General features: G+C 61.5%; 51 protein-coding genes (2 of these 51 cut by a window edge). 24 read left to right on the top strand and 27 right to left on the bottom strand.

Translation table 11 applies throughout. The features are described from left to right. On the bottom strand, nucleotides 1-411 hold the 5' portion of the coding sequence (locus tag C0V73_RS20540) for a LysR substrate-binding domain-containing protein (RefSeq protein WP_102021882.1). 450 nt of this gene lie to the left of the window's left edge; 411 of the gene's 861 nt are visible here — the first part of the coding sequence; its start codon is at nucleotides 409-411; its stop codon lies off the left edge, out of view. Nucleotides 412-498: 87 nt separating this feature from the next. Here C0V73_RS20540 and C0V73_RS20535 point away from each other — a divergent pair, with 87 nt between their 5' ends. Next, nucleotides 499-1,491 (top strand): bile acid:sodium symporter family protein, encoded by a 993-nt coding sequence (locus C0V73_RS20535; RefSeq protein ID WP_102021881.1) that lies wholly within the window; start codon nucleotides 499-501, stop codon nucleotides 1,489-1,491. A gap of 94 nt (nucleotides 1,492-1,585) precedes the next feature. Here C0V73_RS20535 and C0V73_RS20530 read toward each other — a convergent pair whose 3' ends face one another. From C0V73_RS20530 to C0V73_RS20515, 4 genes are read right to left on the bottom strand one after another with little or no spacing between them, the layout of a single operon-like run. Continuing rightward, on the bottom strand, nucleotides 1,586-2,851 hold the full coding sequence (locus tag C0V73_RS20530) for an ABC transporter substrate-binding protein (RefSeq protein WP_102021993.1): 1,266 nt from the start codon (nucleotides 2,849-2,851) through the stop codon (nucleotides 1,586-1,588). Nucleotides 2,852-2,870: 19 nt separating this feature from the next. Then, nucleotides 2,871-3,917 (bottom strand): aldo/keto reductase, encoded by a 1,047-nt coding sequence (locus tag C0V73_RS20525; RefSeq protein WP_102021880.1) that lies wholly within the window; start codon nucleotides 3,915-3,917, stop codon nucleotides 2,871-2,873. 1 nt (nucleotide 3,918) lies between these two features. Further along, nucleotides 3,919-4,266: a TIGR04076 family protein gene (locus tag C0V73_RS20520; protein ID WP_102021879.1), complete on the bottom strand. Its 348-nt coding sequence runs from the start codon at nucleotides 4,264-4,266 to the stop codon at nucleotides 3,919-3,921. A gap of 12 nt (nucleotides 4,267-4,278) precedes the next feature. Then, nucleotides 4,279-4,992, bottom strand: a complete 714-nt coding sequence (locus C0V73_RS20515) for a GntR family transcriptional regulator (RefSeq protein WP_102021878.1) — start codon at nucleotides 4,990-4,992, stop codon at nucleotides 4,279-4,281. A gap of 95 nt (nucleotides 4,993-5,087) precedes the next feature. On the opposite strand from C0V73_RS20515, the gene C0V73_RS20510 reads away from it, so the two are divergent. The 5 genes from C0V73_RS20510 to C0V73_RS20490 are packed head-to-tail and all read left to right on the top strand — an operon-like array spanning nucleotide 5,088 to nucleotide 9,987. Beyond that, nucleotides 5,088-5,900: an ABC transporter ATP-binding protein gene (locus C0V73_RS20510; RefSeq protein ID WP_102021877.1), complete on the top strand. Its 813-nt coding sequence runs from the start codon at nucleotides 5,088-5,090 to the stop codon at nucleotides 5,898-5,900. Further along, nucleotides 5,897-6,643 (top strand): ABC transporter ATP-binding protein, encoded by a 747-nt coding sequence (locus tag C0V73_RS20505; RefSeq protein WP_102021876.1) that lies wholly within the window; start codon nucleotides 5,897-5,899, stop codon nucleotides 6,641-6,643. The genes C0V73_RS20510 and C0V73_RS20505 overlap by 4 nt, the downstream gene beginning before the upstream one ends. Continuing rightward, complete coding sequence (locus C0V73_RS20500) at nucleotides 6,640-7,551, top strand: branched-chain amino acid ABC transporter permease (protein ID WP_102021875.1); 912 nt, start codon at nucleotides 6,640-6,642, stop codon at nucleotides 7,549-7,551. The genes C0V73_RS20505 and C0V73_RS20500 overlap by 4 nt, the downstream gene beginning before the upstream one ends. Next, complete coding sequence (locus C0V73_RS20495) at nucleotides 7,548-8,507, top strand: branched-chain amino acid ABC transporter permease (RefSeq protein WP_102021874.1); 960 nt, start codon at nucleotides 7,548-7,550, stop codon at nucleotides 8,505-8,507. The genes C0V73_RS20500 and C0V73_RS20495 overlap by 4 nt, the downstream gene beginning before the upstream one ends. A 10-nt stretch (nucleotides 8,508-8,517) precedes the next feature. Further along, nucleotides 8,518-9,987 (top strand): aldo/keto reductase, encoded by a 1,470-nt coding sequence (locus C0V73_RS20490; protein WP_102021873.1) that lies wholly within the window; start codon nucleotides 8,518-8,520, stop codon nucleotides 9,985-9,987. 42 nt (nucleotides 9,988-10,029) lie between these two features. Here C0V73_RS20490 and hydA read toward each other — a convergent pair whose 3' ends face one another. The 5 genes from hydA to C0V73_RS20465 all read right to left on the bottom strand — a co-directional run bounded on the left by hydA (nucleotide 10,030) and on the right by C0V73_RS20465 (nucleotide 15,066). Beyond that, on the bottom strand, nucleotides 10,030-11,460 hold the full coding sequence (hydA, locus tag C0V73_RS20485) for a dihydropyrimidinase (RefSeq protein ID WP_102021872.1): 1,431 nt from the start codon (nucleotides 11,458-11,460) through the stop codon (nucleotides 10,030-10,032). 24 nt (nucleotides 11,461-11,484) lie between these two features. Continuing rightward, the gene (locus tag C0V73_RS20480) at nucleotides 11,485-12,756 is read right to left on the bottom strand and encodes a cysteine desulfurase-like protein (RefSeq protein WP_102021871.1); all 1,272 of its coding nucleotides are present in this window, start codon (nucleotides 12,754-12,756) and stop codon (nucleotides 11,485-11,487) included. 31 nt (nucleotides 12,757-12,787) lie between these two features. Then, the gene (locus tag C0V73_RS20475) at nucleotides 12,788-13,537 is read right to left on the bottom strand and encodes an amino acid ABC transporter ATP-binding protein (RefSeq protein WP_102021870.1); all 750 of its coding nucleotides are present in this window, start codon (nucleotides 13,535-13,537) and stop codon (nucleotides 12,788-12,790) included. Further along, on the bottom strand, nucleotides 13,537-14,208 hold the full coding sequence (locus tag C0V73_RS20470) for an amino acid ABC transporter permease (protein ID WP_102021869.1): 672 nt from the start codon (nucleotides 14,206-14,208) through the stop codon (nucleotides 13,537-13,539). Before C0V73_RS20470 ends, C0V73_RS20475 begins: the two co-directional genes overlap by 1 nt. A 63-nt stretch (nucleotides 14,209-14,271) precedes the next feature. Further along, complete coding sequence (locus tag C0V73_RS20465; RefSeq protein ID WP_102021868.1) at nucleotides 14,272-15,066, bottom strand: ABC transporter substrate-binding protein; 795 nt, start codon at nucleotides 15,064-15,066, stop codon at nucleotides 14,272-14,274. A 154-nt stretch (nucleotides 15,067-15,220) separates the two neighbouring features. Here C0V73_RS20465 and C0V73_RS20460 point away from each other — a divergent pair, with 154 nt between their 5' ends. Next, entirely contained in the window at nucleotides 15,221-15,919 is a 699-nt protein-coding gene (locus C0V73_RS20460) for an FCD domain-containing protein (RefSeq protein ID WP_102021867.1), read from the top strand. Nucleotides 15,920-16,009: 90 nt separating this feature from the next. Here the strand turns inward: C0V73_RS20460 and C0V73_RS20455 are convergent, their stop codons facing one another. From C0V73_RS20455 to C0V73_RS20420, 8 genes are all read right to left on the bottom strand, one after another. Next, entirely contained in the window at nucleotides 16,010-17,713 is a 1,704-nt protein-coding gene (locus tag C0V73_RS20455) for an ABC transporter ATP-binding protein (protein ID WP_102021866.1), read from the bottom strand. Further along, nucleotides 17,710-18,654, bottom strand: a complete 945-nt coding sequence (locus C0V73_RS20450; RefSeq protein WP_102021865.1) for an acetamidase/formamidase family protein — start codon at nucleotides 18,652-18,654, stop codon at nucleotides 17,710-17,712. Before C0V73_RS20450 ends, C0V73_RS20455 begins: the two co-directional genes overlap by 4 nt. 80 nt (nucleotides 18,655-18,734) lie before the next feature. Continuing rightward, on the bottom strand, nucleotides 18,735-20,354 hold the full coding sequence (locus C0V73_RS20445) for an ABC transporter substrate-binding protein (protein WP_102021864.1): 1,620 nt from the start codon (nucleotides 20,352-20,354) through the stop codon (nucleotides 18,735-18,737). 27 nt (nucleotides 20,355-20,381) lie between these two features. Continuing rightward, nucleotides 20,382-21,302: an ABC transporter permease gene (locus C0V73_RS20440; RefSeq protein WP_102021863.1), complete on the bottom strand. Its 921-nt coding sequence runs from the start codon at nucleotides 21,300-21,302 to the stop codon at nucleotides 20,382-20,384. After that, on the bottom strand, nucleotides 21,302-22,150 hold the full coding sequence (locus tag C0V73_RS20435) for an ABC transporter permease (protein WP_102021862.1): 849 nt from the start codon (nucleotides 22,148-22,150) through the stop codon (nucleotides 21,302-21,304). The genes C0V73_RS20440 and C0V73_RS20435 overlap by 1 nt, the downstream gene beginning before the upstream one ends. Beyond that, nucleotides 22,150-22,731, bottom strand: a complete 582-nt coding sequence (locus tag C0V73_RS20430; RefSeq protein WP_102021992.1) for an ANTAR domain-containing protein — start codon at nucleotides 22,729-22,731, stop codon at nucleotides 22,150-22,152. Before C0V73_RS20430 ends, C0V73_RS20435 begins: the two co-directional genes overlap by 1 nt. Then, a complete protein-coding gene (locus tag C0V73_RS20425; protein ID WP_102021861.1) occupies nucleotides 22,731-23,867 on the bottom strand; it encodes a transporter substrate-binding protein in 1,137 nt (378 codons plus the stop codon). The genes C0V73_RS20430 and C0V73_RS20425 overlap by 1 nt, the downstream gene beginning before the upstream one ends. A gap of 286 nt (nucleotides 23,868-24,153) precedes the next feature. Then, nucleotides 24,154-24,795, bottom strand: coding sequence for a TetR family transcriptional regulator (locus C0V73_RS20420; protein ID WP_102021860.1), 642 nt, complete (start codon nucleotides 24,793-24,795; stop codon nucleotides 24,154-24,156). Between the two features lie 188 nt (nucleotides 24,796-24,983). On the opposite strand from C0V73_RS20420, the gene C0V73_RS20415 reads away from it, so the two are divergent. From C0V73_RS20415 to C0V73_RS20380, 8 genes are all read left to right on the top strand, one after another. Further along, nucleotides 24,984-25,871 (top strand): shikimate dehydrogenase, encoded by an 888-nt coding sequence (locus C0V73_RS20415; RefSeq protein ID WP_102021859.1) that lies wholly within the window; start codon nucleotides 24,984-24,986, stop codon nucleotides 25,869-25,871. Between the two features lie 123 nt (nucleotides 25,872-25,994). Further along, complete coding sequence (gene dctP / locus C0V73_RS20410) at nucleotides 25,995-26,987, top strand: TRAP transporter substrate-binding protein DctP (RefSeq protein ID WP_102021858.1); 993 nt, start codon at nucleotides 25,995-25,997, stop codon at nucleotides 26,985-26,987. Nucleotides 26,988-27,055: 68 nt separating this feature from the next. Further along, nucleotides 27,056-27,574, top strand: coding sequence for a TRAP transporter small permease subunit (locus C0V73_RS20405; protein WP_102021857.1), 519 nt, complete (start codon nucleotides 27,056-27,058; stop codon nucleotides 27,572-27,574). Next, a complete protein-coding gene (locus tag C0V73_RS20400; protein WP_102021856.1) occupies nucleotides 27,571-28,872 on the top strand; it encodes a TRAP transporter large permease in 1,302 nt (433 codons plus the stop codon). Before C0V73_RS20405 ends, C0V73_RS20400 begins: the two co-directional genes overlap by 4 nt. 10 nt (nucleotides 28,873-28,882) lie before the next feature. Then, nucleotides 28,883-29,332: a type II 3-dehydroquinate dehydratase gene (locus C0V73_RS20395; protein WP_102021855.1), complete on the top strand. Its 450-nt coding sequence runs from the start codon at nucleotides 28,883-28,885 to the stop codon at nucleotides 29,330-29,332. Nucleotides 29,333-29,363: 31 nt separating this feature from the next. Beyond that, nucleotides 29,364-31,253 (top strand): sugar phosphate isomerase/epimerase and 4-hydroxyphenylpyruvate domain-containing protein, encoded by a 1,890-nt coding sequence (locus C0V73_RS20390; RefSeq protein WP_102021991.1) that lies wholly within the window; start codon nucleotides 29,364-29,366, stop codon nucleotides 31,251-31,253. Between the two features lie 142 nt (nucleotides 31,254-31,395). Next, entirely contained in the window at nucleotides 31,396-32,367 is a 972-nt protein-coding gene (locus C0V73_RS20385) for an NAD(P)H-binding protein (RefSeq protein ID WP_280951019.1), read from the top strand. Between the two features lie 101 nt (nucleotides 32,368-32,468). Beyond that, nucleotides 32,469-33,395, top strand: coding sequence for an alpha/beta fold hydrolase (locus C0V73_RS20380; protein WP_102021853.1), 927 nt, complete (start codon nucleotides 32,469-32,471; stop codon nucleotides 33,393-33,395). A 64-nt stretch (nucleotides 33,396-33,459) separates the two neighbouring features. Here the strand turns inward: C0V73_RS20380 and C0V73_RS20375 are convergent, their stop codons facing one another. Next, on the bottom strand, nucleotides 33,460-34,017 hold the full coding sequence (locus tag C0V73_RS20375; RefSeq protein ID WP_102021852.1) for a CIA30 family protein: 558 nt from the start codon (nucleotides 34,015-34,017) through the stop codon (nucleotides 33,460-33,462). A gap of 191 nt (nucleotides 34,018-34,208) precedes the next feature. Then, nucleotides 34,209-35,117, bottom strand: a complete 909-nt coding sequence (locus tag C0V73_RS20370; RefSeq protein ID WP_102021851.1) for a LysR substrate-binding domain-containing protein — start codon at nucleotides 35,115-35,117, stop codon at nucleotides 34,209-34,211. Nucleotides 35,118-35,235: 118 nt separating this feature from the next. Between C0V73_RS20370 and C0V73_RS20365 the strand changes: the two genes are divergently transcribed. Both C0V73_RS20365 and C0V73_RS20360 read left to right on the top strand, forming a co-directional pair. Then, a complete protein-coding gene (locus C0V73_RS20365) occupies nucleotides 35,236-36,486 on the top strand; it encodes an aromatic ring-hydroxylating dioxygenase subunit alpha (RefSeq protein WP_102021850.1) in 1,251 nt (416 codons plus the stop codon). After that, nucleotides 36,476-37,555 (top strand): hybrid-cluster NAD(P)-dependent oxidoreductase, encoded by a 1,080-nt coding sequence (locus C0V73_RS20360; RefSeq protein ID WP_245408048.1) that lies wholly within the window; start codon nucleotides 36,476-36,478, stop codon nucleotides 37,553-37,555. The genes C0V73_RS20365 and C0V73_RS20360 overlap by 11 nt, the downstream gene beginning before the upstream one ends. A 99-nt stretch (nucleotides 37,556-37,654) precedes the next feature. On the opposite strand, the gene C0V73_RS20355 is transcribed toward C0V73_RS20360, so the two are convergent. Continuing rightward, on the bottom strand, nucleotides 37,655-39,691 hold the full coding sequence (locus tag C0V73_RS20355) for an NADH:flavin oxidoreductase (RefSeq protein WP_102021990.1): 2,037 nt from the start codon (nucleotides 39,689-39,691) through the stop codon (nucleotides 37,655-37,657). A gap of 130 nt (nucleotides 39,692-39,821) precedes the next feature. Here C0V73_RS20355 and C0V73_RS20350 point away from each other — a divergent pair, with 130 nt between their 5' ends. Continuing rightward, nucleotides 39,822-40,445: a TetR/AcrR family transcriptional regulator gene (locus tag C0V73_RS20350; protein WP_102021848.1), complete on the top strand. Its 624-nt coding sequence runs from the start codon at nucleotides 39,822-39,824 to the stop codon at nucleotides 40,443-40,445. Between the two features lie 35 nt (nucleotides 40,446-40,480). On the opposite strand, the gene C0V73_RS20345 is transcribed toward C0V73_RS20350, so the two are convergent. The 5 genes from C0V73_RS20345 to C0V73_RS20325 all read right to left on the bottom strand — a co-directional run bounded on the left by C0V73_RS20345 (nucleotide 40,481) and on the right by C0V73_RS20325 (nucleotide 45,415). Next, entirely contained in the window at nucleotides 40,481-41,554 is a 1,074-nt protein-coding gene (locus tag C0V73_RS20345) for a siderophore-interacting protein (protein ID WP_102021847.1), read from the bottom strand. A 3-nt stretch (nucleotides 41,555-41,557) separates the two neighbouring features. Continuing rightward, on the bottom strand, nucleotides 41,558-42,379 hold the full coding sequence (locus C0V73_RS20340; RefSeq protein WP_102021846.1) for an ABC transporter ATP-binding protein: 822 nt from the start codon (nucleotides 42,377-42,379) through the stop codon (nucleotides 41,558-41,560). Further along, complete coding sequence (locus C0V73_RS20335; RefSeq protein ID WP_102021845.1) at nucleotides 42,376-43,344, bottom strand: iron ABC transporter permease; 969 nt, start codon at nucleotides 43,342-43,344, stop codon at nucleotides 42,376-42,378. The genes C0V73_RS20340 and C0V73_RS20335 overlap by 4 nt, the downstream gene beginning before the upstream one ends. A gap of 89 nt (nucleotides 43,345-43,433) precedes the next feature. Beyond that, complete coding sequence (locus C0V73_RS20330) at nucleotides 43,434-44,477, bottom strand: iron ABC transporter permease (protein WP_102021844.1); 1,044 nt, start codon at nucleotides 44,475-44,477, stop codon at nucleotides 43,434-43,436. Continuing rightward, nucleotides 44,474-45,415 carry an iron-siderophore ABC transporter substrate-binding protein gene (locus C0V73_RS20325; protein ID WP_245408055.1) on the bottom strand — a complete coding sequence of 314 codons (942 nt, stop codon included), beginning with the start codon at nucleotides 45,413-45,415 and terminating at the stop codon, nucleotides 44,474-44,476. The genes C0V73_RS20330 and C0V73_RS20325 overlap by 4 nt, the downstream gene beginning before the upstream one ends. A gap of 327 nt (nucleotides 45,416-45,742) precedes the next feature. Between C0V73_RS20325 and C0V73_RS20320 the strand changes: the two genes are divergently transcribed. After that, a complete protein-coding gene (locus C0V73_RS20320) occupies nucleotides 45,743-47,902 on the top strand; it encodes a TonB-dependent siderophore receptor (RefSeq protein WP_102021842.1) in 2,160 nt (719 codons plus the stop codon). A 42-nt stretch (nucleotides 47,903-47,944) separates the two neighbouring features. Here the strand turns inward: C0V73_RS20320 and C0V73_RS20315 are convergent, their stop codons facing one another. Continuing rightward, nucleotides 47,945-48,826, bottom strand: coding sequence for an AraC family transcriptional regulator (locus tag C0V73_RS20315; protein WP_102021841.1), 882 nt, complete (start codon nucleotides 48,824-48,826; stop codon nucleotides 47,945-47,947). Nucleotides 48,827-49,094: 268 nt separating this feature from the next. On the opposite strand from C0V73_RS20315, the gene C0V73_RS20310 reads away from it, so the two are divergent. From C0V73_RS20310 to C0V73_RS20290, 5 genes are all read left to right on the top strand, one after another. Beyond that, a complete protein-coding gene (locus C0V73_RS20310; RefSeq protein ID WP_102021840.1) occupies nucleotides 49,095-51,848 on the top strand; it encodes an insulinase family protein in 2,754 nt (917 codons plus the stop codon). A gap of 26 nt (nucleotides 51,849-51,874) precedes the next feature. Next, nucleotides 51,875-52,396, top strand: a complete 522-nt coding sequence (locus C0V73_RS20305) for an RNA polymerase sigma factor (RefSeq protein ID WP_102021839.1) — start codon at nucleotides 51,875-51,877, stop codon at nucleotides 52,394-52,396. Between the two features lie 124 nt (nucleotides 52,397-52,520). Continuing rightward, on the top strand, nucleotides 52,521-53,495 hold the full coding sequence (locus C0V73_RS20300; protein WP_172450248.1) for a FecR domain-containing protein: 975 nt from the start codon (nucleotides 52,521-52,523) through the stop codon (nucleotides 53,493-53,495). 122 nt (nucleotides 53,496-53,617) lie between these two features. Further along, nucleotides 53,618-56,533: a hypothetical protein gene (locus C0V73_RS20295; protein ID WP_143708357.1), complete on the top strand. Its 2,916-nt coding sequence runs from the start codon at nucleotides 53,618-53,620 to the stop codon at nucleotides 56,531-56,533. A gap of 171 nt (nucleotides 56,534-56,704) precedes the next feature. Beyond that, nucleotides 56,705-56,780, top strand: partial view of a LacI family DNA-binding transcriptional regulator gene (locus tag C0V73_RS20290; protein WP_102021836.1) — the 5' portion only. Its footprint extends 995 nt past the window's final position; only the first 76 of its 1,071 coding nucleotides appear in the window; the start codon lies at nucleotides 56,705-56,707; its stop codon lies beyond the right edge, outside the window.

The raw sequence follows: 56,780 nt of genomic DNA, 5'->3' as shown, positions 1-56,780 counted from the left end.
CTTGTCCTGCATGTCGGCGAGATCCTTGGACAGCGCCACTGTCAGATGGAGTTCAACGGCAGGATAATCGGCGATGAAGTCCTGCAGGAGAAGCGGAAGTTGACCGGAGACCAGATCTTCGGAAATCCCGAGCCGCAATCGACCGCGTGGCTGGGCCGCCTCAAAGAGGGACGCCGTCTGCCGTTCGAGCGATAGAAGTTGCCGCGCATGCGGAAGAAGGGCTTCTCCGTCAGCCGTCAAACGGACGCCGTGGGTGTCGCGGTCCAGCAGTCGACGGCCGAGCGCCTCTTCGAGCCGCTGCAGATGCTGGCTGACGGTCGATTGTCGCAGGCCTAGTTTCTGGCTGGCATGGGTGAAGCTGGCGAGCTGGGCAATGGATACGAAACTGCGCAAGTGAACGAGGTCGAGCATATCACGTTTTCCGATGACTGTTATTTCTTGCATCGGGTTTGACGATAACTAGTCTCGGCCGTCTGTCCAGATCGACCGGAGCCTCAGATGAAACGCTTCCTCCCAGATACTTTCACGCTGCTGCTCGTCGCCATGGTCGTGCTGGCAAGCCTTCTGCCGATTTCGGGAGAGCCTGCGGAATGGTTCGGCCTTGCGACCAATCTGGCGGTTGCGCTCTTGTTTTTCCTGCATGGCGCTCGCCTTTCGACTGACGTGGTTATCGCGGGTTTCCTGCACTGGCGCCTCCAGAGCTTCATTCTCGCGGTGACCTTCGTGGTGTTTCCGCTGCTCGGTCTGCTGCTGGGCTTTCTGTCCCCTTGGTTGATCCCGCCGGCGCTCTATCTCGGCCTGCTTTATGTCTGCGTCTTGCCGTCAACGGTGCAGTCGTCGATCGCGTTTACCTCGATTGCCGGCGGCAATGTGCCAGCGGCCATCTGCGCTGCGTCCGCGTCGAACATTCTCGGCATGTTCCTGACGCCGGCGCTTGTTGCGGTCCTCTTCTCGGCGGGCGGTCATGTCGGGGTGTCGCTGGACATGATCTGGAAGATCCTGCTTCAGCTTTTCTTGCCCTTCGTGCTTGGCCAGGTGTTGCAGCCTTTCATCGGCAACTGGATTCGGGCCCGCAAGTCGCTGCTTGCGCCCGTCGATCGCGGTTCGATCCTGATGGTCGTCTACCTCGCCTTCTCCAACGCCGTGATCGAGGGCATTTGGTCCAAGTTTTCGACTGCCGACCTTGCTCTGGTGATCGGCCTCGATATCGTCCTGCTTCTCGTCGTCCTGGGCATTACGGCCTTCGGCTCCAAACTTTTCGGCTTCAGCCGGGAAGACCGAATTGCCGCGATCTTCTGCGGCTCGAAGAGAAGCCTGGCGAGCGGCGTGCCGATGGCCGGAGTCATCTTCGCCGGCCAGTCTGTCGGCGCGATCGTTCTACCGCTGATGCTCTTCCACCAGATCCAGCTGATGGTCTGCGCGTGGCTGGCACGGTGGATTGTCGCTCGACAAGGTGACACGGGGCAGGAGAGGGTGGCTGCCGTGAATTGATAGAGCGAACTGATCTCGCTGATGTCCGGTTTGGATAGCCATGCGGGACCGGGCGGCCCTTGCGAGCCGCCCGGTCTAGTCTTTCAGGCGACCACTATTTCGAAAGCGTGGCCTTGATTTCAGACACTGCTTCGGCCTCCATCTGGCCTACGGTCGTAACCTCTCCGTCGGTGATCTTCCAGAGGCGGAAGGGGCCGGTGATGTCGCCGTACTGGTCAAAGCTCACAGGGCCGATGACGCCTTCGTATTTGATCGGCTTGCCGTCCTTGAGCAGGCCGAGCGCCTTCTCGAATTCGGCCTTGCCGGCGTAGATCGGCGTGCCGCCGGGTGCTGTGACGTCCGAAATCGCCGTCTTGATCGCGTCCTTGTCGGCCTTGCCAGCCTTGGCGATGGCGAGGGCGACTATAGCGCCTGCATCGTAGGATCGATCGGCTGCCGGGGCCGACGGTTCAATGCCACCGGAGAATTCGGCGTAGTTGGCGTTGAAGTATTCGGTCGAGGCCGTCGGCGTGGTTCCCGACGAAGTGCCGTAGGCCTCGTTCAGATATTGCGGGCCGACGCTTGCGATGAAGTCCTTGGAATTCATGCCGTCATTGAACAAGAATTTCTGCACGCCGCCGCCGGAAATCCAGGCGCGGGCGATCGTTGCACCGTCGACCGGTGTCGAGACGAGGTAAAGCGCATCCGGTTCGCCTTCCATGGCGACCGAGGCTTCGGAGGAGTAGCTCGCCTGCTTCTCGTTGTAGGGGGTCGTGGAGGTGATCGTTCCGCCGAGCTTGGTGTAGGCGGCCGTGAACTCCTGCATCAGATTGTTGCCGAAGTCGTTGTTGACGTGAATGATGGCGATCTTCTTCATGCCCTGGTCGAGCGCGTATTTGGCTGCCGCCGTGCCCTGCAGCGCGTCCGAGGTGATGGTGCGGAAGAACACACCGTTGGTCTTGCCGTCGCGGCCGAGTGCGGTCAGCGTCGGGGACGACGATGCCGGAGACACCTGAACGACGCCTGCCGGTGCCGTGACGGAGGTCAGGATCGGGATCGAGACCGAAGAAATGATCCCGCCGATGATGACCGGCACCTTCTTGATGTTGACGAGCTGTGTGGCCTGGTCGACGGCCACATTGCCCTGGCTCTGGCTGTCACGGGTATCCATGACCAGCTTGCAGCCGCCGACGCCACCTGCGTCGTTGAAGTCGCGGAAGGCCATTTCGACGGATTTCGCGCCGGCCTTGCCATATTCGCCGGCAGGGCCGGTCAGTTCCATGACCACGCCGACGGTGATGTCGCACTCTTGTGCCGCGGCAGGTGCTGCACCGACCGCAATGCCCGCAAGCATGGTTGAAGCCAGGACGAGGCGTTTCATCTGATTTCCCTTGTTCATGTCATTCCCCTTTGTTGAGATTATATTTCATGATGCTGCCGTGACGCCCGGTGCGGTCGCGTTCGAGCGTATAGACGTCGCCTTCCAGTTCGCGTGCACCAGCGAGGGCGGCCTCGATCTCCGACAGGTCGGCGTCTGACAGGACGACATTGGAGATGGCGAGGTTGGAGGCGAGGTGATCGCGATTGCGCGCGCCGACGATAACTGCCGTCACGCCTGGCCGGCGGAGCATGGCGGCGCTCGCGATCGTTGCGATGTCGGTTGCATGGCGGTCCGCGATCTTGCGAAGCGTCGACAGCAATGCCTGGAACAGATCCCAGCCACCGAGATCATCGATGATCAGCTTGTACTTTGTCAGCGATCTGTTCTCGAGCGGATGCTCAGGCTCCGTCCTGCCGAGCCAGCGGTCGGATAGGAAACCGCCCGCGACCGTGCCGTAGCAGAACAGCGCGAAGTCGTGGCGGGCTGCGAGTTCCACCATGCGCTTTTCCGGGCGCCGGTCGAGCAGCGAATATTGCAGTTGCAGCGAGGTCAGCGGGATCCCGCCATCGAGGATCGCCGTGACATGCTTGCTGTCGAAATTCGTGGCGCTGATCTTGTCGATCCGCCCATCTTGCTGGAGTTCCTTCAGCCAGCCGAGCGTCTCCAGCCAGGCAGGCATCTCGTAATCCCACCAGTGAAACTGAACGAGATCCAGACGCTCCATGGCGAGGCGCTTGCGCGACGTGTCGATCACGCCTTCCACATAGGCCTTGGTGATCGTCGGGAGCACGCCGAGATCGGGCACGAACTTCGTATGGACGCGAATGCGATCGAGTGCCGCCTGGCCCTGCAGGTCGCGGTAGCGCAGCCGGAAGCGCCCAATCAGGTCTTCCACGCCGGTGTAAATGTCTGCGCAGTCGAAGGTGGTGATGCCGGCATCGGCGAAGGCCACCATGTCTTCGATGGCCATCTCTTCATCGATGGCGCCATGGCCACCGGCAAGCTGCCATCCGCCGCGGATGACGCGGGAGATTTCGTAACCGGGGGCTATGGAGATGCGCTGCATGTTACTCTTTTCCTTCGAGGGGCACGGCTGTCGTGGCGGCATGGCTGAAACGGCGAAGGCCTGTGCGCCGGATCCGCAATCGGGTTGAGCAGTTGGGATCCGGACAGGCGATATCTGCGTCTGTCGTCATCCAGTCATGCGCATGGGTCGGGCGCTGCTTGGCGGCAAGCAGGGGCAGGACGGAGGCGAGGGAGTAAATCGACAGTCCCTGTCCGGGCGGAAGATAGAGCATCTCGCCCTGAAGCTCGAAATAGTCGCCGGGCTTGGCGCCGCAATAGACGGCCCCACCCTCAGGGATCACCACCTCGACACGCAGGTCAAAAAGCTCGAATGTGTCGGTGCCGCTCATCGATGCTCTCCCTCACGCCGCTTCTTCGCCGGTGTCGAGACGCCCGCGCACGAGATCGAACGAGCGCCCGATGTCATTGGAAAGCGCGTTGATCGCAGCGTCCTCATCGCGCGCTTCGAGGGCTTCGATCAGCGTCCAGTGGTGGTTTGTTGCGGCAAGGCCGCCTTGTTCGTCGTGGATATGGGCGGCGGCTCGAACTACGGGGCCGGACTGTAGCCAGAGGCTTTCAACCATCGGGATCAGCACACGCGAGGAGGCAGCACGATAGATCTGGAAATGGAAGCGATGGTTGATTTCGGAGGTGACGGGGCCGACGTCCTGGCCATGCCGCTCAAAAGCCGCCTCGCAATCCCGGTTGATCTGTTTCAGGCTTTCGATGTCTTCCGCCGTCAGCCTGTCACAGGCGAGCGCCACCAGACGCCCCTCGATCAGGATGCGGGCACGCTCCAGATCATCGAGCCGGTCGCGCGTTATCAGCGGCACGCGGACGGAGCGATTGGGCAGGGCTTCCAGTGCCTGTTCGGAGACAAGCCGGCCAAGCGCTTCCCGCACCGGCATGGTGCTCGTCTTCAGCCGATCTGCCATGTCGACGATCCGTAGCATGTCGCCTGCGGCAAAGCCGCCATTGATCAATGTGCGGCGCAACTGGTCATAGACCCGATCCTGCAAGGTCTCTCTGCCGACAGGCGTGAGGAAGTCGTCCGATTGGCCAATCGTGTCCGTCATCCCGCCTCCAAGCCTCCCAGAAATATCGGTTGATTTTCGCGTCCACGTAAAGTTTGATCAAACATCACGGATCAAATCAAGGCTCATTTTTGCAGATGGCTGCCGCCCATTCCCCACCATCACGATCGTTTCAGAGTGCCGCAGCACCGCCTGCCATCGAAGCACGGCATCTGACGAAGCATTTCGATGGGCTGACGGTGGTCTCCGACATGTCGCTCCAGCTCGGCCGCGGCGAGATCCTGGGCCTGATCGGTCCGAATGGAGCTGGCAAGACCACCATGTTCAATCTGCTGGCAGGCAGCCTCAAGCCCAGTTCCGGTGAGATCTGGGTCGAGGGGCGTGAAGTCTCCAGCCAAGCGCCGGAAAAGCGGATCGCCCATGGAGTCGCTCGGACCTTCCAGATTCCCCGCCCCTTTCTGGAAATGAGCGTGCTTGAGAACCTGCTTGTCGGCGCTCAGAAGCAGACGGGCGAAGGCCTGTTTGCCAATTTTCTCAAAGCTCGCCTTGTGCGCCGCGAAGAAAAGGCAGCACTTGAGAAAGCGCATGCGATCCTGGACTTCGTCACGCTGTCGCGGCTGGCCCATGAACCTGCACGCGTGCTGTCCGGCGGCCAGCGCAAGCTTTTGGAACTCGCGCGCGTCCTGATGGCCGATCCGCAGGTGATCCTGCTCGATGAACCGGCTGCGGGGGTGAACCCGGCACTGCTCGAAGTGATCATGGAGCGGGTGGTGGCGCTCAACGCGGAGGGCAAGTCTATCCTCCTTATCGAACACAACATGGACATGGTATCGAGGCTCTGCTCGCGGGTGGTGGCCATGGCCCTCGGCAAGCTGCTTGCCGAGGGGGCGCCAGCAGATGTGGCGTCCAATCCTGCTGTCATCGAAGCCTATCTTGGTGGTGGTGCATGATCGACCCGGTTCTCACAACCTCGGCGCTGGTCGCTGGCTATGAGCCGGACCTTCCCATTGTTCGCGGCGTGGATTTTTCAGTCGCACAGGGCGAACTCGTCATACTCTTGGGGCCGAACGGCGCTGGCAAATCTACCTTCGTCAAGGCGATTGCCGGCATGGTGCCTGTGCATTCGGGTCGGATTCATCTGGCGGGGAGGGACATCACGGATGTCGCTCCGCATCGCAAGCTGGCTGAAGGTCTGGCTTTCGTGCCGCAGACGGAGAATGTGTTTGCCAGCATGAGCATTCTGGAAAACCTTCAGATCGCCGTGGCGCTCTTGCCGAAACCAGAGCGTAACCAAGCCATCGAAACGATGCTGACCCGTTTTCCGGATCTTGCCGTGAAACCGAAGCGTCTGGCGGGTGCGCTCTCCGGCGGGCAGCGGCAGATGTTGGCCGTGGCGCGCGCGCTGGCGCTCAATCCACCGGTGCTCATCCTTGACGAACCATCCGCCGGCCTGTCGCCAAAGATCGTTGGCGAGGTTTTTTCCATGCTTAAGCGCATCAATGGCGAGGGCGTGACGATCGTGCTGGTCGAGCAGAACGTCAAGGCGGCCATGGCGATTGCCGATCGCGCCATCATCTTGGCCGAAGGGCAGATCCGCCACGAGGGGACGCCTGCCGATCTCGCCGATGATCCACTCATCGGAAAGATCTATCTCGGCACGACCGGGCGTGCAGCCAATGAGGTCGCGCCATGAACCCGCAATTCCTGATGGACGGCCTGATTGCAGGCGCGATTATCGGACTGGGTGCGGTCGGTGTCACGCTCACCTATTCGATCCTGCGCTTTTCCAATTTTGCGCATGGTGAGCTTCTGTCCTGGGGTGCCTATCTTGCACTCGGTATCAGCAGCGCGCTGGGCGTCCTGGCAGCAGGGCTCACCACGCCGATTGGGCCATTCTCCTTTGGTTGGTCGCTGCCGATCGCGGCCGTGCTTGCCGTCGCTTTGACGGGGCTTCTGGCGCTTGCCGTGGATGCCGCGCTGTTTTCGAGCTTTCGGCGACGCGGCAGCGCCATCATCATCATGGTCATGGCAAGCTTTGGCGCGTCGCTTGCACTGCGCAGCCTGCTCGAATTCCTGTTCACCTCGAAGCCCGCCTATTTCAGTCAGGCGCTGCAGATTGCGATGAAGCTGGGTCTTGGTCTCAGAGCAACGCCGGACCAGCTGGCCATGCTGGCCGTGGCGCTGGTCTCTGTCATCACCGTTCATCTCGTGATGACGCGGACCGATATCGGCCGGGCCATGCGCGCCGTCAGCGAAAATCCAGGCCTTGCCGGTATCGCCGGGATCGATGTGCGCCGCGTCATACGAACGGCCTGGTTCTTAGGTGCGGCACTCGCCTGCATCGCCGGCATCATGAGCGGCCTGATCATCCAGATCCGCCCCTATCTCGGCCACGACCTCCTGCTGCCCCTGTTTGCGGCCGCCATTCTCGGCGGTATCGGTTCGGTTCCAGGCGCCATGATCGCCGGCCTGTTCATCGGTCTTTCCGAAGCCTTTACGGTTCAGCTTATCGGGGCCGAATGGCGGGCGGCGGTGTCCTTTGCCATCCTGATTGCGGTTCTTCTCGTCCGCCCCCGCGGCCTGTTCGGAAAAGCGACATGAGCATCGATCTTATCGCCTATGGCGCCTTCTTCCTCACCATGGCTTTCACCTATGCGATCATCTGCCTAGGGCTGAATGTTCAGTGGGGCATGACGGGGTTGTTCAATGTCGGGATCGCGGCATTTGTCGCGGTCGGTGCCTATACCTCGGCGATCCTCACGACGCCAGACACGGCAGAGCGGTTTGGCGGCTTCGGTTTGCCGATTGCCGTTGGGTGGTTGGGAGCTGCCATCGTCTCGGGCGCGCTTTCCTGGGCCGTCGGCGCGCTGACGATCCGGCTCAGATCCGACTACCTTGCCATCGCAACCTTCGGCGTCGCCGTTACCGTCCAGCTCTGCATGCTCAACCTGCAGAGCGTCACTGGCGGGGCCTTCGGGATCGGCTTCATTCCGCGCCCCTTCGCCGATCTGCAGGGCAATGCGCTGCTTTTCAGTCTTGCCAATTGCGGCCTCATGGCTCTTGTCGTGCTGGTCCTCTATCTCGGGCTTCAGCATTTGTCGCGCAGCCCATGGGGACGCGTCTTGCGGGCGATCCGTGAAGACGAGGTGGCCGCGCAGGCGCTCGGGAAGCGGCCTGTCCGCTTTCGCTTGCAGGCGTTTACCGTCGGCGGCGCCATCATGGGCCTTGCAGGGGCCGCCCAGGCACATTTCATCGGCTTCATCGCGCCCGACAACTATATGCCGGTTCTAACCTTCCAGGTCTGGGCCATGTTGATCGTGGGCGGCTCCGGCAACAACCGCGGCGCGATTGCCGGCGCCATTCTCGTCTGGGGGCTGTGGGCGCTGACGGCCGCTGCCGTCTCCGCCTTCGTTCCGCCTGAGGAACAGGCGCGGGCCGCCGCCTTGCAGATCGTCGCGATCGGCGTCGGGCTCTGCCTCATGCTTTTGCTGCGTCCGCGCGGCCTGTTCGGCGAGGTGAGCCCGCTCGCGCGCCTCAGCCGCAACAAACAATCCTGACCATCGAGGAATGATCTCCGTGTCCCAGCATCCCGAACGCATCAATCTCACCCCGGACCTGTCGATCAGCCGCCTCGTCTGCGGCCTCTGGCAGGTTGCCGATATCGAAAAGAATGGTGCCATGGTCGATCCGGAGCAGGGGGCTGATGCACTCCAGGCCTATGCGGAGGCCGGGTTCGACAGCTTCGACATGGCCGATCATTATGGATCGGCAGAGATCATCACCGGCCATCTCCTGAAGCGCTATCCCGCTGGCGAAAAGCGACCGGTGGCCTTCACGAAATGGTGCCCTGAGCCTGGCCCGATGACGCGCGATGTGGTGCGCCGGGGTGTGGAGGACAGACTTGCCCGCCTTGGTGTCGACAAGGTCGACCTTCTGCAATTCCATTGGTGGACATTTGAACACCCGGCCTGGCTCGATGCCCTGCATGAAATGCAGGCGATGAAGGAGGAGGGGCTGATCGGTGCCCTCGGCCTCACCAATTTCGATGCCGCGCATCTCAATCTCGCGCTGTCAGACGGGATCGAGATCGCCAGCAACCAGGTCTCCTTCTCCCTGATCGACAGACGCGCTGCTGGCGATTTGTCGTCCCTTTGTCTCAAGCGCGGGGTGAAGCTTCTGGCCTATGGCACGCTCTGCGGCGGGTTTCTGTCGGAGAAGTGGCTCGGTCAGCCGGAGCCCGCGTCGATCCCCGACTGGAGCCGCTCGAAATACAAGCGGTTTATCGATACCGCTGGGGGATGGGCCATCTACCAGGGTATTCTGCGGGCGGCATCCACGATCGCCCGCAAGCACGGGGTCTCGATCTCCAACGTTGCCAGCCGCTGGGTTCTCGAGCATCCGGCCGTTGCCGCGACGATCATCGGGGCCCGGCTCGGCGAAAACGAGCACCGCAACGACAACCTGAAGGTCTTCAGCTTCGAATTGGATGCGGATGACCGGGCTCTGCTCGACAACGCCTTTGCCGAGGCCACACCCATTCCCGGCGATTGCGGCGATGAGTATCGCAAGCCGCCCTTCCTGACCGCATCCGGCGATCTCAGTCATCACCTCGATGCAATCCCGTCCGTCTACACGGCAGTTCCCGTACCAGGGCGTGAGGATCGGATGCGTGTTTCCTCCGGCAGTATCTGGGAGCCGCTGGCCGGTTACAGCCGGGCCGTGCGGGTCGGCGACCGCATCCTGGTATCGGGCACGACGGCGACCCACGGCAGTAACCGTTGTGTGGCGCCTGGCGATCCTGGCGCGCAGGCGACCTATATTCTCGACAAGATCGCAGCTTCCATCTCGGCTCTCGGAGGAAAGATGGAAGATGTCGTCCGCACCCGCATCTATCTCAAGGATGCCTCACAGTGGGAGCCTGTCTCTCGTGCGCATGGCCGGTTCTTCTCCGAGGTGTTGCCAGCGAATACCTTGATCGAAGCCGGTGGCCTTGTCGGCGAGTACGAAGTCGAGATTGAAGCGGAAGCCGTGGTTTAGGTTTTCCTGGCGGGCTGCAGCGGAGCAGCGCCGCCTGTCTGTCTACGGCCTCACTGAGGCGCCCGAATTGGTGTCCGCAATCAGGTTCGAGCGCTTGCGGCTCTGATACTGTCCTTGCCCGGCCTCGACGACAGAGCCGCGTTCCATGATCGTCTGGCCGCGAATGAGCAGACGTACCGGCCAGCCCCTCACTTCCAGGCCTTCATAGGGCGTGTAGTCGGCACCGTGCTGGAGGATGTCGTTGGTCAGCGTCACGCGCTCGTGCGGATCCCAGAGTGCGATGTCGGCATCCGAACCGATCGCGATCGTGCCCTTTTGCGGGTACATGCCGTAGAGCTTTGCGTGGTTGGTCGATGTGACCGCGACAAAGCGGTTGATGTCGATCCGGCCCTTCATCACGCCTTCTGAAAACAGGATCGGCAGGCGGGTCGCGACGCCTGGAATGCCGTTCGGGATCCAGCGGAAATGCCGTTTGCCCTTCTCGTTCAGCTTGCCTTCCGGATCATCGAAGCGGAAGGGGCAGTGGTCGGAGGAGAAAAGGTCGAAGACACCCTGCTCGATGCCCTCCCAGCAGGCGTCCTGGCTCGCTTTGTCGCGCGGCGGCGGGGAGCAGACGAATTTCGCGCCATCCAACCCTTCGAGGTCGAGGTCGTCGGCGGTCAGCATCATATATTGCGGGCAGGTCTCGCCAGCGATCTTCTGGCCACGCTGGCGGGCGCGGCGGATTTCCTCCATCGCCTCGCGGTTGGAGACATGGACGATGACGATTGGCACATCGACGATTTCGGCGAGCGAGAGGGCGCGATGCGTTGCTTCGCGTTCAGCAGCCACGGGTCGGGTGGTGGCATGGTATTTCGGCGCGAACTTGCCCTCTTCCTCGTGACGCCCGATCAGGTAGCGGATGGCGTCTTCGTTTTCGCAATGGACCATGACCAGTGCGCCGGTGCGACGTGCGGTGTCGAGGGTCGCCAGGATCTCGTCGTCCCGCAGGCGCAGGCCCTCATAGGTCATGAAGACCTTGAGCGAGGTATAGCCGTCCTCCACGAGGGCCGGCAGTTCCTGGCCGAGCACTTCCGCTGTCGGATCCGTGATCACCAGGTGGAAGGAAACGTCGACATGGCACTTCCCGTCGGCCTTGGCGTGGTAGATCTTCAGTGCTTCACGCAGGGACTGACCCTTTTCCTGCATGCAGAAAGCCAAGACCGTGCTATTGCCGCCGATCGCGGCTGACCGCGTGCCGCTGTCGAAATCATCCGCCATGACGATGCCATCGCCCGAGGGCTGATCGAGATGCACATGGCTGTCGATGCCGCCGGGAAGCACGAAAAGGCCGGTCGCGTCGATAACCTCATCGGCTTCCGTCAAGTTTGCTGCCAGCGCCACGATCCGGCCTTCCCTGATGCCGACGTCGCTGACGAATGTGTCGCTTGCCGTCACCACCGTTCCGTTGCGGATCACCGTATCGAAGCGCATCGCTCAGTCCTTCTTAGTTTGTTTTCAACTCGCCTTGGCGAGGCCCGCCTCACCGGCGAGGATGGTGTCGAGGGCGGTGGTGAAGCGGTCGACTTCCTCGATCGTGTTGTAATGCACCATCGAGACGCGCAGCATGCCGCCATGGTCGGTCAGTCCGAGATATTCAGCAAGCCGGCGCGAATGGAAGTCTCCGAAGCGCATGGCGATCTTCTCGGCGTCCATGGCCTTGCAGAGGTCGGTCGCCTCGCGTCCATCGAAGCGGAAGGCGATGGTGGGGACGCGTTTGCTGTCGCGGTTCACGGACTGGCCGACGATCATGCAGTCATTGCGCGACCGCAGATAGGTGAGCAGGCGTTCGGTGAGCGCATCTTCCTGCGCGGTGATCGCGCCATAGGCCGCTTCGATCTTCTGCCGGATCGTTCCAGTTTCGCCGGCCTGTTCGCCGAGTGAGACGAGATAGTCGACGATGCCGCATGTGGAATAGGCGAGCTCATAGTTCGGATTGCCCGGCTCCAGTTTGCCCGGCACTTTGTCGCGGCCGTAGAAGTAGTGGTACAGCGTGTCGAGCTCGAGCAGCAGGTCGTATTTGCCATACATCAGCGCGTAATGCGGACCATAGGTCTTGTAGAGACTGAAGACATAGTAGTCGACGTCGAAGGCCTGAACGTCGACGGCCCGATGGGGGGCGTAGGCGACGGCATCGACGCAGATCTTGGCGCCGCGGGCATGAACAAAATCGGCGATCTCGCGGATCGGGTTGATGGAGCCGAGGATGTTCGAGCAATGGGTGACGCAGACGAGCTTCGTGCGCTCGCTCATCAGGGACGCGAGATCGGTGAGGTCGAGTGCCAGCGTTTCCTTGTTCAGCGGCCAGATCTTCAAGATCACGCCGCGTTCCTGCAGACGGTCCCAAGGGCCGATATTGGACTCGTGATCCGAGATGGTGATGATGATCTCGTCGCCGGCTGTCAGCTGGCTGTGCATGGCGCGTGCGAGGTTCTGCAGAAGGGCTGTCGTCGAATTGCCGAACACGATCTCTTCCGGGCGGTTCGCATTGACGAGATGCATGGCGGCGGTTCGCGACTCCAAGAGGGCGGCCGCGGCAGATTGGGAGACCTTGTAGGAGCCGCCAATCTGGACATTCTTGTCGAAGAGGAAGGTGTTGATCCGCTCGACGGCACTTTTGAGGATCTGGGAGCCTCCCGCATTGTCGAAGAAGGTCCAGCCGCGGGCGAGGCCCGGGAACTGGCTGCGCACATAGTCGAGATCGAGCGGCTTTGTGGAAGGGGCTGGCATTGCGGGGGTGTCCTCCAGTGTTTTTTCTTGTTCAGTGATTGAGGACTGCGCGGAGGAAGCCGCGCGTCCGTTCATGCTGTGGGGCGTCGAAGATCTCGGTCGGTGCTCCGCTTTCGACCAGCCTTCCGCCATCCATGAAGATCACACGGTCGGCGACCTGGCGGGCAAAGCCCATTTCATGCGTGACAACCACCATGGTGACGCCGGAGCCTGCCAGCTTGCGCATGACGTCCAGCACCTCGCCCACCATTTCCGGGTCGAGTGCCGAGGTGGGCTCGTCGAAGAGCAGGACGCGCGGCTCCATCGCAAGCGCCCTGGCGATCGCTACGCGCTGTTGCTGGCCGCCCGAGAGCTGGCCTGGAAACTTCTCGGCTTGCTCAGAGATGCCGACGCGGGCCAGCAGTTCGCGGGCCTTGCGCTCCGCTTCCGCCACCGATGTGCCGCGCACCCGCATCGGGGCGAGCATGACGTTCTTCAAGACGGTCATGTGCGGGAAGAGGTTGAAGGATTGGAAGACCATGCCGACTTCCGCGCGCACCTTGGCTAGCGCCGGGCCGGGCTCGACGCGAATGCCATCGACCGTGATCCGGCTTTCTGGCGCAAAGGCCTCGAGATGATTGATGCAGCGGATCAGCGTGGACTTGCCCGAGCCAGAGGGGCCGATGACGCAGACCACTTCACCTTCTGATATGTCGAGGTCGATGTCGTGCAGAACGGTGAAGGTGCCATAGGCCTTGGTCAGCCCACGGATCGAGATGAGGGGCGCAGTGGTTCCGGTCATCAGCGTTTCCCCCGGCTGAAATGTTTCTCGAGGCGCGAGACGATCGCGACCATAGGCCAAAGGAGCGCGATGTAGATCAGCGCTGCGCCGATGAGGGGTGTGGGATTGGCAGCGAGTGCCTGGGCCTGGGTCGCCTGCTTCAAGAGGTCGGGCATGGCGACAACGGAAGCGAGCGCCGTATCCTTCATCACATTGATGCAGTTGTTGGTGAGCGGCGGAATGACGATGCGGATCGCCTGGGGCAGGATCACGTCGACCATGGTGTGACGGTTGGAGAGACCGAGGGCTGCGGAGGCCTCGAACTGGCCATGCGGGATGGCCTCGATGCCGGCGCGGAAGATCTCGGCGGTGTAGGCAGCAGACACCAGAGACAGGGCAGTCACCGCCGACAGGAAGGGCGAGAGGCGAATGCCGACGAAGGGCAAGGCGTAGTAGACGACGATCAGCAGCACCAGAAGCGGGATCGAGCGGAAGATGTCGATGTAGATCCGGATCAGAACCTTGAAGAAGGCCGGTGCGTAGAGGCGTGCGACTGCGAGGAAAAGGCCGCCGGCAAGGCCGACGAGAATGCTCGTCACGCCGATCTGGAGCGTGACCAGCAGCCCCCAGAGCAGCGCAGGAAGACTGTCGGCCAAGACGTCGAGGTTGAAGAAGGTATTGATGAGTGTCATGCCGCATCGGCTCCCATGGCAGGCCGGCGGAACGAGAGTGTCCCGCCGGTTGCGTTTCGAGCGTTACTTGCCCTTGGGCATGTCGAGCACGGTGACGGTCGAGGTGGTGTCCTCGGCCTTCGCGCCGAACCAGGTCTCGTGCAGCTTGGCGATGAAGCCTTCCTGCTTGAGCGTGGTGATGACGGTGTTGACCTCGGTTGCGAGCGGATCGTTCTTGTTGAACATGATCGAGTATTTCTCGCCTGTCGGGATGCGCTCCACCACTTTCAGTTCCGGCTTGTCCTTCACGTAGTAGAGGAGGGCAGGGATATCGGAGATATAGCCGTCGACGCGACCGGCGACGAGGTCGAGCATGGCCGGCTGGAGGCCTTCGAAGCGGCGGATCTCGCCGAGCTTGTATTCGGCCTTGTTGGCGTCCGCCCACATGTCGCCGGTCGAGCCGGTGTCGACGCCCACGACCTTCTCGCCCATGTCCTTGAGGCCCGTGATGCCGGAGGCGGCGGTTACGGTCAGCGACTGGTCGCTGTCATAATAGGGCTGCGCGAAGGAGACGGATTCGAGGCGCTTCTCGGTGATGGTGATCGACGAAATCGCCATGTTGATGCGGCCCGACTGGACCGCCGGGAAGAGGCCGTTGAACGGCGTGTTGACGAATTCAACAGTCTTGCCGAGGCGCTTGGCGATCTCGTTGACGAGATCGACCTCGAAGCCCGTGACCTTGCCGCTGGCGTCTTCGAATTCCCAGGGCACGTTGCCGATATTGGCGCCGACGGTCAGATCTGCGGCCTGTGCGCCGGTTGAAAATGCGGCCAACAGGCCCGCGAAGATGGATGCTCTAAATGTGGTTGAACGTGTCATGAGAGTTCCCCTTGTTTTTTGAACATGACTCAATCTACATTGGTCTAACTGGTCAGACCAGTCAGGCCAAACAAGCATGCTGCTTTGTGCTTGGCAAGAGGATGGCGAAAAAAATAGATTGCGCGTTGAAGCACGCCGCCAGGGAAGGGACTGCATGTTCAACAAGACGCTCGTTCCGCAGTCTGTGGCACGCGAAATTCAGGGTATGATCCAGTCCGGACAGCTGAAGCCGGGCGAGAAGATCCCTTCCCAGCGCGAGTTCTCCCAGAAGTTCGGCATCAGCCGAGCCTCTCTGCGGGAAGCGCTGCTGACGCTGGAAACACTGGGGCTGTTGAAGACCGAGGCAGGGCGGGGCACCTTCGTTGCAAGTCCTTCTGCGCCTAGTTCGGGTGCCGCCGGTCACATGGCGCCCTGGCGGTATTCCGACAGCTATTCCGTCTTCGACGTCTTCCAGACACGCATCCTGCTGGAGGGCGAGATCGCCCGGCTGGCGGCAGGCCGTCTGACCCAGTTGCAGCTCGACAAGATGGAGCAGGCGACACGGACGATGGAAGAGTGCTGGGCGAACCAGGACCTTCTCGCAAATGTCGAGGCGGACCTCGAGTTTCACGGCACCATCGTTTCCGCCTGCTCGAATGCTATGCTCAAGGCACTCTATCAAACAGTGCGGGATCAGGTGACGGAGACCCAACGCCAGCCGATCCCGATCACCGACCCGGAGCGTATGCGGGACTCGATCGGCGAGCACCGCAAGATCATTGCGGCGCTCAGGGCCAATGACGGGCTACGGGCGAAGCTCGAGATGGAAACGCATATCCGCAATACCGCGCGCTGCGCGGGTCTGGAGCCGTAAGGCGCGGCTGCAAGGCAGCACTCCGACAGATCTTATGGCGCCGTCATCCATCCGGATCTTGCTTCGTGTCAGTCGTTTTAACCCCTCGGCTCAGGACGCTCCGGCAACGAGCCGCGCTTGATCGCGATATTGTCTTGGATCGGGAACAGGGACTGCTGCCATCAGCGCCCGGGTATAGTCATCGCTCGGATTTTCGAAGACCGCGCGGCGGGTGCCGATCTCGACGATTTCGCCGCCTCGCATGACGGCGACGTGGTGTGACATCTTCTCGATGACGGCCATGTCGTGGGAGATGAACAGATAGGCGAGCCCCATCTGTTCCTGCAATTCGAGCATCAGGTCGAGAACATTGGCGCGCACCGAGACATCGAGGGCCGCGACGCTTTCATCCGCCACGATCAGCTTCGGCTCGAGGGCAAGCGCCCGGGCGATGCAGATGCGTTGACGCTGGCCCCCTGAGAATTCGTGGGGATAGCGCTCGGCGGCATCCGGCGTGAGGCCGACGCGTTTGAGCAAGTCCGCAACACGATCTCGGTGTTCGGTGCTGTCGCCGATACCGTGGATGACCAGGGGTTCGGCGATTGCGGCGCCAATGCTCATGCGTGGATCGAGCGACGCATAGGGGTCCTGGAAGATCATCTGGGCGGTGCGACGGATCGGGCGCATGATGGCGCTCGATGCGGGCATGACCTCCTGGCCTGCGATCCGGACGCTCCCCTCGAAGGGGATGAGCCCGAGCACGGCCTTGCCGGTGGTGGACTTGCCGGAACCGCTTTCCCCGACGAGCCCCAGCGTTTCCCCGGCCTTGAGCTTGAAGCTTACGTTCTTGACCGTCGGTTCGGGTTGCGGCCCGCGCCGAAGCCAACCGGTTTTCCGGCCATAGGTCACGCTGAGGTCGGCAACGTCCAGAATGGGGCTTGGTACCGCAGGGGCCACCGTGGGGACCGCTGTCACCCGCGGTGGTATGTCCGTGCCGGCATGGGCGCCTAGGCGGGGGACGGCCGCCAGCAATTGTTGGGTATAGGGATCGGAAGGACGTTCGAAGATGTCGATCGATGTCCCTTGCTCCACAATCCTGCCTGACTTCATGATCGCCACGCGGTCGGCCATTTCGGCGACCACGCCCATGTCATGGGTGATCATCAGGATCGAGGTCTGAAACTCGTGCCGCAGTTCGCGCATCAGTTTGAGGATCTGCGCCTGGACGGTCACATCGAGCGCGGTGGTGGGTTCGTCGGCGATCAGCACTTTCGGGCGGCATGAGAGTGCCATGGCGATCATCACGCGCTGGCGCATGCCGCCGGAAAGTTCATGCGGATACTGGGCCAACCGGCGGGGCGGATCGCTCATCTGCACGGCATCGAGCATCTGGCGGGCGATGGTCTCGGGACTTTCGGTCAGATTTTTCCGGTGTTCCCGGATCGCTTCCGTCAGTTGGGCGCCGACGGTCATCACCGGATTGAGTGATGTCATCGGCTCCTGGAAGATCATCGCAATATCGCCGCCGCGGATGCTGCGCATCATCCTCTCTGACTTGCGGGTCAACTCCGACCGGCCAAGGAGGATTTCGCCCGAGGTGACGCGCAGCGACGCCTTGGGCAAGAGCCCCATGATGGCGAGCGAGGTCACCGACTTGCCAGAGCCGGACTCTCCCGCCAGGCACAGCGTCTCGCCGGCCGCCAGATCGAAGGACACCCGGTCGAGGATGCGCTTCAGGCCGGTTGGGGTCCGGGCGTCGACCGAGAGTTCCTTGACGGAGATGACCGGACCCTGGTCCTGACTTTGCTCGGTCACGAAAGAACGATCCTCGGGAAATAGAAGGACACGACCCAGTTGGGCATGTCGACGATTTCGCTGATCCTGAGGTCTCCGCAGACCGAGCACAGCATGTAGGCGTCGACCGGGTTCATGCCGTGTTCGGCCGTGAGCAGATCGATCATCCGCATGACCGCTTCCTGCGCACCGGTCATCAGGTCGGGGCCGATGCCGGTGGTGACTTCGTAGCCGGCGCCATCGAGATGACGGGTCACGGGTTCGGTCGTCGTGAAGCGCGGCGACTTCAGATTGGCGCCCTTGACGAGATCGAGGGTCAGCTCGACGTTCATCTGGCTTTCGATTGCGGTTCCGCAGACTTCACCGTCGCCCTGGGCGGCATGCGTGTCGCCGACCGAGAACAGCGCGCCTTGCACTTCGATCGGAAGATAGAGCGTGACGCCCGAGGTCAGGTCGCGGATGTCCATGTTGCCGCCAACGCGACGGGGCGGGACGACCGAGTGAAGCCCTGCCTCTGCCGGTGCGACGCCGATCGTGCCGGTGAAGGGCTTCAGAGGCACCTTGCCGCCAGGGCCATAGGCGGCCGGGGCCATCGATGCGGTGTCGTAGGACCAGACATGCAGCGCCGGATCCTTGAACTGGTCTGCAAGAAGACCGAAGCCCGGGATATTCGCGGTCCAGCCATGGCCGGACGGATGGAATTTGCGGATCGTCACCTTCAAGGCGTCGCCCGGCTCTGCGCCTTCGACATAGACGGGGCCCGAAACCGGATTGATCTTGCCGAAATCCAGGTTGGCGAGCGTGTCGAGTGTCGCGTCGGCTCCGAGCTGTCCGCCGGAGGAATCCAGGCATTCGAACAGGATCGTTTCGCCCGGCTTGGCGACGAGGGCAGGGGAGAAGTCCTTGTTCCAGCCAAAGTTATGCTGGGCCCGGTGAATGGTGTGGTTGCAGGCGACGCACATGATGATGCCTCAAGTGTTTTTTCGTGTGTTTCCTCAGGCGCTGCCCCCTCGGTCAGGAGGGGGCAGCAAGGGCAGTTGCGTTACTGCTTCACGAAGATCGCGTCGTAATTGATGACGCGGGTCGGATCGATGTAGATGTTGTCAGGACCGCCCATGCGTGCCGACTTGGCAACGACACGACGTTCGTTGATGACCGGCACCCAGGGCGCATCCGCCATGATGTCGGTGAAGATCTTGCCCCAGGCCGCCTGACGTTCGGCAACCTTGGCCGGATCGGACATCGAGTCGGCTTCGATCGCCCGCTTGTCGAGCGCCTCGTTGCAATACCAGGACCAGTTCCAGCCGCCCTGGACCGCGCCGCCGCAGCCGAGGATCGGGCCGTAGAAGTTGGACGGATCCGGGAAGTCAGCGATCCAGGCCATGCCGCCGGACCAGATCATCGGGGCTTCGCCTTCGGTGCCACCGGCCGCGATCACGTTGCCCTGCGCCAGTGCACGGACTTCGGCCTTGACGCCGATGGCCGCCAGATCCTGCTGGATCGCCTGGGCGATACGGGGCTGCGGATCGGTGTTGGTAGAGTAGAGCACCGTTTCGAAGCCGTCGGGGAAGCCGGCTTCGGCAAGCAGGGCCTTGGCCTTTTCAACGTCGAAGGCATAGCCGGTGAAGGCCTTGTCGTAACCCGGCATCAGCGGCGGCAAGGGCTGGTTTGCAGGCGTTGCGCGACCGTTCAGGATGCGGGTGATGCGCTCCTTGTTGACGGCCATGTTGATCGCCTGGCGGACCTTGACGTCGTCGAGTGGCTTGATCTTGGTGTTGAGCGTCAGATAGCCGGTATGCAGCTGTTCGCCGTCGACGATCATCTGCGCGCCTTCAGGCGAGTTCTTGATCTCGAGGAACTTGGCTGGCGGAATTCCGTCGCCGGCAATGTCGATCTCGCCCTGCTGCAGACGCAGGAGAGCGACGAGCGGCTCCTGGCCGACTTCGACGGTTACCTTGTCGATGTAGGGCAGATCCTTGTTGAAGTAGTCAGGATTGCGGTCGAAGACGAGCCTCTGGCCGATCGTCCAGTCCTTCAGGATGAAGGTGCCGGATCCGACCGGCTTCTTGCCGAAGTCGCCGGCTGCCGCTTCCACGGCTTCCTTCGGCACGACCGAGGCGAAGTTGATCGCGAGCACGTGCAGGAAGGTGGCATCCGGGCGGGACAGTTTGAAGACGACAGTCATGTCATCAGGCGTTTCGATGCCCGACAGGGTTTCGGACGTACCGCCGGATACGGCATCGAAGCCGTTGATGGCGCCGAAGAAGCCGGCACCCGGACCTTGCGTCTTCGGATTGACGGCGCGTTCGATCGAATACTTGACGTCGGAGGCGACGACTGCGCGGCCGTTGGAGAACTTGACGCCCGGACGGAGCTTGAAAGTGTAGGTCAGGCCATCGGCAGAGACGTCGAAGCTTTCGGCGAGCGACGGCACGAGATTGGCGGTGCCAGGCTCATAATCCATGAGGCGGGAATAGAGGCTCTTGATCATCGACCAGTTGACCCAGTCATAGCCGATGGCCGGGTCGAGCGTCGTGATGTCGTCCTTGTAGGTGACGACGATGTCACCACCCTTGGCCGGCGTATCCTGGGCGCTGGCCGCAAACGGCATCAGCGCCATAAGGGCGGCGGCGGTTGAGTTGAGAAGCATACTTCTGAACATTGAACGTTCCCCTTTTGTCGTTAGGCTTCAGTGTGAGCGGATACGCGGGTCGATGACCGGCGCAATCAGGTCGGCAATCAGATTGCCGGTGATGATAGCGAGAGCGGAGGTGAGCGTGACACCCATGATGATCGGGATGTCCACCTGCTGGATGGCCTGCCAGGCAAGCTGGCCGATGCCGGGCCAGCCATAGACGGCCTCGACCACGACCACGCCGCCCATGAACTGGCCGATATCGATGCCGATCATGGCGATGATCGGCAGGATGGCATTGGGCAGGACATGGCGCAGGATCACACGGGCTCCGGATAGTCCCTTAGCGCGTGCGGTGCGGATATAGTCCTGGTTCAGCACGTCGATCATCGCCGAGCGCACCATGCGGGCATACCAGCCGGCTCCGAGCATGCCGAGTGTGACGGCTGGCAGGACCACATGGGCGGCCGTGCCATAGCCGGACATCGGAAACCAGCCGAGCGTGGCGGCAAAGACATAGAGTAGCAGCAGGGCGACGACGAATTGCGGGGCCGACACCCCGACAAAGGCGGACATCATGACCGTGCGGTCGAGAAGGCCGCCGCGATTGAGGGCTGCGATCGAACCGAGGATGACGCCGAGAAGTACCTCAAGGAATATGCCGGCGGCCATCAGTGTGAGCGTTGCCGGCAACCGGGCTGCAATGAGTGTCACCACCTCGGTCTTCTGGGCATAGGAACGGCCCAGATCTCCCTGGACCAAGCCGCCGACATATTGGGCAAACTGGACGGGCAGAGGCTGGTCGAGGCCGAGTTCGCGCCGGATGTTTTCGACCGTCTGGGCCGTGGCGCTCCGCCCGGCGAGCATGCGTGCGGGGTCGGCGGGCAGGGCGTAAAGCAACACGAAGGTGATCGCTGCCACGCCGAACAGGATCAGTACGGATTGGACCAGGCGTTGTCCCAAGACAGCCAACATCAGCCTCTTCCTCTCTGCGTCGGATCAAGGATGTCGCGCAGGGCGTCACCCACTAGGTTGAAGGCGAGGGCGGTCAGCAGGATCACAGCGCCTGGGAAGAAGACCAGCCAGGGGGCTGCCTGGAAGTAGCTCTGGCTCTCGAAGATGATGTTGCCCCAGGACGGATCAGGCGGTTGGACGCCGATGCCGAGGAAGGAGAGCGTTGCTTCCAAAAGCACTGTGGTCGCGATCCCGAGCGTGCCCCAGACGATGGCCGTCGGCACCAGATGCGGCAGGATGTGCAGGAAGAGAATGCGGGCGTGACCGGCGCCCAGCGACCGTTCGGCCAGAATGAAGTCACGCTCCACCAGTCCGCGGGTCTCGGTATAGACGATGCGCGCAACCTGAACCCAATTGACGAGCGCAATCACGAGCGCGACGATCCAGAGGCTGGGTTTCAGAAGGGCGGCGAGCACAATGGCAAGCAGCAGCGCCGGGAAGGCCATCATCAGATCCGTGAAGCGCATGATGAGATTGCCGGCCCAGCCGCGGAGATAGCCGGCCATAATGCCCACGAGAAGTCCGATCGAGACTGCGACGCCATTGGCAACGAGGCCGATGATCAGCGATGTCCGGGCGCCGAAAAGCATGCGGGAGAGGAGGTCGCGACCGAGCGTATCGGTCCCGAGCACGAACGGACCGCCGGGCGGCATCGGTGCGCCCTCGAGGGTCAGTCCATCGAACATCTGCTCATTGGGGTCGAATGGGGCAAAGAGCGGAGCGCCGAGCGCCGCCAGGATGACCAAGGCGATGACGATCAGGCCGAACAGGGCCGCAGGCTGGCGGCCGATTTCCTTTAAGATCCGCATCAGCCTGCCTCGCACAGTGTTTCGAGCCCGCCGACGAGGAGCGCTGCCAGTTGTTCAAGGGGAATACGGCGTCGCATGGCGCAGGTTCTGAGCAAGACGTAGGCCTGTTCGTCGTCAATCTGCCGTTCGGTCTTCAGGCGATTGACTGCGGCAAAGACGATCGGGCGCAGTTTCAGCCGCTCTTCAAGCCGGGCGATCCGTGCCTCATCCTCAAGTCGCTGCTCGTAAGCGCTGACGGCTAGCACGAGAGCCGGGTAAATCGTCGAGGCCGAAACGGGCTTCGGAATGAAGGATGTCGCTCCGCAGTCGATTGCCCAGGCGATCCGTCCTGGTGCTTCCGAGCCCAGGAGGGCCGCAACCGGACGCGCGGGTTTGCGCCGTGCCCAAGGCAGGAGCTCGTCCCAACCGCGATCGGCGTCGACGATCACCAGATCGGGCAAATGCTCCTCCGCCAGAGGCAGCCACTGGAGAGACGAGGAAATCCCGAGCAGAGCGAGCTGGCGGCGCAGCTTTTCGGTATTCGTGTCGTCCTCTGCGAGGATCACGACGCGCCAGCCTGTGAAGTTCGGCGTCTTGGCGATCATGACACCACCCTCAACAGAGGTTCACGACGCGTGCTGCCGCCGGTGAGGTAGGGATCTGCGGCCAAGGGTGGTCGCGAGGCAATCACGTCAAATCCGCGCTCGGCATTGATGCGGCCGAGCAGGAAGGGGAGGGCTGCGTGATTGGTTGCCGGATCGACGGTCATTGCGCCGAAGAGGCCCGGCCAGGTTCGGCCGTGGACCTGTCGACGCACGGTCGCGGGGTCGCTGGCGGCCGATGCCTCGATGGCGGCGATGCACATGGTGACCGCCGTATAGGCGCTGGCGAAGATGCTGGAGACGCGTCGCGTCTCGGGTTTGAAGGCGCGAAGGCGTGCTTTGAAGTCGCGGTTTTCGGCGCTGTCGAGCGTATCGAAATAGGAGGCGGCGCAAAGCTGGCCGGTCGCAGCACCAGCCGCGACTTCATCCAGTTCGCTTTCCTGCAGGTCACAGCTCGCCACGGGGCAATTCTCCGGCAGAAAGGCCGGGTCGCGTTTGCCGAGTTCGTGCATTGCCTCCAGGAAGGCATAGCTCGATGGGCCGATGAGATTGTTGAGGATGAAGCTCGGGCGCTTTTCCGCGATGTCGGCAATGATGCGCTCGACGGCCGTTTCCTCGAGCGGCAGGTAGCGTTCGCCGAGCACGGTGCCGCCTGCATTGGCGACAAGTTCGCGCGCCAGCCGGTTCATCTCCCAGCCCCAGACATAGTTTGCCCCAACGAGGTAGGGGCGGGTGCCGTAGCGGGGGACAAGATGTTCGAAGAGCGGGATCAGGTGCTGGTTCGGACAGCCGCCGATATAGATGACATTCTCATTGGCCTCGAAGCCTTCATAAGGGCACATGTACCACAAGAGCCCGTCGTGTTTTTCGACCAGCGGCAGCACTTCCTTGCGTGCGGCGGAGGTAATGGTGCCGATGATGTGTCGGCAGCCGCTGTCGCGGATCAGGCTGCGGGCGCCTTCCAGATAGGCGGCGAGATCGGCATGGGGATCGAAGAAAACCGGCTGGACGCGGGTGCCGCCGGCGTTTCTGTATTCGTGGAATGCGAATTCCACGCCGTCGAAAGCATCGCGGCCCATGGCCCCATAAGGCCCGGTCGTCGAATAGAGAATGCCGATCTTCACTGGGTCCAGCATGTGCTTTCCAAACGCAAAAAAACCCACAACGCGGGTCCCGGCGATCGGGGCGTTGTGGGGCGATATTGCCCGTTGACGGATGTCGTCGATTTGAGAATTCTTGGGCTCAGTGCCCATATGGTGTGCATGATTAAAATATGCCCACCCGATCTTTGTCAAGCAGAGACAGGGGGGTGCAAACTCGAAAATGCAGAGAGGCTCTGATTTCTCTCGGATCATTCCGCGTTTGATGCTCTGGTGTCCCGCGATCCAAGCGCGGGATCCGCTAGATCGCAGTACGGAGGAGCTATTCTGAGCGCAGGTAGCTCAGGACCGCGTCGGCGATCATCTGTTGGTGGCGGGCGTAGAGTGCTGGTTCGGACAGGTCGCGCTCGAAGATGGTCCCGAAGGTATAGCGGTTGGAAACGCGGAAGAAGCAGAAGGCGCTGATCAGCATGTGCAGGTCAATCGCATCGACCCGGCGCTTGAAATGGTTGCCTTGCAGGCCGCGATCAATGATGTCCTGAAGCGTCCGGATGACTGATATGTTGAGATCGGCGATCTCGCTCGAGCGTTTCATGTGCATGGCGTGATGAATATTCTCGATGCTGACCAGACGGACGAAGTCCGGGTTCTGCTCGTCGTGATCGAAGGTCGTATTGATCAGGCGCCGCAGGGCCTCGTCGGGCGGTAGTTCGGCGAGCTGAAGGTCTGCCTCCAACGACCGGATCTTGCGATAGGCGCGCTCGAGCACTGCAAGGTAAAGCCCTTCCTTGCTGCCATAGTAGTAGTAGATCATCCGCTTGGATGTGCGTGTCTTTTCCGCGATCGAATCGACCCTTGCCCCGGACAGGCCGAATTCGGAAAATTCCTGGGTCGCCACCTCGAGAATATTCTCCTTGGTGCCCTCAGGATCATTCCTGCGCGTGTCCCCGGCCGTCTTTGCCATGCTCCTCCCCCGTCTCGGCGCCTGTGAGTCCATTCCCTCGCCCCCCGAGCCCTCTGTTCATAGTGCCGTCGAAAGGGCGCATCAACCTGTTTGACGTTGACACTAACTAGTTAGTACATTATTGATCATTGCCAGGTTGGGAGGCCTGCAGCGCAAGTGGATCTTACGCTCGGGAAATGGGAGTGGTCATGCCCACGAAGCGGGACATCAAGCGAGCCGGATTGATTGGATTTGGGATCCAGCGATCGCTGACGCCTGCCATGCACATGCGTGAAGGGTCGGCTCTTGGGCTTGATTACCGGTACGAGCTGATCGATCTCAACGAGAGAAAGCTCACGCCCGATGCTCTGGAGAGCCTTGTCGTCGAGGCGGAAGAGCAGGGCCTTTGCGGCCTCAACATCACCTATCCCTGCAAGCAGAAGATCATCCCCCTGTTGTCCGACCTGTCGGACGATGCGCGCAAGCTCGGCGCTGTGAACACCGTGGTTCTTCGGGATGGCAAGCGGATCGGGCACAATACCGACTGGTGGGGTTTTGCCGAGGGATTGCAGCGCCAGCTCCCGAATGCCGACTTGACGGATGTCGTCCAGATCGGTGCGGGTGGGGCCGGTGCCGCCACAGCCTTTGCCGTTTTGCAGCTCGGGGCAAAGGCGCTGACGGTCTTCGATATTGATGAGGCTCGCTCGGCAGAGCTCGCCGCGCTGATGGGCGAACTTTTTCCGCAGGCAGTTGTCCGTGCCGGACAGGACCTCGGGGGTGCCATGGCGAAGGCGACCGGTCTCGTGCATGCCACGCCCATGGGAATGGACAAGCATCCGGGCATGCCTTTGTCGGCAGATCTGTTGCATCCCTCTCTCTGGGTGGCCGAGATCGTGTATTTCCCGCTGGAGACCGCACTCGTGCAGGCGGCGCAGCAGCGTGGTTGCCAGGTTGCGAATGGCGGAGGCATGGCTGTCTTTCAGGCTGTTGGTGCGTTTTCGCTGTTCACCGGACTTCCGCCGGATGCAAGGCGCATGCTTGCGCATTTTAAGGAGCTTACGGGCTCGACGGTGAATGATCTGGCCCGACGGGCCTGAGAAGAAAAATGCAGGCCGGCACGGTGGGCCGGCAGCACAGGGTTTTTGGTCGATCGGCTCTCGCCGGTCAGGGAGAAGAAAGTCCCCAAGCCCGAGGAGGGGCAGGGACAAGAGGAGGAAGACATGATGATGGAATTCACACGCCGTATGTTTCTCGCAGGATCCGTCGCACTCGGAGCGATGACAGCCGTTTCGCTTCCGGCCTATGCCCAGGAACCCGTCACGCTCAAGCTGTCGGCCGTGTTCTCCGAGCAGGACATTCGTGCCGGCATGGTCAAGATGTTTGCCGATGAGCTGAAGGACGGCTTCACGGTCGAGCCCTTCTTCGGCGGCACGCTGTTCAAGCAGGGCACCGAGCTCGTGGCGCTCCAGCGCGGCAATCTGCAGATGGGCAACATCGCGCCGCAGGATATCGCCAAGCAGGTGCCTGAATGGTCGGTCCTGACCTCGGCCTATCTGTTCCGGGATGCCGCCCATGTGCGTGCCTTCTTTGCAAGCGACGTCGGCGCCGAGTTCAAGAAGATGGCTGAAGAAAAAGCCGGTGTTTACATCCTCGGACCGACCTATTTCGGCGCCCGCCAGGTGGGCCTGAAGAGTGACAAGAAGATTGCGACGCCGGCCGATCTCTCGGGCGTGAAGCTGCGCATGCCGGGTGGCGATGCCTGGCAGTTCCTCGGCGAGGCGCTCGGTGCCAACCCGGTGCCGATGGCCTATGCCGAAGTCTATACCGGCCTGCAGACCGGTGCGATCGATGGCCAGGACAATCCGCTGCCGAACGTCAAGAACATGAAGTTCTACGAAGTCATGTCGCAGATCGTCATGACCTCGCATCTGATCGGCTACGACCTGCTGACCATCTCTGCCGAAACCTGGAAGGCGCTCTCGCCGGAGCAGCAGGCCAAGGTGCAGGCAGCCGCCGACAAGGCAATGCAGTGGAGCGAAGAACAGCATCTCGCCCAGGAGAAGACGCTGGTCGAGGAATTCAAGGCTGCCGGCCTTGAGATCTACGAACCGGATGTTGCAGCCTTCCGCAAGTTCGCCCAGGAAAAGTATCTGGCCTCCGATCTGGCGAAGTCCTGGCCCGAGGGTATCCTCGAAAAGGTCGGCGCACTCTGAGCCCATCCCCATGAGACCCGGGAGCCGGATATCCTCCGGCTCCCGGCCCATCAGAAAAGGCTCGGCCTATGGACAATCGATTTGCCACGATCGGAAGCTGGCTCAGGTATCGGGCAGAAAATCTGCTCGCCATGATGCTGCTGGCGATGTTCGTCATCTTCCTGCTGCAGATCTTCTCCCGCTATCTCCTCAATCTCTCGATTGGCTGGACACACGAAGCGAGCGTCGCTTTGTGGATCTGGATGGTGCTGTTCGGGTCTGCCTTCGTTGTGCGGGAGGTCGATGAGATCCGCTTCGATCTGTTCTGGGGAGCGGCAACCGCCCGCGGGCTGCGCGTGATGCAGGTCATCGGTTCCGCCAGCCTCGTCGTGCTGTTCACGTGGTCGCTTCCGGCCGTCATCGATTATGTGACCTTCATGCGCGTCGAGAGCACCGCCTATCTGAAGATCCGTTTCGACGTTCTCTATTCCATCTATGTCGTCTTCGCGATTGCCATGATCGTGCGCCACCTCTGGCTCTGCACGCTGGCGATCCGCGGCAAGGCGCCCGAGGGCTTCGACCCGACCAAAGCGAGTTCCGGCGTATGAACCTGGCCAGCCCCTTTTCCCTGTCGCTCGTGGTGATCACGGCGCTCGCTTTCCTCGGCCTGCCCATCGGCTTGTCGATGATCTGTGGGTCGATCCTCTACCTACTGCTGTCCGGTGCCGACATGGGCATCGTCGCCGAGCAGTTCTTGAACGGCATGTATTCCAACTACGTGATCCTGGCCGTGCCGTTATTCATCCTGGCGGCCGAGCTGATGAATATCGGCTCGATGACCGAACGGCTCTTGTCGTTCTGCAACGTGCTGGTCGGACGCTTTCGCGGTGGCCTGGCCCAGGTCAATGTCGTGCAAAGCATCATCTTTGCCGGCATGTCGGGTTCGGCGATTGCCGATGCCGCCGGGACCGGCAGCATGATGCAGAAGCTGATGACGGATGGCGGTCGCTATACGCCGAGCTTTGCGGCGGCCCTGACGGCTGTCACCTCGGTGATCGGCCCGATCATTCCGCCTTCCATTCCGATGATCATCTATGCGCTCGTTTCGGATGCCTCGATCGGCTATCTCTTCCTCGCTGGCATGGTTCCGGGGCTCTTGATGGCCGTCCTGCAGATGGTGCAGGTCGCGATCACGGCGCGTCGGCAGAATTTCCCGGTCGAGGCGCCGGTGCCGTTGCGCGAGATCCCCGGCGTCACCTGGCGCGCGCTCCCCGCTTTGTTCATGCCGGTGCTGCTACTCGGCTGCATCTATTCGGGGGTGACGACGCCCACGGAGGCTGCAGCGCTGGCGGCGGCTTATGCCCTGCTGGTTTCGGCCGTGCTCTATCGCAGCATCCGCTGGAACGCTCTTTACAGCGCGCTTCTGACCAGCGGGAAGACCACCGCCTCGATCGGCATGCTGATCGCCGGTGCGCTCGTCTTCAACTATGTCATCACCATCGAGAACATTCCGGAAAGCATAAAGGGCATCCTGACCAGTTGGGACATGTCCCCGGTCGTCTTCCTGATCTTCGTCAACATCCTGCTGCTCCTGCTCGGCTGCTTCCTCGAAGGCACGACAATCCTTTTGATCGTCGTCCCCGTGCTCATCCCGACAGCTCAGGCGCTGGGTATCGATCTCGTCCATTTCGGCGTTGTCGTGGTGGTCAACATCATGCTGGGGCTGGTCACGCCGCCGTATGGCCTGTTGCTGTTCATCGTCGCGAAGATTTCGGGCGCACCGCTCAGAGATATCGTCCGCGATGCCTGGCCTTTCATTCTGTGGATGGTGCTGTGCCTTGTCGTGATCACCTTCGTCCCCGAGACAGTGCTCTGGCTGCCGCGCCTGCTCGGCTATCAGGGATGAGGAGAGGACCATGACGCAGCACAAGCCGCTCTTCATCCTCAACGGACCAAACCTGAACCGCCTTGGTCGGCGCGAACCTGAGATCTACGGCCATCACACGCTATCCGACGTGGAGTTCTGGTGCCGGGAGGCGGCCGGGGAATGGTCGGTCGTCTTCCGGCAGACCAACAGCGAGGAGATGCTGATCGAGTCGGTGCACGAGGCGATCGACGAAGGATCCGGCATCCTGATCAATCCGGCAGCTTTCACCTTCACGTCGCTGGCGCTCCTCGACGCGCTCAAGATGTTCAAGGGGCCGATCATCGAGTTCCACATCAGTAATGTGCATCGGCGCGAGCAGATCTATCACAAATCCCTCGTCTCGATGACGGCTACGGCCGTCATGGCGGGCCTCGGGGCGACGGGATACCCCCATGCTGTGCGAGCCCTGAAGCTGCTCGTTGCAGAAGGAAAACGGTGAAAAGCCATCGGGCGAAACAGAGGATGCGGCGATGAAAACCTCGATTGCGACGGTGTCGATCAGCGGCGAATTCGAAGAGAAGCTCTCGGCGATCGCCCGTGCCGGTTTCGACGGGATCGAGATCTTCGAAAACGACTTCCTGGCGTTCGACCGATCACCCGCCGAAGTGGGACAGATGGTTCGCGATCACGGACTGACCGTCTCGCTTTTCCAGCCTTTCCGCGACTTCGAAGGCATGCCGGAGCCCTTCCGCAGCCGTAACTTCGACCGTGCCGAACGCAAGTTCGATCTGATGGCGGAGCTTGGCACTGATCTGATGCTGATCTGCTCAAACGCCTCGCCCGTGTCACTTGGCGGGATCGACCGCGCGGCAGCCGATTTTCACGAACTCGGCGAGCGGGCGGCAAAACGGGGCCTTCGGGTCGGCTATGAGGCTCTCGCCTGGGGTCGTCACATCAACGACCACCGGGATGCGTGGGAAATCGTCCGCCGGGTCGATCACCCGAGTATCGGGCTGATCCTCGACAGTTTTCACACTCTGGCACGCAAGATCGAGGTCAATTCGATCCGGTCCATTCCAGGTGACCGCATCTTTATCGTTCAGCTCGCCGACGCGCCGCTGATCGAGATGGATCTTCTCTACTGGTCGCGTCACTTCCGCAACATGCCGGGCGAAGGCGACCTTGCCGTGACACCCTTCATGCAGGCGATCGCGGCGACGGGTTACAATGGCTATCTGTCGCTGGAGATCTTCAACGACCAGTTCCGCGGTGGATCGCCCGAGGCGATATCGAGGGATGGCCGACGCTCTCTCGTCTATCTCATGGACCAGGTCCGGCGCGTCGAGCCAGACATGCGTATCCCGGTTCCTGCAATGCCAGATCGCAGCGAGGTCTCCGGGATTGCTTTCGTTGAATTCGCCGTCGGTGACGATGACGGTCGTGAGCTCGAGGCCTTGCTGGAGATCCTGGGTTTTCGCGCTGTCGGCCGCCATCACAGCAAGGCCGTCACCGTGATGCGGCAGGGCGAGATCAACCTTGTCCTCAACCGGGAGGAAAAGGGGTTCGCCAACGCCTCCTACCTCGTCCATGGCGCTAACGCCTATGCCTTCGGGTTGATGGTGGACGATGCCTATGCCGCGCATTCTCGTGCTTTGCAGTTGGGATCGGAAGATTTTCGCCAGCCGGTGGGGCCGGGCGAGATACAGGTGCCTGCGATCCGGGGTGTTGGCGGCGGGATCGTCTACTTCCTCGACCGCAAGACTTCGCTTGGCGACATCTGGGACGTCGAATTTGAACCGATTGCCGAGGATCAGACCACTGCGTCTTCCGTCGGGCTGACGCGGATCGACCATCTTGCCCAGACGACCCGCTATGAGGAGATGCTGACCTGGCTTCTCTTTTACACCTCGCAGTTCGCGACCCGGAAGACGCCCATGGTCGACATCATCGATCCCGCGGGGGTGGTGCGGAGCCAGGTGGTCGAAACGCAAGACGGTCGCCTGCGGATCACGCTAAACGGGGCCGAGAACCGGAATACGCTCGCGGGCCGTTTCATCGCGGAGACCTTCGGTTCCGGTAGCCAGCACATTGCCTTTGAAACCGACGACATCTTCGCGACGGCGGAAGCCCTGGCGCACAATGGCTTCAAGTCCTTGGTGATCTCGCCAAACTACTATGACGATGTCGAAGTCCGCTTCGGGCTTGATCCCGATCTGGTCGAGCGGATGAAAGCCGCCAACATCCTCTACGACCGGGATGATGCGGGCGAGTATTTCCAGCTATATTCCCCGACTTATGGAGAGGGCTTCTTCTTCGAAATCGTCGAGCGCCGGGGCTATGCCGGCTACGGCGCCCCCAATGCCATCTTCCGTATCGCAGCCCTGAAACGTCATCTGCGACCGAGCGGCATGCCGCGTTAGGCCTGTGCCTTGCGAGCAAATCTATCCTGCCGCCGAAAACGGTGCATAGTATGCGCGTGGAGCGATGGGAGGCATTGTGACCGGCAATCTGAGTTCGGCGTTACCGGTGGGTTCTGACGCTCATGGGCCGAGGCGCGTCTGCCTGCTGGGCGCTACCGGGACGATCGGTCGGGCGACGGCTGCTGCGCTCATGCGGCGAGGGAATGAGGTGGTCTGTCTTGTGAGGCCAGCTGTTGGCGTCGCTGCAGGTTCCTCGAACGCGAAAGCTGCTCGCCTCGTTGAGGGGGCAATGGTGAAGGTCGTGGATCTTGGCGACCCGGCATCGGTGTTGCGCGACGGGTTTTCAGGCGATCGCTTCGACGCCGTGGTTTCGTGCATGGCCTCGCGTACCGGCTCGCCGAAAGACGCCTGGGCTGTCGACCACCGGGCGCATCTGAACGTGCTGGAGGCCGCAAAGCGCTCAGGCGTCGGTCACTTCGTCCTCTTGTCCGCCATCTGTGTTCAGAAGCCGATGCTTGCCTTTCAGCAGGCAAAGCTGGCCTTTGAGGCGGCGCTTGTGGCGTCCGGCCTGCGCTATTCGATCGTGCGACCAACCGCCTTCTTCAAGTCCCTGTCAGGCCAGATCGAGCGTGTCCGCAAGGGCGCGCCCTTCCTGATTTTCGGGGATGGGACACTGACATCATGCAAGCCCATAAGCGATGGAGATCTGGCCGACTATCTTGTCCACTGCCTCGAGGAGGAGGCGAGTTGGAACCGCATCCTGCCGATCGGCGGCCCGGGTGAGGCGATTACGCCGCGTCAGCAGGGCGAAGCGCTTTTTGCGCTTCTGGGTCTGCCGCCGAAATTCAGATCCGTTCCGATCGCTCTGCTCGACGTCATCATCGCTGGCCTCGGAACCTTTGGCCGTCTTTCGCCATCGCTGCGTGAAAAGGCGGAGCTTGCCAGGATCGGCCGCTACTATGCGACCGAATCCATGCTCGTCCTCAATCCGCAGACAGGTCGATACGATGCCGATGCCACACCGTCGACCGGCACCGAGACGCTGTTCGATTTCTATCGATCTGTGCTGGCCGGCAGTGCGCCACCCGACAGAGGTGATCACGCCGTGTTTTGAGTTGCCAGGCGAAGGGCGGATGCATGCCTCAGCATTGGCGATGGTTCCAGCTGATTTGATCGCTTTCAGGAGAGCAGCATTTGGCCAGAAGAGGGAAACGGATGGTAACGATCTTCGCCTGGCTGGCCGGGACAATTGCGCTCGGGATCATCGCTTTGGCCGTCTGGCTCTATGAGCCCGACAAGCCGCGTGCTGCACTGGAGGAGACCTATCCGGGGGAATATCGCGTCATCGACGGCGTTCGTTTGCGGATGCGCGACAGCGGCCCGCGCGACGGCGAGGCCATCTTCATGCTCCATGGTTTTGGTGCCAGTCTGGATACCTGGGAGAAATGGGCTGAGGCCTTGTCAGCACGTTACCGGGTCATCCGGTTCGACCTGCCAGGATTTGGGCTGACCGGACCCGATCCGACCGGCGACTATACGGAAGCGCGCAGCATGCAGATCCTGGCTGCCATGATGGACCAGCTGGATATCGACCGCGCCAGCCTGATCGGCAATTCGCTCGGTGGACGTATTGCCTGGAACTTCGCGGCCATGTTCCCGGAACGGGTCAACAAGCTCGTCCTGGTCTCGCCCGATGGCTTCGCAAGTCCGGGCTTTGACTATGGCGTGGCGCCAAAGGTGCCGCTGCTCATGCGTGCTTTGCCCTATACAGCACCGCGCAGCATGTTGAAGGCCAATCTGGCGGCCGCCTATGGGAATCCAGCAGCCTTGAGCGAAGCGGATGTGACCCGCTATCATGATCTGATGCTGGCACCTGGCGTGCGGCGTGCGATTCTGGAGCGGATGGGACAGGTGGTCCTGCGTGAACCGGGGCCGACACTGGCCCGGATACAGGCGCCGACGCTGCTTGTCTGGGGTGAACGAGACGGCATGATCCCAATCAGCAATGCGGAGGACTATCTGCGCTTTCTGCCGAATGCCACGCTGGCGCGTCTGCCGGGCCTTGGACATGTTCCTTTTGAGGAAGACGCTGTCCAGTCGCTGGTTCCCGTCGAGGCTTTCCTGTCAGGCGCGGCGCGATAGCGCCGATGCGATGTTTGACTGGCTGGTCGAGCCTAACAAGGCCCGCCATCGGGTGGTCTGCCGCTCAGTAGAAGGCCACCTCGCGGACGCTGATGTCGGCATCATGGTTGCGACCGAAGGCGACAATGCCGATCGATGTCAGGCTGTCGGCGCGCGGGACTTTGCGCAACAGTGCGCCTGAAGCCTTAAAGTCGGTGAAGGGAAGGCGGACTTCGGTCCAGGTGTTCGTTGCCTCAAACCCGGCCTGGTAATATTGCCAGGGCAGGATCGTGCCCCTCGTGCGCAAATGCACGAAGTAGCGCTGATCATTGCCACGGATAACGAGGCGAACGCCGAAGGTACCTTCAGGCGGTGGGCTCGGCAGGGCCATGCGCATCTGGATGAAGCCGCCATTGTTCTCGATGCTGACGAGGCCGGTCATCTGAGCGTGCTTGCGGTCTCCTTCGGTGACGAAGCGGATCTGTCCTGACGATACGCCTCCCATCACCGTATCCGCGAAGAACTTCCAGCGCGTCTCAGGCTGAACCTTGAAATCCTCGATCATCATGTCCCCCGCAAGCGCCTGGGATACACCCCAGAGCGCAAGCATTGCCATTGTGGCAAGCCTTTTCAAAACACGCATCGGTTTTCCTGACTGGTTAGGTGGGTCGCTTTGATGACCATCCACTCTCAACGAAACGCTGAGGCGTAAGTTGCCATGAGATTGGATGTTTTTCAGCCCGCAGAAGGCGTTGAAGGTAGCACGGACGCAGCGGGTGGTCACTCGCGTCAGCCAACGGGTCAAATGTAGCTGACGTCGCCCGCGAAAATGCGTCAACCGGGCGCGTGGCTCTCCAGCAGCCAATTTAGGAAGTGTTGCAGCGCGCGGCTCTGTTTGCGGTTTGCCGGCACGACGACATGGTAGGCGCCGTCTGGCGTGACGGACGCTTCTCCGAGCCGGATCAGGCGCTTCTGGTCGAGAAGGTCGCTGACGAGTCGGTTCCAGCCGAGGCTGATGCCCTGGCCGTTCAGTGTCGCGTAGATGGCTTCGGTGTAGAAGCTGCAGCGCATGCCTTTCAGCTTGCCGGTGGTAGAAACTCCGAAGTTCGCCAGCCAGGCGTTCCAGCCGATCCACATGGGATCATCGGCCTCGTTGGAGATCAGTGGTTGCCGGATCAAGCCGGCTGGCGAAAGATCCGGGCCAAGAGACTGCGCGAATTCCGGGCTGCAGACCGGGAAGACCAGGTCGTCGAACAGTTTCTCCGCGTGGCCGGTCGGCCAGTTGCCGCCGCCGAAGCGGATGGCCACGTCCACGTCTCCCTGATCGAGCGCCGGCATGGCGTCCTGGCTGACGATGCGGAGCGTCGTCTCCGGATGACGGCGGGAAAATTCCGAGATCCGGGGCAGCAACCAGAAATGCGAGAAGGCGACCGTGGCCGAGATCGTCAGGTCGTCACCATTTGTCTCCTGCCGTAATTCCGATGCGGTCTCGGCGATCAGGTTGAAGGCGTTGCTGGCCGCTGCCGCGAGCGATCGGCCCTGTGCGGTCAGGGTCACTTTCCGATGCAGGCGGTTGAACAGCGGAAAGCCGAAATCCTCTTCGAGCGCCCGGATCTGGCGGCTGACAGCCGCCTGGGTGACCCCCAGTTCTTCGGCAGCTCTGGTGAAGCTTGCCAACCGAGCCGCAGCCTCGAAAGCAGTCAGGGCCGTCATCGGCGGCAGTTGTCGTCTCAAGCTTTTCATGATGCCTCGCTGGCTCAAGTCTTTCATTACCTGAGGTTATGTCAAGGCTGATGATTTGTGCCGTTGAAGGCCCGCACATTCCTGCCAAGATCCTGATATCATCAGATGAGGTTGCGTTATGCTCAACAGGTTTGCCTCCTTTTCCGCGCTCCTCGACATGCGCGCAAAGGGCCATTCGCTTCCCGCCGGGCTCTATACCCGTGAGGACGTCTTCGAGGCAGATCTCGACGTCTTCTTTTCGCGCCACTGGATCTATGTCGGACTGGAATGCGAAGTACCTGAGCCCGGCGATGCCGTCGTCATCGACATAGGCAAGATCAGCGTGATCCTCCTGCGAGACGACGACAATGAGATCCGGGTGGTTCGCAATGTCTGTCGCCACCGCGGCTCCCGCCTTCTCGATGCCGGGGCCACCGTCGTATCGAAGCTCGTCTGTCCCTATCACCAGTGGACCTACGAGTTGGATGGCGCGCTCTCCTATGCTCCGCATATGGGCAGGGATTTCGACAAGAGCTGCCGTAGCCTGAAGCCGGTTCATTTCAGGTCGATCGGCGGGCTGATCTATATCTGTCTCGCCGACAATCCGCCGGAAGATATCCGCAACCTCGAAGAGGTCATGCGTGAGCGCCTGGCGCCCTATGACCTCAGAAACACGAAGGTTGCGCATCAGGTCGATGTCATCGAGGACGGCAACTGGAAGCTCACGATGGAGAACAATCGCGAGTGTTACCACTGCTCGGCCAACCATCCGGAACTCTGCGTCTCCTTCGTGGATCTCGACTTTGGTTTCGACCCCGAGAGCCTAAGCGCGGAGGATCGCGAGCAGGCGGAAGCGCATTTCGCGATGTATGCGGAGAGGACGCAGAGCTGGGAAGCCGATGGCTTTCCGTCCGCGACGGTCGAGCGTGTCAGGGACTGCGAGACGAATTTTCGAACCCAGCGCCTGATCATCGCTGGTGCCGGCGAATCCCAGACCGAGGATGCGACGGCGGCCTCTTCCAAGCTGCTCGGCACCATGATCCGCAAGGACCTGGGCGACACGCATCTGTGGGGTCACAACAGCTGGAACCACTTCATGGGTGACCATGCGGTGACCTCCATGGTCATTCCGTTGTCGGCCGACAAGACGCTGGTGCGGACGAAATGGCTCGTGCACAAGGATGCGGTGGAGGGAGTGGACTACGACCTGCACAAGCTGACGCATGTCTGGATCGAGACCACCAACCAGGATTCCGAACTGGTTGCCCGTTCGCAGGCAGGTGTGAGCGATCCGGCCTATGAGCCGGGCGTCTATTCGACCTTCACCGAACGCGCCCTCGATGATTTTGCGACATGGTATGTCGACCGGATGCGCGCTCATGGCTACTGACAGCAGTCTGACTTCCGAGCCGCGCGCGCGCGGGTTCTGGGATCCCGAGACCGACAACAGCCTGGTCTGTATCGACGTTCATGACGAGACCCATGACGTCAAGAGCTTCACCCTAGCATCGCCTCAGGGCAAGAAGATAGCATTCGAGGCGGGGCAGTACTTTCTGTTCGAGCCAGAGATAGACGACGAGGAGAATGGCCGCTGCTACAGCATCTCATCGTCTCCGCTACGGCAGAATGCCATCACGGTTACCGTCAAACGCGTGGCGGGTGGCAAGGTCTCGAACTGGCTGCATGACAACCTGAAGCCGGGGATGGAATTGCGGGCCTCTGGGCCGATGGGCAAGTTCATTCGGCCGAGCGTGCAGAAATACCTGATGTTGTCAGGCGGCTCCGGGATCACGCCTGTGATGGCGATGGTGCGGGAGATGGCGGACAAAGCGGAACCGGTCGACGTCGTCTTCCTGCATGCAGGGCGCTCGCCGCTCGATCTTCTGTTTCGCGAGGAATTGTCCGTTCTGGCGCGGCGCATGAAGGGGCTGCGGCTGATCTTCCTGCCGGAGGTGCTCACCGGCGATCCGGCCTGGCCGGGGCTGAGTAGCCGCATTTCGACGGCTCTTCTTGAGCTCGTCGTTCCTGATATCGCAGAGCGAAGTGTGCTGTGCTGCGGACCGGCGCCATTCATGGCGGCTGCCCGAAAGATCAGCGTGGAACTCGGGGTCTCCCCAGAGCGCTATCTCGAGGAAAGCTTTGACGCTGGTGTCATCGATGAGCTGCCGGCGCCTGCAGAGGTGCAGGCGGTCGCGGTCACCTACAAGGTGCAGTTTGCGAAGCAGGGAAAGGTGCTGGATGTCGGCGCCCACCAGACGGTCTTGTCCTGCGCGAAGAAGACGGGCGTGCGTTTACCCGCGTCCTGCGCCAACGGGATCTGTGGCACGTGCAAGTCCAAGCTCATCAGCGGCTCGGTCGATATGAAACATGATGGCGGCATTCGCCAGCGCGAGATCGATGCCGGCTTCTTCCTGCCCTGCTGCTCAAAGCCGCTCAGCGATCTCGTGATCGACCGCTGAGATCAACTGCTTTTCCCCGGACAGCTCTACAAACGCGTGTCCAACTTCAAAACGCCCGCTCGATGCGGGCGTCTTTTTGGCGGTCGAGACGTCGAGGTTCTAGAGATCCTTCACCAGCCTCAGGGCGTCGTGAATGGCGGCATGCGTGTTGCGCGCCGAGATGGCATCGCCGATCCGGAAGAGCTGGAATGAACCCTCCGGATTGCGCACAACGCACTGCGGCTGGCCGGCGATCAGATCGTCATAGGAGACTTCGCCGCCATTGGAGGACAGGCCCTTCAGCTCGAAATAGAGATCGTCGAGCGGGATGGTGCCATTGTTGATGATGACCTGATCGACCAGACGCGTCTGCGTGACGCCACCGTAATCGCTGCCCACCTTCGCCACTAATCCATTGCCCTGGCGTGCGACGGCCTCCAGTCGGAAGGTCACCGTGAAGGTCACATCCTTCTGCTGCAGCGATCGCATGTAGGGCACCAGGTTCATGGCCATGACTTCAGGCGCGAAGGACCGATCCGGGGTCATGATCTCCACCTTCGCGCCGGTTGCGGCGATGATTTCGGCTGCCTGCAGGCCGGAGTGGTCGCCGGCATCGTCGAAGACGAGCACGTTGGTTCCAGGCTTCACGTCACCGGAGACGATGTCCCAGGCGGAGACGACGAGGTCGTTGCCGTCTTCCAGGACCTCCGTATGCGCCATGCCGCCAGTGGCGATGATGACGACATCCGGGGCCTCGGCCAGCACGGTGTCCGCGTCCGCCCAGGTGTTGAAGCGGAAGGTCACGCCAAGCTTCTCGCACTGAGCCATGCGCCAGTCGATGATGCTGATCATCTCCCGGCGGCGCGGGCTCTGCGCCGTCAGGCGGATCTGGCCGCCCGGCTTGTCTGCGGCCTCGAAGACCACGACGTCGTGGCCGCGTTCACCGGCCACACGGGCTGCTTCCATGCCTGCTGGCCCCGTGCCGATCACCACGATCTTGCGACGCTTCTCCGCTTTCGGGATATCGTGCGGCAGGGTCAGTTCTCGTCCGGTGGCCGGGTTGTGAATGCAATAGGCGGCACCGCCCTGATAGATGCGGTCGAGACAATAGTTTGCGCCGACGCAGGGTCGTATGTCCTCCTCGCGCTTTTCCATGATCTTGCGGACGAGGTGGGGGTCCGTCATGTGCGCACGCGTCATGCCGACCATGTCGACCTTGCCGGAGGCGATGGCATGGCGGGCGGTCGCGACGTCGGGGATTTTCGCCGCATGGAAAGTCGGGAAGTTCGTGGCGGCGCGGATTTCGCCGGCGAAGTCCAGGTGCGGAGAATTGGCCATGCCCTGGATCGGAATGAGGTCGGTGAGGCCGGCGTCCGTGTCAATATGGCCGCGCACGACGTTCAGGTAGTCGATAAGGCCGCTGTCGCGGAGCAGGCGGGAGATCTCGAGTCCCTCAGCTTTGCTGGTGCCGCCCTTCAGCTGTTCGTCGGCGGTGTAGCGGACGCCCAGAATGAAATCCTCGCCCACCCGTTTGCGGATGGCCGAGAACACGTCGAAACAGAACTTCATCCGGTTTTCCAAAGAGCCGCCATAGGGAGCGTCAAGCTCGTTGGTCAGCGGTGAGGCGAACTGGTCGATGAGGTGGCCATAGGCTTCGAGCTCGACACCATCCATGCCGCCGGCCTTCATGCGCTCGGCCGCGTCTGCGAAGTCCTTGATGATGCGCTCGATATCCCAGTCTTCGATCTTCTTCGGATAGGCACGGTGCGCCGGCTCCCGCAGATGGGAAGGAGCCACAACCGGCAGCCAGTCTCCCTTGTCCCAGCGCGTGCGCCGGCCGAGATGGGTGAGCTGGATCATGATGGCTGCACCGGCTTCATGAACCGCATCGGTCATTTCGCGGATCCACGGCACGATCTCGTCCTTGTAGGCGAGGAGATTGTTGAAGACCGGGGGGCTATCCTTGGCGACCGCTGCGGACCCGGCCGTCATCGTCAGGGCCACGCCACCTTTGGCGCGCTCGACCGTGTAGGCGCGGTAACGTACCTTCGGCATGCCGTCTTCCGGATAGGCCGGCTCGTGCGAGGTGACGATGATCCGGTTCTTCAAGGTGAGGTGCTTGAGCTGGAAAGGTTGCAGCAGGGGATCGTTGGACATGGCGCGCTCCATTCTGAATGGTGTGCGATGCTAATCTCAAATGTACACTTGTGTCAATTTTGAAGACGGCAGTGTACAATTGATGATGTGCGGCGTTGCGAAGCCTGTCGGGCTGCTCTAGGAGAAGGACATGGACGAGACTTCAAGCGACACCGGCTGGCGTGGATCGATGGATGGGTGGCTGGAGGCCGCCTATGACGCTCTGCTCGAAGGGGGTGTCGATGCGGTCAAGATCCTGCCGCTTGCCAAGAAGCTGAAGCTCTCGCGCACCAGTTTCTACTGGTTCTTTAGGGATCGCGAGGAACTGCTGGCGGCACTGATCGCCAGATGGCGGGACAAGAATACCGGCAATCTCGTGCGCCGGGCCGAGGCCTACGCCGAGAGCATTGCGGAAGCGACCCTCAATGTCTTCGATTGCTGGCTGGACACGGCCCTCTTCGATTCTAAGTTCGAATTTGCGATCCGCAGTTGGGCGCTGCAATCAGAGGAGATCCTCGGTGAGGTGCAGGCCGCGGACAATGCGCGGCTGGAAGCGCTCGGACGCATGTTCGAGCGCTTTGGTCATGAGCCGGTTGCCGCGGATGTCAGGGCCAGAACCCTCTATCTCGTTCAGATTGGCTATATCTCGATGCAGACCGAGGAGGAGCTCGAGCTTCGTCTCAAGCGCATTCCGGAATATGTCGCGATCTTCACGGGTACGGGGCCAGAGCAGCGTGAGATCGATCGCTTCCTGTCTCGTCATAGGCCAGGCTGAATTCTAGGCTTAAGCGGATCTGCCCAGACCGCACCTCAGTCGTCGGCGTGTTTTCCTTCTTCCCAATACCAGGCCGCATATTGTCGTTTGCGGTCGTGGCCACGCGCCGCCAGGTATGCCTTCACGTTGCGCATGACCGACTTCTCTGCGGCAAACCAGACGAAGGTGCCGGCTTCCATGTTGTCGATTGCCGCCTTGGTGCGCTCGGCAAGCAGGCTTGTGGTTCCTTCCGAACGGGATGAGCGGTGCAGCCATTCGATCGAGATGCGGGCCTTGCTGGAGATCGGTTGCTCCTCGGCCTCATCCTCCACCTCGATGATGGCCTTGATCTCGGTCTCGGGAGAAGCTTCTTCGATCATGCGGGCGATCGCGGGAAGAGCGGTTTCGTCGCCGGCAAAGAGGATGCGGTCTGCCTGCGGCAGGCCGCCACCACCCGGTCCCATGATCCCGACGCGGGTACCCGGCAGGGTGTCGCGCGCGAAGTCGGCACCCGGCGTGATGATGCCCTTAGCCGGATGCTGGAAGATATCGAGGGTGATCTGACCTTTGTCTTCATCCACGGAGCGGATCGTGTAGACGCGGACCAAGAGCTTGTCCTCGCCCTTTGGCCAGTCGATGCGCCCATCTGCCCGCAGCGTTGGCCAGACCGGTGGGCGGGCCCCTTGGGGCACCAGCAGCCGGACGTGGATGTCACCGTCGATGAAGGGTGTCATATCCTCAGGCGCCAGGGTGACCCGCAGCATTCTGGGCGTTACTTCCGATGTCGAGATGACCACGGCTTCCTGGAGGTTTGCCGGCTTTACCTTGGGCGCAGGCTTCGACCAATCGAGCGAAAAGGGCTCTTCGCCAGCAAAATAATAGAGGTGTTCGGCAAACATGGTTCGGGTTGATTCCAGCTCCTCGTCGCTGCCGCAGGCAATGCGGATTTCGAGATGATCCCGTTTTGTCAGCAGCTCGATCATCGCGTGGGACGAGGTGAACACGGCCTTGTCCTCGGTGCGGGAGACTTCGGCATGTTCGACAAAGTGCTCGCAGATCTCGTCCAGCATGACTTCCACGTTAACCGGGCGCGCAATGCCGGACAGCTCGAAGGAATGGGAAGCGTTCATGGTTCAGACTCCGGGTGCGGGTTGTTCTTGGCGTGCATGATGACGGCCGATGGGCAGCATCATCGGGCGTTGCGAGGTGGGATCGATCATGATGCGGCTTTCGATGCCGAAGACATCGCGCACCATGCTTTCGCTCAACACGAGTTCTGGTGCCCCGGTCAGATGCGGTCGGCCGGCCAGCATGGCGACGAGGTGATCGGCATAGCGCGCGGCGAGGTTCAGGTCGTGAAGCACCATGACGATCGTGGTGCCGCGTCTGTGGTTGAGATCGGTCATCAGATCGAGAACCTCGACCTGATGGTTGATGTCGAGGAAGGTCGTGGGTTCGTCGAGCAGCAGGATCTCGGTTTCCTGCGCCAGCGCCATGGCGATCCAGACGCGCTGGCGTTGTCCGCCCGAGAGTTCGTCGACCGGGCGGTCGGCCAGAGCCAGGGTCTGTGTCGCTTCAAGCGCAGAGGCCACTGCCTCATCGTCGGCGCTGGTCCAGCGGGCAAATAGGCCGTGATGGGGGTGACGGCCGCGGCTGACGAGATCTCCGACCGAGATGCCCTCAGGGGTGACGGGAGATTGCGGCAAGACGCCCAGCTTGCGCGCGAGTTCGCGCGTTGGCAACCGGTGGATCGCCTGTCCGTCGAGAAAGACCTGGCCGTTTCGCGGTGCAATCAGTCGCGACATGGCCTTCAGCAATGTGGACTTGCCGCAGGCATTGGCGCCGACGATGGCCGTGATCTTGCCGGTTGGTATTTGGAGGTCGAGATCCTCCAGCACCAGCTGTTTTCCGTAGCCGGCTGACAGCTTGAGGGCTTCGAGACGTGTATCGGTCACGCCGTTCCTCCCGTGCGATTGACGCTGATGATCAGCAGAATGAGGTAAGGCGCGCCGAGGGCGCCGGTGACCACGCCGACGGGGTAGCGGCCGGGCAGGAGGAACTGACCGACGAGATCACCGATCAGGACAAGGCCCGCGCCGACAAGGGCTGCCGGCAAGAGGATCGATCCACGCCTGCCAATGGTGCGGGCCGTAATCGGACCGGCGAGAAAGGCGACGAAGGCGATCGGGCCGGTAACGGCGGTTGCGGTTGCGATCAGGCCGACAGCGGAGACGATGACGAGGATCCTGGTCAGGCCGACATTCACGCCGAGTGCTGCTGCAACATCCTCGCCGGCCCTGATCGCTTCGAGGTCCCGGGCTCTAGCAAGCAGGATGCCGCCGAAGACGACCAGCGACAGGAGCAGCGGCGCGACCTGTTGGATCTGTGCGCCGTTGAGGCTTCCGGTCAGCCAGCGCATGGCCTCCTGCAGGGTGAAGCCGGGGGCGCGGGCGAGCATATAGGCGATGAGGCTTTCCAGCATGGCGGAGAGGCCGATGCCGACCAGGATGAGGCGCGGGCCGGCGACACCGTCCCTTACCGAAAGGCCGTAGACGAGGATCGCCACACCGAGGCCGGCCGCGATCGCCAGCACGGAAACGGCGGGACCGCTCATCGACAGGACGACGATTGCAAAGACGGCTGCGGCGCTGGCGCCTGAACTGATGCCGATGATGTCAGGGCTCGCCAGTGGATTGCGCAGCATGGTCTGGAACGCTGCCCCGGCAAGCCCGAAGCTCATGCCGGCTGCCAGACCCATCAGCGCCCGGGGAAGCCGCAACTGGCCAACGGTGAAGCTGGCGCCCGGGACTGCCCCGCCAAGGAGAACACGGAACACGTCACCAGGCGGTGTGACGGATCGACCGATCATCAGTGTCGCAACGAAGATCGCGAGGATGATCAGGACCATTCCACCGAGCATAAGGCGCCGCTTGCGTTGGTCGCGTCGGCGCGATGCCGCGAACCGTGCTGTCGAGTGGGAGTGAGATGCATATGCGATCGAGGCTGTGGTCACAGATCTCTCACCTTCTGGCGGCGCACGATGGAGATGAAGAAGGGTCCGCCTATCAGGGCCGTGACAATGCCGACATCCAGTTCGGAGGGGCGCGCGGCGATTCGGCCGGCGATGTCGCTGGCGGTGAGCAGGGCTGCGCCACCGAGGGCCGAAAACGGCAGCAGCCAGCGATGATCGGGGCCGACCAGAAGACGACAGGCATGCGGCACGACGAGGCCGACAAAGCCGATCGGACCGCATAGCGCAGTCGTTGCGCCGCAAAGCAGGATCGCGCCCAGGGTGGCGCTGGCCCGTGCGAAAGCCACGCGTTCGCCGAGCCCTGCCGCCAGCTCGTCGCCCAGGGCAAGCGAGTTCAGGCGGCGTGCGGAGAGGAGGCAGATGAGGAAGCCGACTGCGAAGAAGGCGAGCACCGGCAGCATGCGCTCGAAGGTGGCGCCGCCGACGCCACCGATCTGCCAGGAACGGATGCCGCCTGCGATGTCTGCGCGTGGCAGGACGACGGCGATGACCAGCGACGAAAAGGCGATGGAGGTTGCCGCGCCCGCAAGGGCGAGCTTGAGCGGGGTCGCGCCGCCGCGGCCGAGGGAGGCGATGAGATAGACGAAGACGGCAGTCGTGCCAGCGCCTGATATCGCGGCCCAGACGAAGGCCTGGGAGGAACTGATGCCGAACCACGCGACCGCGATGACGACGGCGAGCGATGCGCCGATATTGACGCCGAGAATGCCGGGATCGGCCAGCGGGTTGCGGGTGACGCCCTGCATCACGGCGCCGGCCAGTCCCAAAGCTGCGCCAGCGAGGAGGGCGAGCGCCGTTCGCGGAATGCGGGCCGATACGGCGGCCTGGGCAATCGTCAGGCTATCTCCCCGAAGTGCTGCAAGGACCTCGGACAGGGGCACATCTCGGGTGCCGATCATGAGCGAAGCGAAGGCAAGGGCGATTGCGACGGCGAAAACAGCCAGCAGCCACAGGAGGCGGCTTCCGGCTGCTTCGGCGCGCGAAAAGGTCGGTGGGGCAGCAGGGGTCTTCGCAGTGCTCATTCGGTCTTCCGGGCCGCCTCGGCGAGCAGGCGCACATAGTCCGGCAGAACCCAAGTGACCGACAGGGGTGTCGGGTTGGCAGCGGTGCCGACCGGATCGCGTCCGAGCAGAACAATGGCTTCCCGGCGGACGGCCGGCATGTGGGCCAGGAGCGGATTGGCCTTCATCGCCTCAAGCAGGGTTTGATCACCATAGGTGACCAGAATGTCGACATCGTTGAAATCGTCGACCCGCTCCGCGCTGATCGAGCCGGCAAAGCTCCCGGTCGATGATGCACGGGTTACGCTCTTCGGCATGGCAAGGCCAAGGTCCTGAAAGAAGCGGACGCGGGTGTCCTGGGTGGTGTAGAAATTGACCAGACTGAGGTCGCTCGCATCGAGATGCGTGACGAACATGGCCGTCTTTCCCCTGAGTTCGGGATATTTCGCCACTTCGGCAGCGATTTCGCCTTCGATGTTTGTGATCAAGGCCTCGCCTTCACCGCTCATGCCAAGGCCTGCGCTGTTCATGCGGATCGTCTCGCGCCAGTCCGTCGACCAAGGGGCTTGCGGGTAGGCGACAACCGGCGCGATCTGGCTGAGGGTGTCGTATTCGGCCTGGCTCAGGCCGGAATAGGCGGCGAGGATGACATCCGGTTCCGTGGCCGCAACCGCCTCGAAATCGATGCCATCGCCTTCGTCGAACAGAGCCGGCGTCTCGGCCCCTAGTTCCTTCAGGCGCTCTGCGACCCAGGGCAGGACACCGTCACCATCGTCATCGCCGAAATTGGCGGCCGCCATGCCCGCGGGCACGATGCCGAGCGCGAGCGGCACCTCGTGATTGGCCCAGGCGACGGTTGCCACACGGACCGGCTTCTCGCTGATGACGGTGGTCCCGAAGGCGTGTGTGATTTCGACCGGAAAGGCTGGCTTGTCCTCGGCCGAGGCCGGGATGCCCATCAGGCCCTGGAGAATCAGGATTGGCAGGAGGGCGAGTTGGCGCGCGCTGATGCGCATGGGACGGCTCCCTCTATGGTCTAAAACTTGAATGTCCGTCTCAGCTTCAAGCTAGAACGTCAAGCGCCAAGATGCACGCTCTCACTCGAGCCCTTGGATTTTCCGGGGAATCCTACAAAGCCGAAAAAGTTACAATACTGGATTTGAATTCTCCAGTTAAAGGGGGCAAACCGGATTGTACGGATACGATTGCGCGCTGGAGGGAGCCGATCGACATCGAGGTGAATGGACAGCCGGTTGATCAGTGGGGCACATTTATTGGAAAGAAACATGGTCACGACCAAGATAACCGGTTCCGGCGCAAAGGCTTCCATCCGCTATCGCACGGCGATCCTCTTCGGCTGCACCGCGCTCGTCGCGTTTGCGCCTATCCGGTCTCAGGCGCAGGATGCAGAGGCCGATGCAGGCTCTACCGTGCTGCAGACGATCACTGTGGAAGACGCCGGCAAGGCTGACGACGACTCGAAGACGATCGTTGCGAACGAGACGACTGCCGTCGGCAAGATGCCAGGCGAGATCCTGACCACGCCTGCGACCGTTTCCGTCATCACGTCGAAGGAGCTCGAGCAGCGCGCTGCTGATACCGTCGAGAAGGCCGTGCAGTATACGGCCGGCGTCGTGACCGACTATTACGGCTCGGACGACCGCTTCGACTACGTCAAGATCCGCGGTTTTACACCTTTCACCTATCGTGACGGCCTCATGGTCGGCAGAACATGGAGTGGCTTGAAGGAAGAGCCTTACGCCTTCGAGCGGCTCGACGTGCTGAAGGGGGCCAATTCAACAGGTTACGGCGTTTCGGATCCCGGCGGCGCCATCAATTACGTTACCAAGACACCGCGCAGCGAGCGCTTCGGCGAGGTTTATGCGACCACGGGGTCGTTCGCACACAAGGAAACAGGCTTTGATTTCGGCGATAACCTGACGGAAGACGGTACGCTCTCCTATCGCCTGACGGGCAAGGTGCAGCGCGCCGATGGCGAGTATGATTTCTCGGAGAACGACGAGAATTTCATCATGGGTGGCCTGACCTGGCGTCCAACCGACATGACCAGCCTGAGCTTCGTGTTCGATCATCTGGATCGCAACGCGACCCCGAGCGGTGGAGGCCATCCGCGCTTCACCGATTTCGACCGGGACCGCTTCTTTGGTGAACCGGGCTTCAATTATGACGACACGAACCGCAATACCTACAGTGTCATGTTCGATCATGACTTCGGGAACGGTCTGACACTCGGGTCGAATGCACGCTATTCCAAGGCGAGCAATGCGTTCGGCTTTGCCTATATCTACGACAGCTCTGGGGCCTCGGATTCGTCCGATACGACCGCGGATCGCATCTTCTTCGCCGGAGACGGTGGAACCGAACAGTTCGTGATCGATGCCCATTTGCTCTATGAGGCAAACTTCGATCAGGTCGAGAGCAAAACGCTTGTCGGCGTGGATTACAACAGCATCAACTCCAGCACCAACAACTCGGCTCTCTACCCGGCCGTCTGGGGTGGGACTGCACCAGGAATTGATTGGCAAAACCCGGTTTACGGTGCTTCGGCATCCCTCAACCCGACCGTGAGCCGCACTAACGATCAGTCGACCAAGGCGATCTACCTTCAACAGGATCTGATCTTCTCTGATCGGCTGACTGCGAGCGTTGGCCTGCGGAATGACTGGTTGGATCTGGAGGAGACGAACCGTCTGACGAGCAGCACATCCAGCGCCACCTATAGCGAGATGAGCAAGCGCGTCGGGCTGAGCTACAAGGTGACGGAAGAGCTGGCAGCCTATGTCAGCTATGCCGAATCCGTTGCCCCTCCGAGCACCGGCAATGAGCCGACCTATGGCAAACAGTATGAAGCTGGGATCAAGTACCGCCCGGATGCCTTCCCGGCGCTGTTCACGGCCTCCATCTACGACCTGACGCTTGAGAACATTACGACCTATGAAGCCCCTCTTTATCTTGCTGCAACGGTAGACAAGATCCGCCACCGCGGTCTGGATCTTGAAGCCAAGATGGAACTGACGCCCAGCATCGAGCTGATCGCCGCCTACGGCTACATCGACTCGAGCATCGTCGACACCAGCACGACATCGAGTTCTGTCGACGGTAATCGCTTTGCGCAGGTTCCAAAGCACACGGCTTCACTCTGGGGAACCTACACTCTTGAGGGAGATGGCGAACGGGGCGACATGACCTTCGGTGCCGGCGCGCGCTTCATCGGCTCCTACTATTTCGACAATGCCAACACTCGCAAGTCGGATGATGCGGTGATCTTTGATGCGGCCTTCAGCTACAACATCAAGGAGAACACGACATTCCAGCTGAATGTCAGCAACCTGTTCGATGAGAAGCACATCGCCAATGATGACGGCGGGGCCTACTACTACAACCCCGGTCGCGCGATCTACGCGACGATCCGCCAGACCTGGTAAGCTCAAAGCGCTCGGTCGGATCCGATCCGGCCGGGCGCTTTCTCAAACGCGGTCGCGGCGCTTGCGCCAGGCAGCGGGGGTGTCGCCGGTGAACTGGCGGAAGACCTTGGTGAAATGGGCCTGGTCCGCGAAGCTGTATTGCGCGGCGATCTCGGCGATGCTGAGTGCCTCGTCGTCCAGAAGCTGCCGGGCTGCTTCGATCCGGCGCGACAATTGCCATTGAAGCGGTGTCTTGCCGGTTGTCTGACGAAAGACGGTGGCGAACCAGCTTTCGGACAATCCGACCAAGGCTGCCATCTCCGACACACTCAGCCGTTGTTCGCCGTTCACCGAGAAATGCGTTGAAAGGCGGTTCATCTGTGCCTGGGTTAGTCGGCCCGTTTGTGCCGGGCTTTCGCTCGCATCGACCGTCATGTCCATGAGGCCGGTCACGATGCTGCCGATCAGGTTTTCGGCGAAAGCCGGATGGCGTGTTGCGGTCGACAATTCGTCCGCAACGAGACCGCCGAGGGTTGCGACCGGTCCCGGATCCTGCAGTTCGACGGACTGGCGCAAAGCCGTGCGGGCCGCCGAACTGCCGAGTGCCGGCGTCAGGAAACGCATCAGGCGATCCTGATGCAGATGCAGGTCGAGATGGCGGAAGCGATGTCGCTTCGTGAACCGCGTCCACATGGGTACGCCTGCCGGAACATAGATTGCGCGGCACAAGCCGCGATCGCCCCGCCCGAGATCGACTTCCCGGTCTGCGACCTTGATCTGGTCGGAAACATCATTGAAAAACAGCATGATGCGCGGATCCGGTGAGAGGTAATAGCCACTCGCGCCGGCATGACCTTCCGCATCCCAATGGACGCCGACAATGCCGTCCAGGGATCGCCATCGGGCCGGCACCAGCGCATGGATGCCGTTGATCTCGGTCTGCATGGAGTGAAGAAAGGTCAAGGTTTCGGGTCCTGCGCTCGTCGGTTTGCGGACAGGTTTGCTCGTTTGCGACGCCGGCACCATTGGGCAGAATGGTCGCCGCGTCAAGAAAGATGATCGCTTGTGTCATGTTAAGTCTTCTGCGGAGGCGTCTTTGCGAAAGGTTCGCCTCATCGTGCCGAGGTTGTGCGCAACAAGAAAACTTGATACGCGCGTTCATCTTTGGTCCTTCGCTTTTCGAGGACTACGCCGAAACAAGCTCTGGTGCCCCATGTCCATTCTGCGTTTTTTGTCCGTTTTGCCTCTGCTCCTCGTGTGTGGCCTCTGCTTCGCCGCCGAGGCCCAGTGGGATTCGCGGCTGAGGACGGGGCAGCTTCCCAATGGCCTGACCTATGTGCTGCATGACAGCGGCAGGGATTCTGACCCCTTCAATATCCGGCTGATCGTGCATGCCGGCTCCATCGATGAGGATCGGCCGAGTGGGGTCGCGCATATCCTGGAGCACATGGTCTTCCAGACCAACCATGCCTATGGCCGGAGCATGCATCTGCACTTCCAGGATCTCGGCTGGCGAACGGGGCTGCAGATCAATGCCGTGACGCGGGAGACGGAAACGCAGTTCATGGTGCGGACCCGCCCCGACGACGCGCTGGATCTCCAGCAATCGGTCGACCTGATGGCCAACCTCGTCTTTCAGCCGGCATTTTTGGCTGACGACTGGGAGAAGGAACGGTTCGTCATTCTCGAAGAACTGCGGCAGACGGAAAGCCTTGTGGATCGGCTCAGCCGACAGAAGAAAGCGGCACTGCGGCCGCTATCCCGTTTTGTCGGGCGTGCGCCAATTGGCACGCGTGCTGGCATCGAGGCTGTCACCATTTCAGACATCCAGGCCTTTCATGAGCGCTTCTATCGGGCTTCGAACATGACCCTGATCATCTCCGGCCGCATCGATCAGGACGCGACCGAGGGGTTCATCAGGCAGTCGTTCGGCCAGGCGCCATCGCTGCCCGCTCCGGACCGGGACTATCGCATTCTGCCGCTGAAGGATGGTCTGAACGTTGCCCTGGTGCAGGAACCGGGCGGTACGAGTTCCCAGGTGACCTATGCTTTTCGAATGGCCATGCCGCCGCGCCGCAGCGAGGAAGGTCAACGCGCTTATCTGCACAAATATCTCCTGAACCAGGTGTTGCGCAGCGCCGTTCGGCGTCTGGAGCCTCACTACACGTCACGCGTCGAAAGCGTTTCGGCGGTCATGCAGGAGCCTACCGAGGAGCGGCTTATCCTCGCCTTCAATGCCCGCTCGCTTGATCACGACCGCGCAAAGAGCGTGCTCCTCGATCTCGTCGAGCGCATTCGCCGGGATGGTGTTTCCCGCGACGATTTCGATCAGGCAATGCGGGATGCAAGGCGGATCAACGGCAACAATCCGGAGGCTGCCGGAGGGCGTACCTTTGCCGACTGGGAAGACCGTATTGCGAGCGCCGTGCTTATGGGCTCGGTACTTGACGATCCCAAGGCGAAGCGGGCGCGAACCGGTGCGCTTCTCGACGAGATCACCTTCGAGAAGATCAATGCCGATCTTCAAGCGTATCTCGCCAGCCCAGACCAGGTGATGTTCTATCAAGTGCCTGGCGCTCATCGTGCCGAATTGCCGGACGCGGCCGCTCTGGTCGCCGAGCGCGAAGCGTTGAAGGCCATGGCCGTCTTGCCGAAGCTCGACCTTGCACCTGTGCCGGCAGAGGTTGCCGAGTTGCCGATCTGGCCTTCCGACGCCGTGGTCCCTGATACCGGACGTGTTGTCTCGGAAGCCCAACAAGCAGCGCCTGAGGTGACGGAGTGGACCTTGTCGAATGGTGATCGGGTGGTCTGGCTGGCGCGTCCGACGTCGGATGGGCGCCTTCACATCTCCGGTCAGTCGGCACCCGGTTACATGAACGGGCAGATCGATAACCGCGTTTCGCAGGCCGCCCTGCAGCTTTACACGCAAAGTGGTCTCGGCTTCTGGAGCGAGGACGAGTGGAGCCGTTGGTCGGCCGTACGGTCGCAGCACTGGAGCATTGTGCTGCATGATGGCGTGTTGGATGCCGGGATCGTTGTTGCTCGGACAGACCTGCGCAACGCCCTGCAGGACTATGCCGCCACGATTGCCTTCGGCACCATCCGCGAGGACGCCGTCGAAGCGTTTCGCGAGGATCTGGAGGCGGGGGGGCAGGGACTGACTGACGCCAAGGGGCAATTGCTTTACGGCCGTGATCACCGGTCGCTTGCAAGGCTGGACCCGCAGTCGGTGGAGGCACCGCTTTTGCTTGATGCCGCCAAGGCGCATCTTCGCCAGCCGGTCACCTGGTTTGTCGTCGGACCCGCGCCCGATATGGCCGAGCGGCAGGCTTTCGGTGGCATCATCGGTGCGGTTCCGCGTCAGGCAGATCTGACCCCGGATCCCGCCCTGCAACTGCCCGGGCGCCATCATCGCTCTCAGGCCGTGTTCGAGGATGAGCGTGCCCGCGTGGAGATTTCCTTCTTTGCGCCCATGAACTGGACGCCCGAAGCGAGCTTCATTGTCTCGGCACTCAATCCGATCGCCCAGCAGGCGCTGAAGAACGAATTGCGCAATGCGCTCGGCGGTGTCTATTCGGTGGAATTCGAGGTGAAGGTGGACCCGGATACGAACCGGGCGCTCGGGTCGCTTGCCTTCAACTGCGCCCCGGAGCGGGCAGAGGAACTGACCGGAGCGGCGCTGCGCGTATTCGAACGGATGCCGGAGACCGTCCTCGGCACCAATGTCGAGCGGTTGAAGGCCGATATCGGCTTTGCCGAAAAGGCGCGTCTCGAGGATCCCAACACCTGGGTGAGACGCCTTGCCCTCAGCTATCGGCGCTATGGAAATGCCGGCTATCTCGATCGGATGGACAGCCTCGGTTCGCGCATCAGCGGAAAGATGCTTGCGGCCCATGCGCGACACATCTTCGAGACCGAAAACGTCGCCGTCTTCATCAAGACACCTCTCACTGCCGGTCGTCCCTGACGAAAGCGCGGGCCTGAAGGGCTGAAATGGGCACCGAGACCGAGCATCTGGACCGTGTTTTCCTCACCATGAGGCCGGATCTCTACCGGAAGATCCTCGGCATCGTGCGCAACAGCGCCGAGGCGGAGGAGCTGACCCAGGATGCTTATCTCAGGGTGCGGCGGTCGCTTGATCGCGCGGTCCCCGGCAATCTCGAAGGCTTTCTCTGGCAGACGGCCCGCAATCTTGCGGTCGACCATGTGCGCCGCAGAAAGGTGCGGTCTGCGCATGAAGACGAAAATTTCGACGGTGGCCAGGTGCATGGGGTTGCCGACCCGCAGCCCTCCATCGAGGAGCAGGCGATCGGCAAGGATCTCGTGCGCGCCTTCAATCGCGCGCTGCTCGGCCTGCCGCCCCGTGCCAGATCCGTGTGGTGCCTGAGCCGTCTCGAGGGTCTGTCCTATCCGGAAATCGCCCAGAGGCTCGGCGTATCACCCAACACCGTCTTCAACGACATGAAGCTCGCCATGGCCGTGCTGCTCGAGGTTCGAGAGAGGCTCGATCGATGAGTTGCTGGCGGATAAAGGACGACAACCTGAAATTTTGGGATGTGACGTCGGTTGAAACGTCATCTATCCCGAGAGCGCGCGCATGCGGAGGATGGCCATGGTGACAAGACGGGGGGAGGAAGGCGTGGCTGAATTTCGGCATGCGGATCCAGCCATGGATCAGGCGCTCGAGTGGTTCTTGAGATTGCAGGCCGGGGAGGGTGACCGCCGCTTGTTCGATGCATGGCTCGCTGGTCGCGCCGAGCATCGTGACGCCTATGACCGAGTCCGCACGCTCTGGAACTGTCCCGAGCTTTCGGTCGCGACAGCGCAGCTGCCGCAAACACCAGTTGTTTTCAAATCGCAGCCATCCGTCGTTCGTATCGCGCAGCGTGTCGTCATGCGCTTCGGGGCGCCGCTTGCGCTTGCCGCGACTGTGCTTGGTGCCGCTGTTCTGGTCGAGGTGTCACCCGACTGGGTGGCGCGTTGGACGGCAGACTATCAGACGGCCGCGGGCGAGATCCGGGATGTCGATCTGCCGGACGGTTCGCGCATGCAGTTGAACAGCCGGTCGATTGTCGCACTCGATTTTGACGGGGATCGGCGCGGGGTGCGCTTGCTTGAAGGTGAGGCCTGGTTCGAGGTTGCCCATGATGCGTCGAGACCTTTCACGGTCACAGCGGGGCATGGGACGGTTCTGGTGACGGGAACGAGTTTCAATGTCGAACGGCTGGACGAGGCCGATGTCGTAGTTCTCCGATCGGGGCGGATCTCGCTTGGCCGGCGTGGAGATGCGGGGCAGGGGCTGGTGCTGAGCCCCGGGGATGCGGCAGAGATGGATGCTGACGGCATATCCCGCTTGTCCGAAGCGGCGGTGGAGGATCGACTGGCCTGGCGGGACGGCTGGGTGCTGCTCGCAGGCGTTCCGCTGCGCGAGGCACTCTCGAGGATCGGACGCTACAGCCAGACGCGTATCCTGACGCTCGGTGGCGAAGCGCTGGAGATACCGGTGAGCGGCAGCTTCCGGATCGAGGAGGCCGATGCGGCGATCGAGAGCGTCGCCACGGCTGCAGGAGCCAAATTCGAACGGCTGCCCGGCGGCTTCATAATCATTCACTAGTTTCTCAAGTTATTTTTGTGAGATGGGACACGCTCGCCCGTCATCTCCTGCAGAACCGTACGGCATGAGGCCTTGCGGTGGGGTGACAACAGGGTGACAGGCCGCTTCAGGCCTGGATGAGTATGGCATTGCGTACAGTTTCGATCCGCAGGCGTCGGCTTGCGATATTCATGGTTTCCACGGCGCTGGCTTCCTCGATGGGGGCAATGGGCACCGGTCAGGCACAAGAGGCCACTGCCGCGCCGGCCGCCAGCGCCATTTCCAGCATCGACATTCCCGCCCAGCCGCTCGATCAGGCGCTGCGCGCCTTCACCCGCCTCACCGGCTGGCAGGTCGGCTATGCCTCGGCGCTTGTTTCCGGGCGGACATCTTCGGCGGTTGCCGGTGAGACCAACCCGCTCTCGGCCCTCAGGGCTCTGGTTGTCGGTTCCGGCATCGAGGTTCGCGTCACGGGTGCCCGCACGGTGTCGCTGGTTGCCGCCGAGGTCATCGACGAGGCTGCGGCTGCGGGAACCACCGTGCTCGAAGAAATCACCGTTTCGTCTTCCGGCGGTGGCGTGAAGCTCGGCACGGACAGTGCGGCAGATACCGGAACGACCGTGATGGATTCGACCCAGGTTGGGGTCCGCACCAGCAGCGCGGACGCCAACAGCTTCCTGCGCGGGTTGCCGAATGTGCAGTATCAGGATGATACGAACGACAACGCCGGCGTCGAGGGGCAGGCGATCCTGAATACAAAGCCGCAGGAAGTCTCGATCTCAGGTGGTCGGACCTATGAGAACAATTTCATCCTGAACGGCATCGGCATCAACACGATCACGGGTACGGAGGAGCCCTATCAAACTAATTATGGCGAACTCTCCGACGATGACGCTGCCTACAATGCCGATCGCATCTATGGCCTGCATTCACAGACGGTGTTCGTGCCGACAGATTTTGTCGACTCCGCAACGGTCATCGACAGCAATGCCTCTGCCCGATATGGCTCCTTCCAGGGGGGCGTCGTTGCATACGAACTCAAGCAGTCTACAACTGATAGATGGCGGGCGACAGCCTCTGTGGAGTACGAAAGCGACTCCATGGTTCAGTATAATCTGGCGACCGAAGATGGTCTCAATCCAAACGATGTAAAAGAGCCGGAATTCTACAAGAAGAAGAAGGCCTTCTCCGTTTCCGGGCCGGTCACTGACAATGTTTCTGTCATTGGTCAGTACAGCGTGACGGATGCCTGGACCAATAAGGCGAAGAACTACATCTACGGCGATGAGTACGTGCAATCGGAATCGAAGAACGAGTTCTTCAGGCTGCAGGCCAATGCAGAGACCGACTTTGGCCTCTTCAAGCTGGAGGGCATCCATACGGACTACTATCAGGATTTCGAGTCGGACAATTACCGGGACCTCGAGATCGATACCGCGACCCAGACCTATGCGGGGAAGCTCGAAAACAGCTATGATTTCGAGGACTTTTCGCTTGGTGGCGTTCCTCTTTCCAACGTCTCATTGACCAGCAAGATCACCGCATCGAAATCCGATGCACTCAATCTTGGCGGCGACGATATCGTCCGCAACTGGCAGTCGACCTATTTTCGTTCTGGTGTTCGCGTCTTTGAAACCAGCATGTTGGACTGGTGCAGGATTGATCCTACGTCCACGACCAGCACATCCTGCCGCGAGGGCGGCATGGGGTCCGAGCGTGGCCAAGGTCAGGAACGCTATACCTGGTCTCAGGATCTGGCCGGCGATGTGTGGAGCGGTACGTTCCGTACTGGTTACGAGTTCGGTTACACGCAGGCACATCGTCGGCGCGCACAGGATTACGTGAACTACACGTATCGAGTCGCCGCTTCCTATTCCGGCACTCCCAACCTGTGGCAGAACGGAAACGGGATCAAAACCTTCACCTGCAATACGACCGAGGAGTGCTACTCGGAGCAGTTCGCCGCGTCGAAAGCGGTCTACAAGGCCTATGATATCACTGCCCAGATCATGCAGGCCAACAGCTATCTTGAACTCGATCAGACGTTCGATTGGCTGAACATCCGTCCCGGTGTCCGCCTGGACTATGACGACTTTCAGGGCAATCTGAACATCGCGCCGCGCCTCGTCGCGACTGTTAGGCCGATGGAAGAACTCAGCATTTCCGGGGGCTATAACCGGTACTACGACGCCGCAAACCTTGCTTACGCCATCCGCGATCAGCAACCACGGGTCATCACGTATTCAAGGACGCCGAGTTCCACAGGCGTCGTCGGCAACTTCACGACCACGCCAACACAGACCTATTACGCGTTCGACGCTACGGATTTGAAGACCCCGTTCACGGACGAATTCACCGCCGCGATCACCTTCACCGATCCCCTGACGGCGGGCGACTGGCGCTTCCGCTACATGCATCGCAGCTCGCGTGACCAATATTCCTCGGCCACACCCACGAGCACTTCGTATGTACTGACAAACAATGCGGAAGGCTCTTACGACTCGTTTACGGCGGAATACGCCAAGGAATTGCCGACGGCTGCTTGGAACCCGGCAGAGAATTCCCTCTTGTCTGCCTCGATCACATGGGCGGACCGTAATGTCTCAGCCGACAGCTATTTCGTAGACGAGGATGATCTGGACGAGAGGATCTCGTACAAGGGCATGTCCTACACACAGGCTGGCTTCAACGCCGTCACTGGTAACATGGACATTCCGCTGCGCGCTCAGGTCGGTCTCACTGGCAGCTTCTTCGACGAGCGCCTGACACTCGGTCTCTCCGCTAATTACAACTTCGCCTATGACGGCGTGGCTGACTCAGGCGATACCGAAGATATTGACGGTATCGAGCATGAGATCTGGGAGGATAAGGCGTTCGATGCTGTGCTGACCGTTGACCTCTCCGGCTCCTATAAGGTGGCTTCGATGGACGATCATGGTCTGACGCTGAACTTCAAGGTGGTCAACCTGTTCAACGAGCTGGGCAATGCTACAGCCGAGGATGGGCAGCCCTGGGTCATCGGTCGCACCCTCTGGGTCGGGGCCTCTGCCGAATTCTGAAATCCTCAAGCTAGAGACTTCCAGACACCCGCGACCGGTTCATCGACCGGTGTCGGGTGTCTTGCCATGTCGAGCGAAGCAGTTGTATCCAAGGTGCGACTGGCCTAGTAAATATTTTCTGGAGGTTTACTACTGCCTTCTGGGGATGCAGGTGGAGGAGGACAGGCCGCCGTGGTGACGATCAAGGAAATTGCGAAGGCCGTGGGCGTTTCGTCAGGCACTGTTTCCCGCGTTTTGAATTATGACC

It is taken from the genome of Rhizobium sp. TH135 (assembly GCF_002855515.1).
Taxonomy (GTDB): domain Bacteria; phylum Pseudomonadota; class Alphaproteobacteria; order Rhizobiales; family Rhizobiaceae; genus Allorhizobium.
The sequence above is the reverse complement of the archived record's forward strand: the minus strand, read 5'-3'. Positions and strand labels throughout refer to the sequence as shown.

Coding starts and splice junctions, on each gene's coding strand:
- C0V73_RS20315 (WP_102021841.1), bottom strand. CDS start 48,826: ATGCAGACCGAGATCAACGGCATCCATGCGCTGGTGCCGGCCCGATGG.
- C0V73_RS20350 (WP_102021848.1), top strand. CDS start 39,822: ATGGACGAGACTTCAAGCGACACCGGCTGGCGTGGATCGATGGATGGG.
- C0V73_RS20505 (WP_102021876.1), top strand. CDS start 5,897: ATGATCGACCCGGTTCTCACAACCTCGGCGCTGGTCGCTGGCTATGAG.
- C0V73_RS20355 (WP_102021990.1), bottom strand. CDS start 39,691: ATGTCCAACGATCCCCTGCTGCAACCTTTCCAGCTCAAGCACCTCACC.
- C0V73_RS20520 (WP_102021879.1), bottom strand. CDS start 4,266: ATGAGCGGCACCGACACATTCGAGCTTTTTGACCTGCGTGTCGAGGTG.
- C0V73_RS20530 (WP_102021993.1), bottom strand. CDS start 2,851: ATGAAACGCCTCGTCCTGGCTTCAACCATGCTTGCGGGCATTGCGGTC.
- C0V73_RS20365 (WP_102021850.1), top strand. CDS start 35,236: ATGCTCAACAGGTTTGCCTCCTTTTCCGCGCTCCTCGACATGCGCGCA.
- C0V73_RS20390 (WP_102021991.1), top strand. CDS start 29,364: ATGAAAACCTCGATTGCGACGGTGTCGATCAGCGGCGAATTCGAAGAG.
- C0V73_RS20425 (WP_102021861.1), bottom strand. CDS start 23,867: ATGCTGGACCCAGTGAAGATCGGCATTCTCTATTCGACGACCGGGCCT.
- C0V73_RS20475 (WP_102021870.1), bottom strand. CDS start 13,537: ATGACCGGAACCACTGCGCCCCTCATCTCGATCCGTGGGCTGACCAAG.
- C0V73_RS20375 (WP_102021852.1), bottom strand. CDS start 34,017: ATGCGTGTTTTGAAAAGGCTTGCCACAATGGCAATGCTTGCGCTCTGG.
- C0V73_RS20460 (WP_102021867.1), top strand. CDS start 15,221: ATGTTCAACAAGACGCTCGTTCCGCAGTCTGTGGCACGCGAAATTCAG.
- C0V73_RS20490 (WP_102021873.1), top strand. CDS start 8,518: ATGATCTCCGTGTCCCAGCATCCCGAACGCATCAATCTCACCCCGGAC.
- C0V73_RS20440 (WP_102021863.1), bottom strand. CDS start 21,302: ATGTTGGCTGTCTTGGGACAACGCCTGGTCCAATCCGTACTGATCCTG.
- C0V73_RS20310 (WP_102021840.1), top strand. CDS start 49,095: ATGTCCATTCTGCGTTTTTTGTCCGTTTTGCCTCTGCTCCTCGTGTGT.
- C0V73_RS20320 (WP_102021842.1), top strand. CDS start 45,743: ATGGTCACGACCAAGATAACCGGTTCCGGCGCAAAGGCTTCCATCCGC.
- dctP (WP_102021858.1), top strand. CDS start 25,995: ATGATGATGGAATTCACACGCCGTATGTTTCTCGCAGGATCCGTCGCA.
- C0V73_RS20335 (WP_102021845.1), bottom strand. CDS start 43,344: ATGCTCGGTGGAATGGTCCTGATCATCCTCGCGATCTTCGTTGCGACA.
- C0V73_RS20465 (WP_102021868.1), bottom strand. CDS start 15,066: ATGACACGTTCAACCACATTTAGAGCATCCATCTTCGCGGGCCTGTTG.
- C0V73_RS20325 (WP_245408055.1), bottom strand. CDS start 45,415: ATGGGCATCCCGGCCTCGGCCGAGGACAAGCCAGCCTTTCCGGTCGAA.
- C0V73_RS20415 (WP_102021859.1), top strand. CDS start 24,984: ATGCCCACGAAGCGGGACATCAAGCGAGCCGGATTGATTGGATTTGGG.
- C0V73_RS20480 (WP_102021871.1), bottom strand. CDS start 12,756: ATGCCAGCCCCTTCCACAAAGCCGCTCGATCTCGACTATGTGCGCAGC.
- C0V73_RS20515 (WP_102021878.1), bottom strand. CDS start 4,992: ATGACGGACACGATTGGCCAATCGGACGACTTCCTCACGCCTGTCGGC.
- C0V73_RS20400 (WP_102021856.1), top strand. CDS start 27,571: ATGAACCTGGCCAGCCCCTTTTCCCTGTCGCTCGTGGTGATCACGGCG.
- C0V73_RS20330 (WP_102021844.1), bottom strand. CDS start 44,477: ATGAGCACTGCGAAGACCCCTGCTGCCCCACCGACCTTTTCGCGCGCC.
- hydA (WP_102021872.1), bottom strand. CDS start 11,460: ATGCGCTTCGATACGGTGATCCGCAACGGAACGGTGGTGACGGCAAGC.
- C0V73_RS20525 (WP_102021880.1), bottom strand. CDS start 3,917: ATGCAGCGCATCTCCATAGCCCCCGGTTACGAAATCTCCCGCGTCATC.
- C0V73_RS20370 (WP_102021851.1), bottom strand. CDS start 35,117: ATGAAAAGCTTGAGACGACAACTGCCGCCGATGACGGCCCTGACTGCT.
- C0V73_RS20495 (WP_102021874.1), top strand. CDS start 7,548: ATGAGCATCGATCTTATCGCCTATGGCGCCTTCTTCCTCACCATGGCT.
- C0V73_RS20360 (WP_245408048.1), top strand. CDS start 36,476: ATGGCTACTGACAGCAGTCTGACTTCCGAGCCGCGCGCGCGCGGGTTC.
- C0V73_RS20445 (WP_102021864.1), bottom strand. CDS start 20,354: ATGTTCAGAAGTATGCTTCTCAACTCAACCGCCGCCGCCCTTATGGCG.
- C0V73_RS20380 (WP_102021853.1), top strand. CDS start 32,469: ATGGTAACGATCTTCGCCTGGCTGGCCGGGACAATTGCGCTCGGGATC.
- C0V73_RS20535 (WP_102021881.1), top strand. CDS start 499: ATGAAACGCTTCCTCCCAGATACTTTCACGCTGCTGCTCGTCGCCATG.
- C0V73_RS20295 (WP_143708357.1), top strand. CDS start 53,618: ATGGCATTGCGTACAGTTTCGATCCGCAGGCGTCGGCTTGCGATATTC.
- C0V73_RS20305 (WP_102021839.1), top strand. CDS start 51,875: ATGGGCACCGAGACCGAGCATCTGGACCGTGTTTTCCTCACCATGAGG.
- C0V73_RS20470 (WP_102021869.1), bottom strand. CDS start 14,208: ATGACACTCATCAATACCTTCTTCAACCTCGACGTCTTGGCCGACAGT.
- C0V73_RS20420 (WP_102021860.1), bottom strand. CDS start 24,795: ATGGCAAAGACGGCCGGGGACACGCGCAGGAATGATCCTGAGGGCACC.
- C0V73_RS20395 (WP_102021855.1), top strand. CDS start 28,883: ATGACGCAGCACAAGCCGCTCTTCATCCTCAACGGACCAAACCTGAAC.
- C0V73_RS20435 (WP_102021862.1), bottom strand. CDS start 22,150: ATGCGGATCTTAAAGGAAATCGGCCGCCAGCCTGCGGCCCTGTTCGGC.
- C0V73_RS20510 (WP_102021877.1), top strand. CDS start 5,088: ATGGCTGCCGCCCATTCCCCACCATCACGATCGTTTCAGAGTGCCGCA.
- C0V73_RS20345 (WP_102021847.1), bottom strand. CDS start 41,554: ATGAACGCTTCCCATTCCTTCGAGCTGTCCGGCATTGCGCGCCCGGTT.
- C0V73_RS20500 (WP_102021875.1), top strand. CDS start 6,640: ATGAACCCGCAATTCCTGATGGACGGCCTGATTGCAGGCGCGATTATC.
- C0V73_RS20405 (WP_102021857.1), top strand. CDS start 27,056: ATGGACAATCGATTTGCCACGATCGGAAGCTGGCTCAGGTATCGGGCA.
- C0V73_RS20450 (WP_102021865.1), bottom strand. CDS start 18,654: ATGTGCGTCGCCTGCAACCACACCATTCACCGGGCCCAGCATAACTTT.